Raw genomic sequence first — 57,671 nt, forward strand, 5'->3', positions numbered from 1 at the left:
CGGCGCCTGCAGCGCCAATTCATCCAGCAATTCGCGGTAAAGACCGGCATCCAGCACATGGCGCCCAGCCGCATCGCGGACATGGGCATGCAGCCCGTCGGCGCCCGCGGCCTGACAGTCGCGCGCACAGGCGACGATCTGGGGGATGGTGACGGGCAGCGCGGGGTGATCGGCGCGCGTCAGCCGCGCGCCATTGGGCGCCACCATGATCCGGGGCAAGGGCCTCATGCAGCCAGCGCCCGATCGATCGCACCCGCAAGCTTGCCCACCAGTTCGTCGATCTGGGCATCCTCGATGATGAAGGGCGGTGCCAGCAGGATGTGATCGCCCCGCTGCCCGTCGATCGTGCCCCCCATCGGATAGCAGATCAGCCCGGCCTCGAACGCCTCGGCCTTGATCCGGGCGTGCAGCTTGCGGGCGGGGTCGAAGGGGGCCTTGGTGTCGCGATCGGCCACCAGCTCGACGCCGCGGAACAGGCCCCGGCCGCGGATGTCGCCGACATGGGCATGCTGCCCCAGCGCCGCGCGCAGCGCCGCATCCAGCTTCGCGCCCTGTTCGCGCACCCGCGTCAGCAGGTCGCGTTCGGCAATCTCGGCCAGCACCGCATTGGCGGCGGCGGCGGCCATCGCATGGCCCATATAGGTGTGGCCATGCTGGAAAAAGCCCGATCCGGCGGCGATGGCGTCATAGATCCGCCCCTGCACCAGCAGCGCGCCGATCGGCTGATAGCCCGCGCCCAGGCCCTTGGCGATGGTGATCATGTCGGGGACCACGGCGTCTTCGGCACAGGCGAACAGATGGCCCGTGCGCCCCATGCCGCACATCACCTCATCCAGGATCAGCAGAACGCCGTGGCGGTCACAGATTTCGCGGATGCGTTTGAGGTATCCGGGCACCGCGGGCACCGCGCCTGCGGTGGCGCCCACCACCGGCTCGGCCACAAAGGCCATCACGGATTCGGGGCCCAGGCGCGTGATCTCGGCCTCCAGCTCATCGGCGACGCGCAGGCCATAGGCCTCGGGCGTTTCCCCCTCGGCGCGGCCGCGATATTCGTAGCAGGGCGCGATATGGGTGGTTTCCACCAGCATCGGCGCGAATTGCGCGCGCCGCCATTCATTGCCGCCCGTGGCCAGCGCGCCCAGCGTATTGCCGTGATAGCTTTGCCGCCGCGCGATCACGCGGTGGCGCTGCGGCTGGCCGATTTCCAGGAAATACTGGCGCGCCAGCTTCAGCGCGGCCTCAACCGCCTCGGACCCGCCCGACACCAGATAGACCCGGTCGATCCCCTCCGGCGCGGCGGCCACCAGCGTATCGGCCAGCTGTTCGGCCGGGTCCGAGGTGAAGAACCCGGTATGGGCAAAGGCCAGCCGGTCCAGCTGATCATGCAGGGCGGCGCGCACCGCGGCGTTGGAATGGCCCAGGCAGGACACCGCGGCGCCCCCCGATCCGTCCAGATAGCGCTTGCCCGCCGCGTCGATCAGATAGCAGCCGTCACCGGCCACGGCAGTGGGAAGATGGCCGCGGGTCGAGCGGCCGAAGATGTGATGGGGCATGGGTCCTAGGTCCTGACGACAAAAACGGATTGGCGGGCATGGCGCACAACGCGGGCGGCGTTCGGGCCCAGCAGATAGTCCTTCAGCTCGGGCCGGTGCGAACCGATGACGATGACATCGACCTGCAGCCGGTCGGCGGCGCGCAAGATTTCGTCATAGATCGTGCCGTGCAGCACATGGGGATGGGCATCGACCACATCGGGCACATGGGTATTGACCCATTCGGTCAGGGCCTTGCCAAGACCGCTTAGCGCCTCTTTTTCAAAGCCCTTGCGGAAATAGCCCGACACCTGCGCCAGCCCGAAATCGGGCAGGACCGAGACGACATGCAGCACGCCCCCGTCCCGCACCAGATCCAGCGCCGCGGCCAGCGGGCCGGCATTGGCGGCCTCATTGCCAAGATCGACGGTCAGAAGAACTTTGCGGGTCATCTTCGGCTCCCTCAGAAGGCGGGTTTGGTCTGGCGGCGGCGCTGCATCATCACCACCAGCGCCAGCAAAAGCAGCGCGGGGATGTAGAACACCTGCTTGGGCATCCGGTCGGCAGGCGACAGCAGCCCCACCACCTCGACCCGGTCGGCGCCGTAGAAATCAAAGCCCGACAGTTGTTGCTGATAGGACGTGCCGAACATCGGTTCATCCATGAACAACCGATCGCCCTCGGGCAGCAGGAACAGGCCCGCCGCCTCGGCCCGGCCGGTGGCGGGTTCGGCCTCGGCCACGGTATGGACCAGCGTCAGCCGCGTTGGCGCGCCGGTGGTGAAGGACGGCCCCGCCACGACAAAGCGCACCCCCTCGCCGGGTTCGGCGTGATCGAAGGCCGCGGCCAGTTCGGTGGGGGGCAGTTCCTCAAACCGGGGCTGGATGCGGTCCAGCCAGAACCCCGGCACGAACAGCGTGAAGGCCACCAGCAACAGCGCCGCGCTTTCCCACATCCGCGACGGGGCCAGGAAATAGCCCTGCGTGGCCGCCGCGAACAACAGCATCGCGAATGTCGCCACGGCAAAGATGAAGACCGCCTGCGCGATGCCCGCCGCCGTGCCCAGATCGACGCCATACAGGATCAGCGTGGGGTTGTAGATGAACAGGAACGGCAGCGCGACGGTGCGCAGCGAATAGAAAAAGGCGGTAAAGCCCGTGCGGATCGGATCGCCCCCCGAAACGGCGGCGGCGGCGAAACTGGCCAGCCCGACCGGCGGGGTCACATCGGCCATGATGCCAAAGTAGAAGACGAACAGATGCGCCGCGATCAGCGGTACGATCAGCCCTTCCTGCGCGCCAAGGCTGACCACGACCGAGGCCATCAGCGAGGACACCACGATGTAATTCGCCGTGGTCGGCAGCCCCATCCCCAGGATCAACGAGAACACGCCCACCAGAAGCAGCATGATCATCAGATTGCCGCCCGACAACAGCTCGACCAGGCCCGCCAGTTCGGTGCCGATCGGGGTTTTGGTGACCGTGGCCACGATGATGCCCGCCGCGGCCGTGGCCACGCCGATGCCGATCATGTTGCGCGCGCCTGCGATCATGCCTTCTGTGAAATCGCCGATGCCCGCGCGGGTGGCCGCCGCCACATCCTCGCCCCGGAACAGCGCCTTCAGCGGGCGTTGGGTCAGGATGATGACCAGCATCACCGCCACCGCGTAAAAGGCCGATTTCGCGGGCGACTGCATCTCGATCATCAGGAACCAGACCAGCACCAGGATCGGCAGCAGGTAATGCAGGCCAGTGGGAAAGACCTCGGCCACGGTGGGCAGGGTGAATTTCTGCGCATTGGGATCATCCAGCGCCAGATCGGGCCGGCGCGCCGACAGCCGCACCGCCGCGACATAGGCAAGCGCGATCACCGCCAGCACCAGCGGATCGGCGATGCCGGGGGCCGCGGCGCGCAGGCCCTGCACCGCCCAGACCAGCGCCGTGAAGGCCAGCCCCGTGACCACGAACCCCACCGCGATCTTGAGAAACATCCGCGACAGGCTGGCCGCGGGCCCAAGTGCGGGCATGTCCTTCTTCAGCGCCTCAAGATGGACGATATAGACCAGCGCGATGTAGGAAATCACCGCCGGGATGAAGGCGTGCTTGATCACCTCGACATAGGAAATGCCGACGAATTCCACCATCAGGAAGGCCGCGGCCCCCATCACCGGCGGCATGATCTGACCATTGACCGACGAGGCGACCTCGACCGCGCCCGCTTTTTCGGATGAAAAGCCCACGCGCTTCATCAGCGGGATGGTGAAGGTGCCGGTGGTCACCACATTGGCGATCGACGACCCAGAGATCAGCCCCGTCATAGCCGAGCCCACAACCGCCGCCTTGGCCGGCCCGCCGCGCAGCGCGCCCAGACCCGCGAAGGCCAGCTGGATGAAGTAATTGCCCGCCCCCGCCTTGTCCAGGATCGCGCCGAACAGCACGAACAGGAACACAAAGGCCGTGGACACCCCCAGCGGGATGCCGAAAACCCCGGTCGTATCAAGCCATTGCGCATTGATGATCGCGGTGAAGGACAGCCCCGCATGTTCGATGATGTCCGGGATCAGCCAGCCCGTGCCGACATAGGCATAGGCCAGGAAGATCGACCCCACCACCGTCAGCGCCGGCCCCAGCGCGCGGCGCGAGGCCTCCAGCAGCAGCACGATGCCGATGCTGCCCACGATCACCTGGCTCTGCGTCGGCAGGCCCGAGCGCGCCGTCATCGCCAGCTCGCGCGAGAAGAGAAAGACGTAAAACGCGCAGCCCGAGGCCGCCAGCGCCAGCACCCAATCGACCAGCGGCACCCGGCTGCGGGGCGAGGATTTCAGCGCCGGATACACCAGAAACGCCAGCAGCAGCGCAAAGGCCAGATGCACCGGCCGCGTCTGCGAGGAATTCAGAACCGCCAGATATTGCGCAAACCACAGCTGCGGCTGCGCGATCCAAAGCTGAAACACCGACCACAGAAAGGCCACCGCCGCGATCAGCAGTGCCACACCCCGGTTGTCGGGCGCGCGCCCGCCACTGTCGGTGCTGGCCACCAGATCCTGAAGTTCCGCCTCGGAAAAGGCGCGCCCGCCGCTTTGGCCGCCGGCCGCCCCATTCGGATCTGCGCTCATCGCGTTCCCCTGCCCTGATACCTGCCCCAATTACGCGGATCGGGCCGCCACCCCGCGGCGGCGGCCCGAAAGGTCATCACTCGATCAGACCGGCTTCGCGGAAATACTTTTCCGCCCCCGGATGCAGCGGCGCGGACAGGCCGTCATTGGCCATTTCCTTGGGGTCAAGATTGGCAAAGGCCGGATGCAGGCCACGGAACTGGTCCATATCCTCAAAGACCGCCTTGACCAGCGCATAGACCACATCTTCGGACACCTCGGCCGAGGTCACCAGCGTGGCGCCCACGCCGAAGGTCTGCACATCGGCATCGCTGCCGCGATACATGCCGCCCGGAATGGTCGCCTTGCGGTAATAAGGATGGTCGGCCACCAGCTTGTCGACCGCCTCACCCGCGACATTGACCAGAACCGACTCGCAGGCCGTCGTCGCCTCCTGGATCGAGCCCGAGGGGTGGCCCACCGTGTAGACCATCGCGTCGATGTTGTTGTCGCACAGCGCCTGGCTTTGCTCACCGGCCTGCAGTTCGGACACCATCGCGAAATCCGACATCTGCCAGCCCATCTCGGTCATCAGCACTTCCATCGTGTCGCGCTGGCCCGACCCCGGGTTGCCGACATTGACGCGCTTGCCCTTCAGATCCTCGAAATTGGCGATCCCGGAATCGGCGCGGGCAACCACGGTGAAGGGCTCGGGGTGGATCGAGAAGACCGAGCGCAGATCGGGATTGGCGCCCTGATCGGCAAAGTTGCCCTCGCCGGCATAGGCCTTGAACTGCACATCCGATTGCGCCACGCCGAATTCCAGCTCGCCCGAGCGCACGGCGTTCACGTTATAGACCGACCCACCCGTCGATTCGACGCCGCAGCGGATGCCGTGGTCGGCCCGCGTGCGCGACATCATCCGGCAGATCGCGCCCCCGGTCGGGTAATAGACGCCCGTCACGCCGCCCGTCCCGATCGAGATGAACTTTTCCTGCGCGAAAACCGGCGATGCGGCGACCGACAGCGCCAGAACCGCACCGAATGTCTTGATGTTCATGAACCTCTCCTGAGTTGTATATCCGTTTCTGAACGGACGATAACACATTTGTTTTATTTTTAAACCCGTGATAAAGCAAACGCATGCAATTACAGGCCCCTGCCCCAAATGACGGCCCCAAATGACCGCATACGAATGACGGCCCCGCCCCCCAGCCTGCGCGACCGCCTGGCCCGTATCGCCGCCACCGGCACGCCGGCGCTGGCGCAACTGGCGGCCTGGGTGCTGGACCAGTCGTCCGAGGTCGCCTTCAGCTCGGTCCGGGGGTTGGCGGGCAAGGCGGGGGTCAATGCCAATACGGTGACGCGGCTGGCCAAGGAACTGGGCTATGACGGCTTTGACGCCTTGCGCGCCGATATCCGCAAGGCGCTGGCGCAGCGCGCGCCCAGCTATGCCGCGCGCGCCCAGGCGCTGCGGTCGCGCACCAATACCGACATCTTCACCGAGATGCTGGACGCCAACCGCGCCAATGCCGATCTGTTGCAGGCGCCCGAGCTGCTGGAGACGCTGGAATCCTGCATCGACCCGCTGCTGGGCGCGCGCCGGGTGCATTCGGTGGGGGTGCGGTCGTGCTATGCGATCGCGCATTACTTTGCCTATGTCGGCAGCATGGCATTTGCCAATTTCCGGGAATCCCCCGCCCAACCCGGCGCGATCATGGATCAGCTGTCGATGGCGGGCCCCGAGGATATCGTGATGGCGATCAGCTTTGCGCATTATTCCACCGAGGTGGTGCGCGCCTGCCAGATCGCGCGCGATTGCGGGGCGCGGGTGCTGGCGCTGACCGACAGCCACCGATCGCCGCTTGCGGTGGGGGCGTGGAAGGTGGTGGCGCTGCCGATGGCGGGGCCGCAGCTGCTGCCCTCGCTGTCCACGGCCTTTTCCGTGGTCGAGATGCTGCTGTCGGGCATGGCCGCGCGGTCGCCCGATGCGGTGGCCAATGTCACCGCCTTTGAAGACCGCATCACCCGCTATGGCGGCTATATCCGGCAGGGCTGACCCCGCCGGACGCAAGGGCGCGCTCAGGCCACGGCTCAGGCCCCAGCTCAGGCCCTGGCATCCTCCAGGATCATCCGCGCGGCCTTTTCCGCGATCATCAGCGTGGGCGAATTGGTGTTGCCCGAGGTGATCGTCGGCATGACCGAGGCATCGGCGATGCGCAGCCGGCCCAAGGCGCGCATCCGCAGCCGCGGGTCCACGACCGAACCCGCATCCGCGCCCATCCGGCAGGTGCCGACGGGATGGAAGATCGTCGTGCCGATATCGCCTGCGGCGCGGACCAGATCGTCATGGCTGTCATAGGCCGGGCCGGGGCGGTATTCCTGCGGGTTAAAGCGCGCGAAGGCGGGTTGGGCCACGATCTGCCGGGTCAGGCGGATGGCGCGCACGGCCACATCGCGGTCGCCCTCGGTTGACAGGTAATTCGGCGCGATCGCGGGGGCGGCGCGAAAATCTGGGCTTTTCACATGGACCGAGCCGCGGCTTTCCGGGCGCAGGTTGCACACGCTGGCGGTCATCGCCGGGAAGGGATGGACCGGGTCGCCGAACTTGTCCAGGCTGACGGGCTGGACGTGATATTCCAGATCCGCGGTGTCCTTGTCGGGGCCCGATCGGGTAAAGATCCCCAGCTGGCTGGGCGCCATCGACATCGGGCCCGACCGTTTCAGCAGATATTCCAGCCCGATCGCGGCCTTGCCCCACAGGCTGCTGGCCTTTTCGTTCAGCGTGGGCACGCCCTGCACCTTGTAGACCAGGCGCAGCTGCAGATGGTCTTGCAGGTTTTCCCCCAAAGCGGCCACCTCGACCTGCGGCGTGATGCCCGCCGATTGCAGCACATCGCCCCGTCCCACGCCCGACAGTTCCAGGATCTGGACCGACCCGATCGACCCCGCGCTGAGGATGGTTTCGCGCGCGGCGCGGGCCTCGGTCCGGCGGCCTTCGTGGTGGAAGACGACGCCCTGCACCTCGCCGTCCGCGATGATCAGCCGTTCGGCCTGCGCGCCGGTCAGCACGCGCAGATTGGGCCGCCCCATCGCCGGGCGCAGGAAGGCCTTGGCGGTGTTCCAACGCACGCCCGAGCGCTGGTTGACCTCGAAATAGCCCGCGCCCTCATTGTCGCCGGTGTTGAAATCGTCATTGCGCGGGATGCCGGCCTGCTCGGCGGCCTCCAGAAACGCGTCCAGCACCTGCCAGCGCACGCGCGCCCGTTCCACCCGCCATTCGCCCCCCGCCCCGTGCAGATCGCTGGCGCCAAGGTGGAAATCCTCTTGCGCGCGAAACAGCGGCAACACATCGTCCCAGCCCCAGCCGGTGCAGCCCATTTGCCGCCACTGATCGTAATCGCGCGCCTGCCCGCGCATGTAGATCATGCCGTTGATCGACGAACACCCCCCCAGCACCCGCCCGCGCGGATACAAAAGCGACCGCCCGTTCAACCCCGGCTCGGCTTCGGTCCGATAACGCCAATCGGTGCGCGGGTTGTCGATGCAGTAAAGATAGCCGACCGGGATGTGGATCCAGTGGTAATTGTCGCGGCCCCCCGCCTCCAGCAGCAGCACCCGGTTCTTCGGATCGGCCGACAGCCGGTTGGCCAGAACACAGCCCGCGCTGCCCGCACCGATCACGATGTAATCATACTGGTCCATGGTTCCCCCCACCCGCCGTCATCCACGCCTTTGACGCCAAAGGTTCCCCGGAATCCGCCTTTGACACAAGAGTTCAGACCGGATTAATTCCAGACAGGTTCTGAACATTTTTGAACAGGCGCGGATGGCGGATTTCGACTGGGACGATCTGCAGGTCTTTCTGGCCCTTGCGCGCGAGGGGCAGTTGTCGCGCGCCGCCCGCGTGCTGGGCAGTTCGCATGTGACGGTGTCGCGCCGGGTCGACCGGCTGGAAGGCGCGCTGAAGCTGCGGCTGTTTGAACGCAACCCGCGCGGCTATGTCCTGACCGGCGCGGGCCGGCGGCTGGTGGAAACCGCCGAACGGATGGAGGCCGAGGCCGCGCGGCTGGGCGCCGATCTGGCCGAGGCCGCCTTTGCCCAGGGCGGCACGCTGCGGCTGGCCGTGCCCGAGGGCTTTGGCAGTTTCTTCAGCCACGACATGCTGCCCGATTTCACCCGCCGCTTCCCGCGTATTTCACTGGAACTGATCACGCTGACGCAGGTGCTGGCGCTGTCGCGGCGCGAGGCCGATATTTCGGTCACGCTGGATCCGGCCAAGGCCGGGCCCTACCGGTCCGAACGCATCGTCGATTACAGCCTGCACATCTATGGCGCGCGGTCCTATCTGGACGCCCGCCCCCCGATCGAGACGCGCGATGACCTGCGCGGGCAGACCTTCATCGGCTATATCCCCGAAATGATCTTTGCCCCCGGGCTGGATTACCTGGGCGAGGTTCATCCCGCGATCCGGCCCTGGATCAAAAGTTCCAGCATCTTCAACCAGCTGGCGGCGGCGCGTAACGGGCTGGGCCTGTGTGTTCTGCCCGATTACATCGCGCGCGACTGCGCCGATCTGCATCTGGTGCTGCCCGATCAGGTGGCCCTGACCCGCAGCTACTGGCTGACCTGCCACCGCGACCTGCGCCAGATCCCGCGCGAACGCGCCGTGATCGCCTTTCTGACCGAGGCCCTGCGCGCCCGTGAAGGCCAGCTGCTGCGCCACAACCAGACGCTTCCCCCCGCCAGCGGCGCCGACTAAGCTGGCCCCGCAGACGACAGAAAGGACCGCCCATGCAGGACCCGGAACTGAGCTTTCATGGCGCGGCCCATTGCGTCACGGGGTCGTGCTTTCGCCTGAAGACGGCGGGCGGCACGGTGCTGATCGACTGCGGCCTGTTCCAGGGCGCCAAGACCGAAAAGGAACTGAACTACCGCCCCTTTCCCTTCCCCGCCTCGTCAATCGACGCGGTGATCCTCAGCCATGCGCATATCGACCATTCGGGGCTTTTGCCGAAACTGGTGCGCGAGGCGTTTCGCGGCGCGATCCACGCCACCGAGGCCACGCGCGATCTGTGCTCGGTCATGCTGCCCGACAGCGCCCATATCCAGGAATTCGAGGTCGAACAGCTGAACCGGCGCAACCTGCGCCGCGGCCGCGCGCCCGTCAGCCCGATTTATACGGGCGAGGATGCCGAACGCTGCCTGGCGCTGTTTCAGCCGCAGGACTATGACCGGTGGTTCGCGGTGATCCCGGGGCTGCGGGCGCGGTTCTGGAACGCGGGCCACATGCTCGGGTCAAGCTCGGTCGAGGTGGAAATCGCCCGTGACCCCGACCAGCCCCCCCTGCGGCTTTTGTTTTCCGCCGATATCGGCCCGGATTACAAATTGCTGCACCCCGATCCCGAGGGGCCCGCGGGCGTCGATTACCTGATCGTCGAAAGCACCTATGGCGATACCGACCGCGAGGATGCCACCGCCGCGCGCCGCCGCGCGGTGCTGTGCGAAGAGGTGCGCGCCGCGATGCATCCGCATGGCGCGCTGCTGATCCCGTCCTTCGCGGTGGAACGCGCGCAGGAACTGATCACCGATCTGGCGCAGCTGATGGCCGAAGGCGCGCTGCCGAAGATCCCCGTGCATGTGGATTCGCCGCTCGCCACCCGCGCCACGGCGATCTTTGCCCAGCACGCCGCCGATCTGGAAGGCGGCTCTGCCCTGATACAGGCGCTGGAGGCGCGGCAGATCCACTTCACCGAGACGCTGGAACAAAGCAAGGCGCTGGACAACCTGCGCCATTTCCACATCGTCATCGCCGCCTCTGGCATGTGCGAGGCGGGCCGCATCCGCCACCGGCTGAAAAACTGGATCTGGCGCGATGAGGCGACGGTGCTGCTGTGCGGCTATCAGGCCACCGGCACGCTGGGGCGCATCATGCAAGATGGCGCGCGCGCCGTGCGCATTCAGGGCGAGGATTATGCCGTGCGCGCCCGCATCCGCGCGATCGACCTTTATTCGGGCCATGCCGACGGGCCGGAACTGGCGGCCTGGGTGCGTGCGCGGCTGCCCGTCGCACATCAGGTCTTTCTGGTGCATGGCGAGCCCGAGGCGATTGATGGCATGGCCGCGCGGCTGACGGGCATGATCGCGCCCGACCAGTTGCTGCAGCCTTCACTGGATGACAGCTTCAGGCTGACCGATGGCGGCGCGGTGCGGCTGGCCGGCGCCGCCCCGCCGCGCATCGACCCCGCCGATGTCGCGCGGCTGGATTGGCACAACGATGTGTCCGGCCTGATCCTGGACATCAACGCGGCACTTGCGGCCGAGCCCGATGAAAAGGCCCGCGCCGTTCTGATCCGCCGCCTGCGCCGCGCGATGGAGGCCGAGGGCGCCCCACCGCCCGGCAAGACGCACCGGCACGGTTCGCAGGCCCGCAAGGCGCGCCCCCGTCGGGGGCATTGATCTGATGGCAGATGTGCCAACCGGCCTTGGCTTGGCAGAGGCCGCCGCCCGGCTGGCGGCCGAGGGCCCCAACGAACTGCCGCGCGCACGCCGCCGATCGGGCCTGCGCATCCTGGCCGAGGTGCTGCGCGAACCGATGCTGTTGCTGCTGGTGCTGGCGGCCATCGTCTACCTGATCTTTGGCGATCTGCATGAGGCGCTGATCCTGCTGGTCGTGGCCACGCTGTCGGTCACGATCACCGCGGTGCAGGAAAGCCGCACCGAGCGCGTGCTTGAGGCGCTGCGCGATCTGTCCTCGCCGCGCGCGTTGGTGCTGCGGGGGGGCGAACGGCTGCGCATTCCGGGGCGCGAGGTGGTGCGCGGCGATCTTCTGATCCTGGCCGAGGGCGACCGCATCCCCGCCGATGCGCAACTGTTGCAGGCCGAAGGGCTGAGCGCCGATGAATCGCTGCTGACCGGCGAATCCGTGCCCGTGCGCAAGCGCGCCGCCCCGCCGGATGAGCCGCCCTGCGCCACACCGGGGGGCGAGGATCTGGCGATGGTGTTTTCCGGCGCGATGGTGGTGCGCGGGGCGGGGATTGCCCGCGTCACCGCCACGGGCGCGGCCAGCGCCATCGGGCGCATCGGCCATTCGCTGGCCACGCTGGACAGCGAACCGCCCCGCCTGCGCGCCCAGACCGCGCGGCTGGTGCGGCTGGCGGGGGTCTTTGGCGGCACCGTTTCGATCGCGGTGGTGCTGCTTTACGGCAGCCTGCACGGCGATTGGCTGCAGGCCGCGCTGGCCGGGATAGCGCTGGGCATGGCGATGCTGCCCGAGGAATTCCCCGTCGTGCTGACGGTCTTCATGGCGATGGGCGCCTGGCGCATTTCACGCGCGCGGGTGCTGACGCGCCGCGCCGCCTCGATCGAGGCGCTGGGCGCGGCGACGGTGCTGTGCACCGACAAGACCGGCACGCTGACGCAAAACCGCATGATGGTGGCGCGGCTTTGCCCCGCCCCCGGCGCGGATGGGGATCAGGCGCTGCGCACCGGCCTGCTGGCCAGCGCGCCCCATCCGGTCGATCCGATGGATGCGGCCTTCCACGCGCTGGCCGGCGAGCGCGGGATCACGGCCACCGGCGCGGATGGGCAGGCGCTGCAGCTGGCGCGCAGCTTTGGCCTGCGCGACGATCTGCTGGCGGTGACCCAGATCTGGACCGACACCGGCCCGGGCCTGATCGCCGCCGCCAAGGGCGCGCCCGAGGCGATCGCAACGCTGTGCCGGGCGGACCCGGAAACGGCGCAATGGCTGCGCGCCGAAACCAACCGGATGGCGGGCGATGGGCTGCGCGTGCTGGGCCTTGCGCGGGCCGAGGCGCCGGGCCCAACGCTGCCCGACGCGCCCGAGGCGCTGGACTTCTGGCTGGTGGGGCTGGCGGGCCTGGCCGACCCGCTGCGCGACAGCGTCCCGCAAGCGGTGCGCGAATGTCAGCAGGCGGGCATCCGCGTGGTGATGATCACCGGCGATTATCCGGTGACCGCGCGCGCCATTGCCGCCAAGGCGGGCCTGCCCGCGGGTGCGGTGATGACCGGGGCGCAGATCGACGCGCTGGACGATGACCGGCTGGCGCAGGCGCTGGCCGACACCGCGATCTTTGCCCGCGTCCTGCCCGACCAGAAGCTGCGCCTTGTCACCGCGCTGAAGGCGCGCGGCGAGGTGGTGGCGATGACCGGCGACGGGGTCAATGACGCGCCCGCGCTGAAGGCCGCGCATATCGGCATTGCGATGGGCGGGCGCGGCACCGATGTCGCGCGCGAGGCGGCGGGGATCGTGCTGCTGGACGACGATTTTTCATCCATCGTGCGGGCGGTGCGTCTGGGCCGACGGATCTATGACAACCTGCGCAAGGCGATGGGCTTCATCGTGGCGGTGCATGTGCCCATTGCGGGGCTGGCGCTGATGCCCTTGCTGTTGGGCACGCCGATCGTCTTTGGCCCGCTGCATATCGCGCTGATGGAACTGCTGATCGACCCGGTCTGCGCGCTGGTCTTCGAGGCCGAGCCCGAGGAAGACGATACCATGCGCCGCCCCCCGCGCCCGCCATCGGCATCGCTGTTTTCGCCCGCGATGCTGGGCTGGGGGCTGATCCAGGGGCTGGTGGCCTTTGCCGTGGTGGCGGCGGTCTATTTCGAGGCGCTGGGCCGGGGCCTGGGCCTGGCGGATCTGCGCACGCTCACGTTCCTGGCGCTGGTCGGCGCGGTGCTGGGGCTGATCTATGTGAACCGGTCCTACAGCGCCTCGCCCTGGGGGGCGCTGGTGCGGCCGAACCGGGCGCTGGCGCTGGTGCCGGTCGCGGTGGCGCTGGTGCTGGCGCCGATCCTGCTGTGGCCGCCCGCCGCCGCGATCTTTGGCTTTGCCTTGCCGGGGGCGGCCGATCTGGCGCGGGTCGCCGGGGCGGCGGCGCTGGGCTTTCTGGCGCTTGAGGCGGTCAAGCGCGCGCTGGGCCCGAGGCTGCGGCGCTGAAGGGCCCGGGCCTAACCCAGCAGCCGGCGCGCCGCGGCAATCAGCGCCGCGCGGTGCCCGCGATAGGGCGGAAACAGCCAGGGCAATGCCGAAAAGCGGTTTTCAAGCACCGGCTTTTCATGGCTGAAGGCGCGAAAGCCCCAATGCCCATGCGCCGGCCCCTGCCCCGACATGCCGATACCGCCAAAAGGCAGCCCGGCATGGGAATAGTGCAGCATGGTCAGGTTCACGCCCACCGCCCCCGATGAGGTTTCGGTGATGATCCGCCGCGCAAAGCCCCGGTCGCGGTCAAAGATATAAAGCGCCAGCGGCTTCGGACCGGCATTGATCCGCGCGATCACCGCGCCCGGGTCGGAAAAGCCGATGATCGGCAGGATCGGGCCAAAGATTTCCTGCTGCTCGATCGCCATTTCGGGGGTGACGGCCTCAATCAGCGTCGGCGCCAGCCGCCGGCCCTGCGCCGCCGCCGGATCGCCCCCCGTCAACAGCCGCGCCCCGCCCGCCAGCGCCCCGGCCAGCAGATCGCGCAGCCGCGCGGCATGGCGGTCGGTGACGATCGCGGCCAGATCGGGGCTGGCCAGCGGATCGGCGCCATAGGCCCGCGCGATTTCGGCGCGCAGGGCGGCGACAAAGGCGGGGCGGATGCTGTCATGGACCAGCACGTGATCGGGGGCGATGCAGGTCTGCCCGGCATTGGCGAACTTGCCCCAGGCGACCCAGCGCGCGGCGCGGGCCAGATCGGCGCCCGGGCCGATGACGACGGGCGACTTGCCCCCCAGTTCCAGCGTGACCGAGGCGAGGTGGCGCGCGGCAGCCGCCATCACCAGTCGGCCCACCTCGGCGCTGCCGGTGAAGAAGATGTGATCGAAGGGCAAGGCCAGCGCGGCCTCGGCCACATCCTTGCCGCCCTCGACCACATGGACCAGATCGGGGGGAAAGCAATCGCGCACCAGTTCGGCGATCAGCGCCGAGGTGGCCGGCGTCAGTTCCGAGGGCTTCACGATCGCGCTGTTGCCCGCCGCCAGCGCCGAGACAAGCGGCCCCAGCGCCAGTTGAAACGGATAGTTCCACGGCGCGATGATCAGGCAGGTGCCGCGCGGTTCGGGGCGGATCAGCGCGCGGGTGCCGAAGGTGGCCAGCGTCGGCGCCACCCGGCGCGGGCGCATCCAGCGCCGCAGATTTCGGCGGGCATGGCGGATTTCCTGCAACAGGGGCAGGATCTCGGTCAGGATCACCTCGGCCTTTGGCTTGGCGAAATCCTGCGCCAGGGCCTGGATGATCCGCGGCTGAAAGGCGATCACCGCATCGCGCAACCGCGCCAGCGCCGCCCGGCGTGCGGCCAGATCAAAGCTGGCGCGTCGCGCCTCGGCCCCGGCGCGCTGCGCGGCAAAGGCCGCGGCCACCGTGTCCTGCACCGCCGCCTTGCCTGCAACCCCTGCCCCGTCCATCTGCACCCCCTGCCAATCGCGTCAGACCAATCGCACCTGTCAGCGCAACCTAGGGCCGCTGCCCGGTCATGGCCAGCCCCAGGACCCGGCCCCGCGCCGAAACGATCACGAAATCGAATCCCCCCGCCAGATCCCATTCCGCAGGGCGGCAAAGTCTGTAATATCAACAGAATGGACATTGTGGTTTTCCTCGCGATTTTTGCATCGCTGTTTCTTGTGATCGGCGCGGCCGAGCCGCTGGCCGCGCGGTTGCGGCTGCCCTTTACCGTGTTGCTGGCAGCCCTTGGCATCCTGATCGGCATTGCCGCCGCCTTCTTCCTGCGCACCGATCTGACCGATGCGCTGAACCCGGTGGCCGAGGCGATTCTGGGCCTGCCGATCCGGTCGAACGTCTTCCTATATGTCTTTCTGCCCACCCTGATCTTTCAGGCCACGCTGGAAATGAACCTGCGCCGGATGCTGGACGACTGGGTGCCGATCCTGGTGATGGCGGTGCTGGCGGTGGTGGTGGCCACGCTGGCGGTGGGCTATGCGCTGGCCGGGGTTTCGACGCTGCCGCTGATGGCCTGCCTGATGCTGGGGGCGATCGTGTCGACCACGGACCCTTCGGCGGTGGTGACGATCTTCCGTTCGCTGGCCGCGCCGCGCAGGCTGAGCCGGATCATCGAGGGCGAAAGCCTGCTGAACGATGCCGCCGCCATTGCGCTGTTCGGCGTCTTTGCCGCCTTCGTGCGCCGCGGCACGCCCGATCCCACCCTGTCGGGCGCGCTGGGGCAGTTTCCGGTGCTGATCGTGGGGGGGGTGCTGGTCGGCTGGGCGCTGGCGCGGGTCGGGCTGCGGATCATGTGGCTGTTTGAACGTTTCCCGCTGGCGCAGGTCTCGGCCTCGGTGGCGCTGCCCTATCTTGCCTATATCCTGGCCGAACAGGTGTTGGCGGTGTCGGGCGTGATCGCGGTGGTGGCGGCGGGGATGACGCTGAACTACCTGGCGCCGGGCAAGCTGGCCCCCGCGGCCTGGACCTTCTTGCGCGATATCTGGAACGTGCTGGCGCATTGGGCGGGGGCGCTGATCTTCGTGCTGGCGGCGCTGCTGATCCCGCGGATGCTGGACGGGGTCACCTGGACCGATCTGGGGCTGACGCTGGTGGTGCTGGGGGCGGCGGTCGCGGCGCGCGCGGTGATCCTGTTCGGGCTTTTGCCGGTGTTGAGCGCGCTGCGCCTGTCGCCGCCGGTCGAGCGGCCCTACCGGATCGCGATCCTGTGGGGGGGCTTGCGCGGGGCGGTGACTCTGGCGCTGGCGCTGTCGGTGACCGAAAGCCTGCTGATCCCGGCCGACATCCGCCGGATGGTCGGGATCCTTGCCACATCCTTCACGCTGTTCACGCTGATCGTGCAGGGGTCCAGCCTGCGCTGGGTGATCGGGCGGCTGGGGCTGGACCGGCTGTCGCCGCTGGATGCCGCGCTGTCCAAACAGGTGATCGCGGTGGCGTTGCAGACCGTACGCGAAGAGGTGGCGCGCGCATCAGAGAATTACGAACTGACGCGTGAGACGGTGCGGTCCGAGGCCAAGCGCTTTGGCGAACGGCTGGACCGCGCGGTCAAGGCCGCCGAGGACAGCACCGAGCTGCAGGACCGCGACCGCATCACACTGGGCCTGATCGCGCTGGCGGGGGCGGAACGCGACCTGATCCTGGCCCGGCTGCGCGAACGGGGGATTTCGGCGCGGCTGGCCGAACGCATCCTGTCGGATGCCGACCGCCTGATCGAGGCGGCGCGCGCGGGCGGGCGCAGCGGCTATCAGGCCGGCGCGCGGCGCAGTCTGGGCCATGACGGGCGCAGCTTTCGCGCGGCGGTGGTCCTGCACAACCGGCTGCGGATTTCGGCGCCATTGGGACGGCTGATGGCCGACCGGCTGGAAATCCTGCTGACGCAGCGGCTGATCCTGCGCGATCTGCACGGCTTCATCGACGCGCGCATCCGGCGCATCCACGGCCGGCGCGTGGCCGATCTGCTGCATGAGATGCTCGACCGGCGCCTGAATGAGGTGGACAAGGCGCTGGACGGGCTACGGCTGCAATATCCGGGCTATGCCGAGGAACTGGAACGCGGCTTCATCCGCCGCACCGCGCTGCGGATGGAGGAACGCGAATACGAATCGATGCATGACGACGGGCTGATCGGAGCGGAACTTTACACCGCGCTGACCCAGGACATGGCGGCGCGGCGCGCCGAACTGGACCGCCGCCCGCCGCTGGACCTGGCCATGCAGAAACGCGAACTGGCGCGCGCGCTGCCGCTGTTTGCCGATCTGGACGATGCGGTGCTGACGCGGCTGTGCCGGCAGCTGCGCGCGCGCTACGTCCGCGCGGGCGAGCTGATCCTGCGCAAGGACAGCCCCGGGCGGACGGTCTATTTCATCGCCTCGGGCGCGGTCGAGTTGAAGACCGCGAACCAGACCCTGCGTCTGGGCCGGGGTGAGATGTTCGGCCAGATGGCGATCCTGATGCGGCGCGCGCGCCGCGCCGAGGTGCGCGCGATCACGCCCTGCATGTTGCTGACACTGGATCAGGACCGCTTCCTGCGGCTGCTGAAACGCAGCCGCCGGGTGCAGAAAGCGGTGTTGGAGGCGGCTGCCCAACGCGGCATCGCGATCGAAGAGCTGGGGGCGCTGGCAAAGTCGGAAATGTAGCTATATCCGCAGCTTGCGCGCCAAACCTGATGTTTCGCCTTAGGTTTTGTCACCCCCGCCCGAGGCTGTAGAATTCATCATTGGGGCGCAGCGAGGCCATGTTGGCGATCCGGTTCGACATGCCGAAGAAGGCGGCGATGGCGCCGATGTCCCAGATATCCTCGGCGTCACAGCCCTGCGCCTCCAGCGCGGCGCGGTCGGCGGGCGAAATATCCTGCGCGCGCTGGCAGACCTTCATCGCATAATCCAGCATCGCGCGCTGGCGCGCGGTGATGTCGGCCTTGTGGTAATTCACCGCCACCTGATCGGCGATCAGCGGATCCTTGGCCCGGATGCGCAGGATGGCGCCATGGGCGATCACGCAATACTGGCACTGATTGGCGGCGCTGGTGACGACCACGATCATCTCGCGGTCCGCCTTGGTCAGGCCGCCGGGCTTGTCCATCAGCGCGTCATGCATGGCAAAGAAGGCGCGGAATTCATCGGGCCGATGCGCCAGCGCCAGAAAGACATTGGGGATGAAGCCGGATTTTTCCTGCACCTGTGCGATCCGGGCGCGGATATCCTCGGGCAGGCTGGCAAGATCGGGAACGGGAAAGCTGCTGATCGGTTGGGTCATGGCGGATCCTTTTGCACGCTGCGCAGGCCCCATGTTCCGCCGGGACGGCGCGAAAGCCAAGGCTTTCCTGCCCGCCCAAAAGGAAAGGCGCAGGGTTTCCCCCGCGCCCCGCCAAGTCTTGCGCCGTTGCGCCTTAGCCGATGATGGCGTTCAGCGTGACCGAGGGACGCATCACCGCCGCCACCTTGGCCGGATCGGCGTGGTAATAGCCGCCCATATCCACCGGCTTGCCACGGCCTTCATGCAGTTCGGCCAGGATCTTGGCCTCATCCGCGGCCAGGGCCTTGGCGATCGGCGCGAAATGCGCGGCCAGGGCGGTGTCCTTGCCCTGCGCGGCCAGCGCCTCGGCCCAGTAGCGCGCGAACCAATAATGGCTGTCGCGGTTGTCGGGCTGACCGGCCTTGCGCCCGGGCGAGCGGTTGTCATCCAGGATGCCTTGCGTGGCCAGATCCACCGCCTCGCCCAGCACGCGCGCCTTTTCATTGCCGCGCGCATCGGCCAGGAACTTCAGGCTTTCCCCCAGCGCGCAGAATTCGCCAAGGCTGTCCCAGCGAAGGTGGTTTTCTTCCATCAACTGCTGCACATGCTTGGGCGCCGAGCCACCCGCGCCGGTTTCGAACATGCCGCCGCCCTGCATCAGCTTGACGATCGACAGCATCTTGGCCGAGGTGCCCAGTTCCAGGATCGGGAACAGGTCGGTCAGATAGTCGCGCAGCACGTTGCCGGTGATGGCGATGGAATTTTCCCCCTTGCGGATGGTTTCCAGCGTCAGGCGGGTCGCTTCACGCGGGGCAAGGATCTGGAATTTATCCGCAACACCAGCGGCTTGCAGGATGGGCTTCACGTAGTTGATCAGCTCGGCATCATGGGCGCGGTTCGCATCCAGCCAGAAGATCGCCTGGCAGCCTTCGGCGCGCTGGCGGTCGATGGCCAGCTTCACCCAATCCTCGATCGGGGCCTTGCGCGCCGAGGCCGAACGCCAGATGTCGCCCGCCTCGACCGCATGGGAATGCAGCACCTCGCCATTGGCCAGCACCATGCGCACGGTGCCGTCCTGGGGGATTTCAAAGGTGGTCGGGTGGCTGCCGTATTCCTCGGCCTTCTGCGCCATCAGGCCGATGTTCTGCACGGTGCCCGAGGTGCGCGGGTCCAGCGCGCCGGTTTCCTTGAAATAGCGGATCGTCTCGTCATAGACGGTCGCATAGGAACTGTCGGGGATCACGCAGTTGGTGTCATGTTCCTTGCCATCCGGGCCCCAACCCTTGCCGCCCGCACGGATCAGCGCGGGCATCGAGGCGTCGATGATCACGTCCGAGGGCACATGCAGGTTGGTGATGCCCTTGTCGGAATTCACCATGTACATCGGCGGGCGCGCGGCCATGACCTTTTCGATCTCGGCCTCGATCTCGGCCTTTTCGGGCATCTGGGCCACGCGGGCCAGCACATCGCCCAGGCCCGAATTCGGGTTCACGCCCGCGGCGGCCAGCTTGTCGCCGAATTTCTCGAACACCGGCGCCAGGAAGACGCGCACCGCATGGCCAAAGATGATCGGGTCGGAGACCTTCATCATCGTGGCCTTCATGTGCAGCGAGAACAGCGTGCCCTCGGCCTTGGTCGCCTCGATCTGTTCGGCCAGGAAGGCATCCAGCGCGCGCGCCGACAGGTAGGTCGCATCGACCACCGCGCCTTCGGGGAATTTCACGCCGTCTTTCAGAACCGTGACCGAACCGTCCTTGCCGACCAGTTCGATGCGCACGGCACCGGCCTGCGCGGCGGAAAGGGTCGCGGATTTTTCATTCGCGAAGAAATCGCCCGCAGCCATGGTCGCCACGCGGGTCTTGCTGTCCTTGGACCAGGTGCCCATCGAATGGGGGTTGGCCTTGGCAAAGTTCTTCACCGCCACCGCGGCGCGGCGGTCGGAATTGCCCTCGCGCAGGACCGGGTTCACGGCCGAGCCCTTGATCGCGTCGAACCGGGCGCGGATTTCCTTTTCCGCCTCGGTCGCGGGGGCCTCGGGGTAGTCGGGGATGGCATAGCCCTGTGCCTGCAGTTCCTTGACCGCCGCCACCAGCTGCGGCACCGAGGCCGAGATGTTGGGCAGCTTGATCACATTGGCCTCGGGCGTGGTCACCAGCTTGCCCAGTTCGGCCAGATCGTCGGACTGGCGCTGCGCCTCGGTCAGCTGTTCGGGGAAGGCGGCGATGATGCGCCCGGCCAGCGAAATGTCGCGCGTGCCGACGCTGACACCGGCGGCGGCGGCAAAGCTGCGGATGATCGGCAGAAGCGATGCAGAGGCCAGCTCTGGCGCTTCGTCAACCTTGGTATAGATGATGTCGGGGGTGTTCACTTCAGCCATGGTATCCATGCCTCCTTGCTTCTGGGGGCTCTATACCGGAACGGTATACAAAGGTCTACCGAAACGAAAAGCCCACCGGCGGAAATCCGGGGATGGATCGTCGCGGGCCGCAAAACGGTGGCCAATGCCGCGCGCTGCCCTAGCTTTGGGGCAGCCCGTGCCCTGCCAAAGGAAAGGATGCCGATGAAACGCCCCGCCTGGATCTGCGCGCTTGCCCTGATCGCAGCAGTTGCCCCCCCGGCCAGCGCCCAGACGACGCGGATCGCGACGGAAACGGTCGCGGTCTTCGAGGCGCCTTGCGCGGTCGCGCCCCTGCCGGGGGGCGGCTTTCTGGTCACCGAAAAGGCGGGCCAGCTGGTGCTGGTCGACGCCGAGGGTGACCGGCGCCGCGTGGCGGGCGTGCCTGCGGTGCGCGCGGCGGGGCAGACGGGGCTGCATGATGTGGCTCTTGCCCCCGATTTCGCGCAATCGGGGCTGGTCTATCTGACCTGGGTCGCGGGGGACGATGGCGGCGCGCTGCATCTGGGACGCGGGCGGCTGGATCGCGCCGCCAGCCCGCCGCGCCTTGAGGGGTTTGAGACGCTGTGGCGCGCGGACCCGTCGGGCGGGCGCGGCCACCCCGGCGCGATCATCGCCTTTGGCCCCGATGGCCATCTGTTCCTGACCAGTGGCGACCGGCAGCTGGGCGATCCCGCGCAGGTGCTGGACGATGCCCGCGGCAAGATCCTGCGCCTGACCGCCCAAGGCCGCCCCGCGCCCGGCAACCCCTTCCCCGAGGCCCCCGCCGTCTGGAGCCATGGTCACCGCAACCCCTATGGCCTGGCCTTTGACGCCGCAGGCCGGCTCTGGTCGCATGAGATGGGCCCGCGCGGCGGGGATGAACTTAACCTGATCACGCCGGGCGCCAACTACGGCTGGCCTGCCGTGTCCGAGGGGCGGCATTATTCCGGCTGGCCGATCCCCGGCCATGACAGCCGCGCCGATGTGGTGGCGCCCGTGCTGCACTGGACCCCGGTGATCGCGCCCGCAGGCATGATCATCTATGACGGCGCGGCCTTTCCCGACTGGCGCGGATCGGCGCTGATCGGCGGTCTGCGGGCCGAAGCGCTGGTGCGGGTGCACCTGTCCGATGGCCAGTCCCCGGCGGACACGCCCGCCCGCGCGCAAGAGGTGGAACGCCTGCCCCTTGGCACGCGCATCCGCGACGTGGCCGCCGATGCCGCGGGCGCGGTCTATGTCCTGGAAGACGGCCCGCGCGCGCGCCTGTTGCGGCTGACCCCGGAAAAGTGAGCATGCGGCCCGCCGCCCCGCGACGGAACCACTGGACAGGCGCGTATCAACCCTGTCTGCTGCGCCCGCAGCGCGCGCCCTGCGACCAAAGAACCGACAAGAGGACCCGGAAAACCCCGATGCCCATCCGCCTTGCCCAAGCCACCCGCCGCCTTGCGCGTGCCGCTGCGACCGCCACCCTGTTCGGCGCCGCGCTGGCCGGGGCCTTTGCCCTGCCCGCGCCCGCCCAGCAATCGCAGCGCCCGGGTCAGGGCCAGGGTCAGGGCCAAGGGCAGGGCACGCCCCGCCCGACCGAGGTGGGCGTGATGGTCCTGCAAGAGGCGGTGGTGCCGGTCAGCACCACCCTGCCCGGCCGCGCCGTGTCGCCCAATGCCACGGTGATCCGCCCGCGCGTGGGCGGCGCGATCACCGAAATCCTGTTCACCCCCGGCACCCGGGTCGAACCCGGCACGCCGCTGTTCCGCATCGACCCCGTGCAGCATGAGGCGGCGCTCGCCTCGGCCCGGGCCGCGCTGGAACGCGCGCGCGCCGCGCTGCCGGTGGCCGAAACCGCCTTTGACCGCGCCCGCACGCTGGCCGCCACCGCCGCCGCCAGCCGCTCGGCGCTGGACAATGCCGAGGCCGAGGCGTTGAAGGCGCGCGCCGATGTGGCCAAGGCCGAGGCCGACCTGCGCCTGGCCGAGGCGCAGCTGTCCTGGACCACGATCACCGCGCCGGTGGGCGGCGTGATCGGCGTGCCGCTGGCCGCGGTTGGCGATGTCGTCACCGCCAATCAGGCCGCGGCTCTGGCCGATCTGGTGCAGATCGACCCGATCTATGTGGATGTGACCGAACCCACGGTGGCCCGCCTGCGCCTTGAAGCCAGCATTGCCGCGGGCGAGATCACCCCGCGCGCGCCCGATCTGCGCCTGACGCTGGAAACCGGCGCGCCCTATGACCATGCCGGCACGCTTGTCTCGCCGGGGCCGACGGTCTCGACCACCACGGCCACGCGGGTGCTGCGCTTCAGCGTGCCCAACCCCGATGCGCGCATCCTGCCCGGCATGTTCCTGCGCGGCGATCTGTCCCTGGGCGAGACGCGCACGGTTCTGGTGCCGCAGCGCGCCACTGAACGCGCCCCCGATGGCAGCCTGACTGCGTTTCTCGTCGAAGACGGTGTGGCGCGCAAGCGGGTGCTGGTCGAAGCGGGCACGCATGACAACGCCTGGATCATCCGGGCGGGGGCGTCGGCGGGCGATGTGGTGGTGATAGACGGGCTGGCGCGGCTGCGCGATGGCGCGCCGGTGACCACCGTCCCGGTTGCGATCGATGCCAGCGGCGTGGTGCGCGATCTGCCCCCCGACGCGGACCAACCCGCACAGGCCCAACCCGAAGCCGCCCGCAAGGTCAACTGAACCATGGCGCAGTTCTTCATCTCGCGCCCGGTCTTTGCCTGGGTGATCGCCATCATCACCATGCTGTTCGGCGTCTGGGGCCTGTCGACCCTGCCGATCGAGCAATATCCCGACATTGCCCCCACCACCGTGCGCGTCAGCGCCACCTATAGCGGCGCCTCGGCCGAGGTGGTGGAAAACTCGGTCACCTCGGTGATCGAGGACGGCATGACCGGGCTGGATGGCCTGTTGTACATGACCTCGACCTCGTCTGCGACGGGGCGGTCCTTCGTCTCGCTGGTCTTTGCCGATGACATCGAGCCCGATGCGGCGCAGATCCAGGTGCAGAACAAGCTGCAGCTGATCGAGAATGCCCTGCCCGAAAGCGTGCGCCAGCGCGGCCTGTCGGTCAGCCGGACGGGGTCGTCGACGCTTCTGGTGGGGGCGCTGGTGTCGCGCGACGGGCGCTATGACACGCAGGCGCTGGGCGATCTGACCGGCCAGCTGATCGAGGATGCGGTGCTGCGCACCGAAGGGGTCGGTTCGGTCGACAGTTTTTCGTCGGGTTATGCAATGCGGGTCTGGCTCGATCCGCTGCGGCTTGCGCGCTACCAGATCACGCCCGCCGATGTGACCCAGGCCATCGCGGAACAGAATTCCACCGTCAGCGTCGGCTCGCTGGGCAGCCAGCCGGTGGTGCCGGGGCAGCAATTGTCGGTGGCGCTGTCGGCGCAAAGCCAGCTGGCCTCGGTCGGCGAATTCGAACGCATCATCCTGCGCACCGAGGATGAGGGCGGCACCGTCTATCTGTCCGATGTCGCCGATATCGAGATCGGCACCGAAACCTATGGCCGCAGCGCGGAACTGAACGGGGCCAATGCCGCGGGCTTTTCCGTCAGCCTGGCGACCGGCGCCAATGCGGTGGAAACCGCCCGGCGCGTGCGCGAGACGCTGGACCGCATCGCCCCCGCCCTGCCCGAGGGCGTCGAGGTCGCCCTGCCCTATGACATCTCGCCCTTCATCGAGGCCTCGATCGGCAAGGTCTATGCCACGATGCTGGAAGCGGTCGGGCTGGTCTTTCTGGTGATCCTGGTCTTCCTGCAAAGCTGGCGCGCGACGATCATCCCCACCATCGCCGTGCCGGTCGTGCTTTTGGGCACCTTCGGGGTGCTGGCGGCCTTTGGCCTGTCGATCAACACGCTGACCATGTTCGCGCTGGTGCTGGCGATCGGCCTTCTGGTCGATGACGCGATCGTGGTGGTGGAAAATGTCGAACGCGTGATGGAGGAAGAGGGGCTGGATCCGCGTGAGGCGACGCGCAAATCCATGCGCGAAATCACCCCCGCGCTGATCGGGATCGTGCTGGTGCTGTCCGCGGTGTTCCTGCCGATGGCCTTCATGCCGGGATCGACCGGGGTGATCTACCGGCAGTTTTCCGTGACCATCATCGCGGCGATGCTGCTGTCGCTGGGGGTGGCGCTGATCTTGACGCCGGCGATGTGCGCAAGCCTGCTGCGCCCGCGCCGCCATGGTGGCAATACAGCGCCCGCGCGCTGGTTCAACCGCAACCTGGACCGCGCCACGCTGGGCTATGGCAAGGTGGTGGGCGTCACCCTGCGCCGGCCTTTGCGGATGTTCGTGCTGCTGCTAGCCATCGCCATCGGCGCGGGCGGGATGTTCCGCATCCTGCCTTCGTCCTTCGTCCCGCAAGAGGATCAGGGCGGGCTGATGGTGCAGCTGCGCCTGTCCGAAGGGTCCACCATCGCGCAGACCACCGCCGTCGCCGAAGAGGTGCGCGACTGGCTGCTGAACGATCAGGCCGAGGTCGTCGAAACCGCCTTCCTGGCGCTGGGGTCGGGCTTTGGCGGGGGCGCTCAGAACATCGCGCAGATCTTCGTGCGGCTCAAGGATTTCTCGGCGCGACCCGGACGCAGCGCGGCGATGCTGGCGCAGACGGGCAATGCGCGCTTTCGCGGGCACCGGGCGGGCAACATCACCTTCATGCAGCCGCCCGCGATCCAGGGGCTGGGGCGCAATGCGGGCTTTTCCTTCTTTCTGATCGACCAGGGCGCGCGCGGCCAGGCCGAACTGGAATCGGCCGCCCAGGCGATGGTGGCGCAGGCGACCGAGGCGGGCTTTGCCACCGGCTTCAACGGCCATGAACGCACCCAGCGCCCGGCGCTGAAGCTGGACATCGACCAGCAGAAGGCCCGCGCCATGGGGCTTTCGGTGTCCGAGGTCAATGCGATGCTGCCGGTCATCTTTTCCGGGCGCGAGGTCAATGAATTCGCGCTCGGCGTCGACCTGCGGCCGGTGGTCGTGCAGGGCGCGGCCGACTGGCGGATGCAGCCCGAAGACATTCTGGGATGGTTCGCGCGCAACCGCAGCGGCGAAATGGTGCCCTTCACCTCGTTCATCAATCTGGTCTGGGAACAGAATTCCCCTACGCTGAACCGCTTTGGTGGCACAAGGGGGCTGGAAATCTCGGGCTCGCCGGCCGAGGGCGTCAGCACCGGCGAGGCGATGGCCCGGATCGCCGAGATCGTGGCCGGGCTGCCCGGCGGATATGGCCTGGCATGGACCGGAATTTCCTATCAGGAACAACAGGCTGGCAATCAGGCGCCGCTGATGTTCGCGATGTCGGCACTGGTGGTTTTCCTGTGCCTGGCGGCCCTGTATGAAAGCTGGTCCGTGCCATTCTCGGTGATGCTGGCGGTGCCGGTCGGTGTTCTGGGCGCGCTGGTGGCGGCCTGGACCTTCGGGCAATCGAACGATGTCTATTTCAAGGTGGGCCTGCTGGCGACCATCGGCCTTGCGGCGCGCAACGCGATCCTGATCGTGGAATTCGCCGAAAGCCTGCGCCTGGGCGGCCTGCCCGCGGCCCAAGCCGCGCGCCGCGCGGCCCAGATGCGGCTGCGTCCAATCCTGATGACCTCTTTCGCCTTCGCGCTGGGGGTGCTGCCACTGGCCATCGCGACGGGGGCGGGCGCGGCCGCACAGCGCGCGATCGGCATCGGCGTTCTGGGGGGGATGGTGGCCTCGACCGTGCTGGCGATCTTCATGGTGCCAGCCTTCTATGTGCTTGTGAAAAAGCTGGTCCGGCAAGGTTAAGCGCAAGGGCCCTGGGGGACGGGCCAAGTTTGCCCCCCACGCGTTTGACCCGATCTGACCTGCGTCTTGATACCCCGCCGCCAGCACCGCGTGGCTTTCCGGCGGGGCATGGGCCCGGGGCTGGCGCGCCAAGCGCTACCTGTCAGAACAATTCGACATCGTTGCCAGCCACCGGTAGGGGGATCTTCTCCGCAACATTCGCTTCGCGCAGCTGACGCTGGCGGGCGCGGCCGCTTTCGGGCCAGAATTCCACCCGCCGCGCCGACGTTCCGCCCAGACTTTGGGCGACACAAGCAATGCCTTCGCGGCGCAGAAACTCCAGCACGAAGGCCGCGTTGTTCTGGCCGATGTCGGACAGACCCGCGATCATCCGCGCACCGCCGAACACCTTCGCCTGCAGCCGGCCCCGCGCCGCCCCCTGCTTGATCAGCGCATTGATCAAAAGTTCCATCGCATGAACGCCAAAGCTTGCCGCCTGGATCCGGCTGCCATTGCCCTCAGGCAGCAGGAAATGATTCATCCCCCCAAGACCAGCTCGCGGATCATGCAGGCAGGTGGCGACACAGGATCCCAGGATCGTGGAAATCGCACCGCCATCGCCTGTGCCAACCGCATATTCGCCTTGCCCGATGTGGCGGATCCGCCGCGGCACATTGCGCGGGCCACCAATCCTTTGATCCATGTCCGTCATCGCCCCGCCCCAACCCGCATCCGGTCCGGACGGGCACATAGTTTCAGGATTTCGCCGGCCATGCGCGACAGCGGAACGGCAGCCTGGGCCGCACCCGATTCCAGCGCCGCCCGCGGCATGCCGAAAACGACCGAGCTTGCCTCATCCTGTGCCAGACATTGCGCCCCGCCTTGGCGCAGACGCCCCATGGCCTCGGCCCCGTCGCGCCCCATCCCGGTTAGCAGCGCCGCGACGACCCGGGGCGCATGCGGCAGGGCAGATTCGAACAGCGCATCAACCGATGGTCGGTGGCCGCTACGCTTTTCCCCAACCCAAAGCCGGCAGGCGGGCCGGTCGCCCGGCGTCACAAGCAGATGGCTGTCCCCGCCGGGGGCAAGATAGACCTGGCCCTGACGCAGCGGCGCGCCATCGGTTGCGAGCTGCAGCTGCGGGGCGATCCGCCCGGCCAGGCGCTGTGCGAAACTCGCCAGAAAGCCCTCGGGCATGTGCTGGGTGATCAACGTCGGGGGACAGTTCGCAGGATAGCCCGCCAGAAGCGTTTCCAGCGCTTCGACCCCGCCGGTCGACGATCCGATCAACACATAGCGCCCGTTCCAGTCAAAACCCGCGCTGGGGCGGATCCGCGCCTGAGGCGCACGATGGCGCAACCGTGCGCCAGCAGCCATGACCAGCATGTCGCCAAGGCCGCGGAACGCCTCACGCAATCCACCCGCAACAGGCTTTCCAATACAATCCACCGCCCCGAGCGAGAGCGCCTCAAGCGCCGCGCGCGCGCCCTTTTGCGTAAGGGATGAAATCATCACTACAGCCATCGGTCGCAACCGCATCAGCTTTTCCAGGAATTCAAGACCGTTCATCCGCGGCATCTCGACATCCAGCGTCAACACATCGGGATGCAGGATCTTGATCTTCTCGCGCGCTTCATAGGGATCGTTGGCTTCGCCAACCACCATCAGCCGGGAATCCTGCGCCAGAACCTGCCGGATCAAGGTCCGAATGGTATTGGAATCGTCGACGATCAGAACCCGGATCGGGCGCGCCGAGGGGCTGTTTGCTGCGGGCTCCATGCCTGTGCGCCTTTCAGAAATCTTCCCAGTCGTCTTCCGTGGCGCGCACCGCCGGGGCGGTCGCCTGTGTCAGCGGTGCCGCCACGCGTGGGGTAGCGGCCACCGGACGCGGCACCCGGGCCGACCGGAAGCGCGCGGTATCAAGATCAACCGGCGCGGCCGCCTGCGCCGTGCGAAATTGCGCCATGGTCGCGGTCAGCGATTGCGCCCCCCGGCTGAGCGAATGGCTGGCGGCGGTGGTCTGTTCGAACATCGCTGCGTTCTGCTGGGTCACCTGATCCAACTGGTTCACCGCGATATTGATCTCGGCTAGGCCCGCCGATTGTTCCTGCGACGAAGCGGCGATTTCCGACACGCGCGCCGCGATGTCGTTCACCGACGCCAGGATGCCGTCAAGCGCCCGGCCGGTTTCGCCGACAAGATCGACGCCGCGGCGGACATGGCCCGAGGACGCCGAGATAAGCGCGTCGATTTCCCGCGCCGCTTCGGACGAGCGCTGGGCAAGGCCGCGCACCTCCGAGGCGACGACCGCGAAGCCCCTGCCGGCTTCGCCCGCCCGCGCAGCCTCGACCCCGGCGTTGAGCGCCAGCAGGTTGGTCTGGAAGGCGATGTCATCGATCACGCTGATAATGCGAGAGATCTTTTGGGACGATTGCTCGATCTCGCCCATGGCGGCAACGGCCTGCTGCACGACCTGGCCTGAGGTTTCCGCACTTGTGCGCGCTTCGGTGACAACGCGGTTCGCCTCGGCCACGCCCGTTGCGGCTGAAGAGACGGACGAGGTCAGTTCGTCCAGCGCGGCGGCGGTCTGTTCAAGGGTCGCCGCCTGCTTCTCGGTGCGCCGGCTGAGATCCTCGGCGGCGTTGGAAATTTCCTGCGCCTCACCTTCGATCGCCCCGGCGTTTTCAATCACGACGCGGATCGCGCGCGACAAGGTCTCGATCGCGGCGTTGAAATCGGCGCGCAGCTTTTCATATTCGGGCGGGAATGACGCATCGATACGTGCGCTCAGATCGCCGTCGGACAGGCGGTTGAGCGAGATACCCAAGGTTTCGACCACCGCGCGCTGGGCCTCGATCATCGCGGCATTGCGCCGTTCGGATGCGCGCAGCTCGCGATGGTCTTCAGTGATATCCTTCGCGATCAGTGACACCCGCATCACCCGACCCTTGTCATCGCGCACGGGCGTCAGGCTGCCGTCGGCCACCGCCTCGCGATCGTTGCCCAGACGCAGCGTGAAGCGCCCGATCAGCGGTTCGCGCCGCGACAGGATATCCCCGCAATCGCCATCCTCACAGGAAATGATTTCGGGCAGGCGCCGTCCCGTCACCTCGGACATCGAGGTGGCGAGCACCCGATGAAAGACGCTGTTGGCGCTGAACAGGCGCAGATCCGTGTCAAAGTTACAGACCATCTGCGTGGATTCGATTGCCCCGAACAGGGCGCGGTTCAGCCGTTGCTCGGTCACGTCGCGCCATTCCACCATGAAGCCGATGCGCCCTTTGCCGGGCATCACCACCTCATTCACGTCAAGCGACAGTCGGCAATCGCCCACGGCGATTTCGGTATGGAAGGGGAAGGCGCCGGGGCGGTTCATGATCCCGCGTTGATGCGCGGGAACGGCGTGGAAATCATCCATCGACCGCCCCACGACCCGTTCCGGGTCGAAATCGGACTTGTGGCCCTGCAGATCTTTCAGACGGTTGACGAAGATCGCTTTCAGGGCCGGGTTGACATAGGTGATGGTGAAATCGAGATCCATCATCATGACGCCCAAACTGCCGCGTTCCAGCGCCGATCCTTTCATCACCAGATCGGCTTGCGCCAGATCGGCCGCAGCAAGCGTATCGCGGCAGTCCTGCAAGGCGCGCGCGATTTCGCCCACCTCATCGCCGCGGGCAAGGCCGGGCACCGTCAGATCATAATCCCGTCCGGCAATCTTCTGCACCGCGGATTGCAGCCGGGCCAGCGGCGCCGATACGGACCGGGCGTAAAGCCAGGACAAGGCAGCCAGGACTGCCATCATCCAGGACGCATCGAACAACATCATCTGGCCAAGCGCGCGCGCGGGCTGAACCACCTCATCGACAGACTGTTCAAACGCAAGGGCATAGCGATGGCCGAACAGATCGACGGGGGTATAGGCCACCTCGGCCAGGGTGCCCGACAGGCCGGTTTGCTGTTCGATGCCATCCTGTCCCTGCAGGGCCATCGCGACAAAGGACGCATCAACCCGGCGGGCAGCGGCCCCTGCGGGGGCGGCGCCCTGCTGATCGCTGAGGATGGTGTTCTGATCCGTCACAAGATAGCTTTGACCGGTTTCGCCAAGGCCATGGCCATGCGCCATCATCGCATCAATCGAGGCTGCGGAAAGCTGATAGACGATCGCCCCCAGCACCCGACCGCCCGCGCGCACGGGTGCCGCGACAAAGCTGTAATGTCCCGCGCCAGCGGTTTCATACGCAACGAAAGGGGACCCGACCGGATCCTGCACGCCGGGCGCCATTGCCGCCGTCACCGCGCCCGCAAGCGCACCCGCGGCCCAGGGGCCGCTTTGCAGGTTCACCGCGAAATCGGCCTTCTTGCGCGCGGAATAGACCACATTGCCCGCGCCATCGACCAGATAGATGTCGCTGAACCCGAACTGTTCCATCTGGGTGACGAAGCCCGGGTGATACTGGCGATGCGGCAGGGAATAGTCCGGCTTCTGAGGCGACCCCACAAGCCGCTGGCGGCTGTCTTCGGGATGCGGATTGTCGGCAACAAAGACCTTTTGCAGCGTCGATGCAGGATCGGCCCCAAGCCGCGACCAGACCGCGCCGAATTCCTGCAAGGCACCGATAACCGATTCGTCTGTGGCGCCGGTGCGCACCAGCGCCATCACCTGCGCGGTCCAGGTTTCAAGTTCGTCATGACGCGCCTCAAGCGCGCTGTGAAGACGGGTTTCAGCCTCATGCATAAGCAGGCCGCGCGCGTCGGTGTAAGACGATATCCCCATTTTCGTCATGGCCAGGGCGGAAATCGCCACAAGCATCAGCGGCAGGGTGATCTTGATCTTGAATCTGTGCAGAAAGTCCATGGTCCGGTCTCCGGCGATGCCGCGGATGCGGAATCGGGTCAGTGTTCACCGGGCATCCGCCCGTTCCACCGGACCATCGCTGCAGAACCTGAAGATTCGTTTAAGCCCCGCGCGCTACCAGCGCCCGGTCATCGCCATCCAGGCCAGACGGGCGCGGCGCGCGAATTCCGACCGCGCAAGGCCCCCGGCGGCGACAAGGCCCGGCGCGCGCGCGGCACGGGCCAGGATCGCCCCCGCCTCGGCGCCGGGCAAAAGCGCTGGCAAGATCATGCGCGGCACCGTCCCGCGTGCCGCCCGCGCGCGTGCCAGCGCCGCCAACCCGCGCGTGGCAAGCGCCGCGACCGCATCGGGGCGCCCATCCACAAGCGGCACGCGGCCGCGCGCCTCAAGCTCGGGGGTTGCGCCCAAAAATGCCGCCAGACCAGCGGCATAGCCGTAATCGGCCAGCGCGGGGCCGGCCTTCGCAGGCGCGCCAAGCGCCGCCGCCGACACCCGATACATCCCGCCCGAAGTCGCCGCCAGATAGGCATCCAGCGCCGCCGCATCGGCAAAGGGGTCGCGCCAGCAATCCCAGCGGCGCGCCTCGGCCAGGGCCAGCATCGGCGACAGGTCCAGCCCTTCCGCGACAAGCTGCGCCAGGGCCGGGCCGATTTCATGCGCCGGGGCCCGCCCGGTCCGGACCAACGCCTCAAGCGCGTCGATCCACCATTGCAGGCGCATCTCGGCCACCATCGGCTCGGCCGAGGCCCAGGGCGCGCGGGCCAGTTCCAGGTTCAGCGCATAAAGCGCCAGCAGCGCCGACCGCCCCGGTTCGGGCGCGGCCATCGCGGCGGCAAAGCGCAGCGGATCGCCCGCCCGCACCAGCCCCGCCGCCGCCTGCGCGCTGTCCTCGGGCGTCATGCGGGCGCCACCCCGTCGCGCTTCAGCTTCCAGACCATCGCATCCAGCAGCGCCTCGAACGAGGCATCGACGATGTTGGGCGACACCCCCACCGTCGACCAGCGCCGGCCCTGCCCATCCTCGCTGTCGATGATCACGCGGGTCACCGCCTCGGTGCCGCCTTGCGTGATGCGGACGCGGAAATCGACCAGCTTCATGTCGTCGATGCAGGCCTGATAAGGGCCCAGATCCTTGGCCAGCGCCTTGGCCAGCGCGTTCACCGGGCCGCGGTCATGGCCATCCTCGCCCATGCTTTCGGATACCGACAGCATCTTTTGCCCGCCGACCTTCACCACCACCACGGCCTCGGACACGCTGACCATCCGGTCATAGCGGTTCTTGCGCCGTTCCACCGTGACACGGTAGCGCTTGACCTCAAAGTAGGCGGGCAAAAGCCCCAGTTCGCGCAACGCCACCAGCTCGAAACTGGCCTGGGCGCCGTCATAGGCATAGCCTTGATCCTCGCGCTCCTTGATCACCTCAAGGATACGGGACAGGCGGGGGTCTTTCGGGTCGACCTCGATCCCGGCGGCGGCCAGACGCGCGCGCAGGTTCGACTGCCCCGCCTGGTTCGACATCGGGATCAGCCGGGTGTTGCCCACCTGTGCAGGGTCGATGTGTTCATAGGTGGCCGGGTCCTTCAGGATCGCGCTGGCATGCAGCCCCGCCTTATGCGCAAAGGCGCTGGCCCCGACATAGGGTGCAAACCGCAGCGGCACCCGGTTCAGGATGTCATCGAGCTTGCGCGACAGCTTGGTGATGCCGCGCAGCGCCTCTTCGGAAATGCCGGTTTCGAACCGGCTGCGGAACGGCTCTTTCAGCAGAAGCGTCGGGATGAGGGTCGTCAGGTTGGCATTGCCGCACCGCTCGCCCAGACCATTGAGCGTGCCCTGGATCTGCCGCACCCCGGCCTCCACCGCGGCCAGCGAACAGGCCACCGCATTTCCGGTATCGTCGTGGCAATGGATGCCCAGCCGGTCGCCGGGAATGCCTGCCGCGATCACCTCGGACACCACCCGCGCCACCTCGGCCGGAAGCGTGCCGCCGTTGGTGTCGCACAACACGATCCAGCGCGCGCCCTCATCCCGCGCGGCGTGCAGACAGGCCAGCGCATAATCCGGGTTCGCGCGGTATCCATCAAAGAAATGCTCGGCATCGAACAGCGCTTCGCGCCCCGAGGCCACCATATGCGCGACCGAGGCGCGGATGTTTTCAAGGTTCTCTTCCAGCGAGATCCCCAGCGCCGCCGTCACGTGATAATCATGCGTCTTGCCCACCAGGCAAACCGCCGGCGTGCCCGCATTCATCACGCCGGCCAGCACGTCGTCATTGGCCGCCGACCGCCCGGCCCGCTTGGTCATGCCAAAGGCGGTAAAGACCGCCCGCGTCGCGGGCCGCGCGGCAAAGAAGTCGCTGTCGGTCGGGTTCGCGCCGGGCCAACCACCCTCGATATAATCCACCCCGATCGCATCCAGCGCCTGCGCGATCGCCACCTTCTCGGGGACCGAGAACTGCACGCCCTGCGTCTGCTGCCCGTCGCGCAGCGTGGTATCATAGATGTAAAGCCGCTCGCGTGTCATCGCTGGCCTGCTCCTTCGCCCGATGGGGCTTCTTCTTGGCAAAAATACTCAAACCCTGACGGCACCGCCTAGCAAAGGCCCGGCAGCCGCGCGGCATCAAAGCCCGGCCCGGGCAGCAATTCCACCCCCGCCTTCGACATCCGCACCTCGACCCCCGCCGCCATCAGCGCCGCCTTCATCGCATCCACCGCCGCGAAATCCTTGGACTGCATCGCAGCTTCACGCAAGGCGGCCAGATGCGCCGCATGGGCCGAAAGGTCTACCGCAGGCGCCGCGGCCCAATCCCCCATCGCGTCGTCCAACAGACCCAACAACGCGGCCGAGGCCTTCAAGACCGCAGGATCACCCGTCAACGCATGCAACTCGGCAATGGCGCCCGCCGTGTTCAGATCATCGGCCAGTGCGGCGACGACTGCGGGCGCCGGGCTGGGCGCGGGCTCGATGCCCGCGACCAGCCCCCGCCATTTCCGCAAGGTCGCCTTGGCCTGCGCGGCCTTCTCCGCCGTCCAGTCCATCGGCTTTCCGTAATGGGTCTGCAAAAAGACAAACCGGATCACCTCGCCGGGGATGCCCTTGTCCAGAAGATCGCGCACGGTGAAGAAATTGCCCAAAGACTTGGACATCTTCTTGCCCTCGACCTGCAGCATCTCATTGTGCAGCCAGTAGCGGGCAAAGCCCGCGCCGGGATGGGCGCAGCAGCTTTGCGCGATCTCGTTTTCATGATGGGGAAACTGAAGGTCGATCCCGCCCGCGTGGATGTCAAAGCCCGCGCCCAGCAGCTCAAAGCTCATCGCGGAACATTCGATATGCCAGCCGGGGCGGCCGCGGCCCCAGGGGCTGTCCCAGCCGGGCAGATCGTCGCTGGACGGCTTCCACAGCACGAAATCCATCGGATCGCGCTTGTAGGGCGCAACCTCGACCCGGGCGCCGGCGATCATGTCATCGACCGACCGGCCCGACAGCTGGCCGTAATCGGCAAAGCTGCGCACGTCAAACAGCACATGACCTTCCGCCGCATAGGCATGGCCGCGCGCGATCAGATCCTGGATCATCGCGATCATCTGGGCGATGTAGTCGGTCGCGCGCGGCTCATGCGTGGGGCGCAGCGCGCCAAGCGCGTCCATGTCGGCGTGATACCAGGCGATCGTTTCCTCGGTGATGTCGCGGATCGGGCGCCCGGTCTCGGCGGCCTTGGCGTTGATCTTGTCATCGACGTCGGTGAAGTTGCGCACATAGGTCACGTGATCCGCGCCATAGACATGGCGCAGCAGACGGAACAGCACGTCAAACACCACCACCGGGCGCGCATTGCCCAGATGTGCGCGGTCATAGACCGTCGGCCCGCAACAATAGACGCGCACATTGGCCGGGTCGATCGGCACGAAATCTTCCTTGCGGCGGGTCTTGGTGTTGTGCAGGCGGATCGTGGTCATGGCGTCCTCACGCGTGGTCCCGCGCGGACTTAGCAGGTTCGGGGCGGGTTTGAAAACCGCTGAAAGGGCCGACGCGGCAAAAGGCGCGCTCAGGCGGCGGCGGCCTGTGCCGCGGGGGCAAAGGGTTCGACCGTCACGCCCTGCCCGTCAAAGGTGCAAAAGCTGTTTTCCGGCACCACCTGCCAGTCGCATTCGCCCGGCTCCAGCGGTTCGGACACGACCGCCCGCCCCCCGCGCGTGTCCGACCAGCGGTGATAAAGCGTGGGGGCCTGATCGTCGGTGGCATAGCGCACGGCATAAAGCCGAGCGCCATCCGAAAAGGCCGCCGTCAGCCGCATATGGGGCGCGGCACCGCGGGCGCGGCTTAACGCCTCAAGGCGCGCGGTGGCCCGTTCCAGCGCCTGCCGGGGCGCGGTTTCAAGCCCTTCGGCCAGCGCAACCAGAAACAACGCCTCGCTGTCGGTCGCGCCCTTGCGATGCGGGTAAAGCGCATCGGGGATCATCATCTCGGCATCGCGGCGCAGCGCGTCATAACCGCCGATCTGGCCGTTGTGCATGAACGACCAGCGCCCCACGACAAAGGGGTGGCAATTGTTCCGGCTGGTGGCCGTCCCGGTCGAGGCGCGGACATGGGCCAGAAACAGGCCCGATTTCACCGTCGCGGTCAGGCTGCGCAGGTTCGGGTCGGACCAGGCGGGCATCACATCGCGATACAGCCCCGGTTCGGGCCGTTCGCCATACCAGGCCAGGCCAAAGCCATCGGCATTGATCGCGGTGTGGCATTGCGTGGCGCAATGGCTTTGCCGGATCAGCGAATGGCCGGGACGGCTGATGATTTCATCCAGAAAGATCGGTTGCCCGATATACGCGGCCCAACGGCACATCGACCTGCCCCTTTTCGGGCGCGGTTGGCTCCGCCCCGGATGCTGACACATGGGTGTCATATACCGCATCCGGGGCGGGCCGGAAAGATGGCGCGGGGATCAGGCGCTTTCTTCGACGATCACGAGATCGCGTTCCGAGGCGCCGCGCGCATGCGACAGCGCGGCCTGATATTCGGGGCTGTGATAGCAGGCCTCGGCGGCCTCAAGGCTGGGGAAACGGGCGATCACGTTGCGCGCCCGGTCCTTGCCTTCCAGCTGCACATAGCGCGTGCCGCGCGCCAGAAACACCCCGCCATGCGCCGCGATCGCGGGACCGGCAAGGGCGGCATATTTGCCATAGGCCTCGGCATCCAGAACCGTCACATGGGCAATCCAAAGCGCTGCGGGCATCAGTCTGCCCCCGCGATGACGGCCTTGACGGCGGCGACGGCCTCATCGGCCTTGGACGGATCGGCCCCGCCGGCCTGCGCCATGTCGGGGCGACCACCGCCGCCCTTGCCGCCAAGCGCGGCCGCGGCCGCCTTGACCAGATCGACGGCGCTGATGCGCGCGGTGGCATCGGGCGTCACGCCCGCAGCCACAGCGGCCTTGCCGCCGGTATCGGCCACGACCAGCACCACGCCGGACCCGACCCGACCCTTCAGGTCATCGACCAGCGCCGGCAGATCCTTGCCCGACACGCCCGAAACTACCTGCGCAACAAAGCGCAAGCCATTGATTTCCTGCACTTCCGGCCCGCCCTGCGCGCCGCCGCCCATGGCCAGTTCGCGGCGCAGCTGCGCCACTTCATTGGCCAATTGCTTGCGTTCGTCGGCCAGGGCACGGACCCGGTCGGCCAGATCGGCGGGCGCGGTCTTCAGCACGGCTGCCGCCTCCAGCAGGCGATCGTTCTGCGCCTTGAGGTGATCGAGCGCCGCCTGCCCCGTCAGCGCCTCAAAGCGCCGCACCCCGGCGCTGGAGGCGCTGTCGCCAAGCGCGACAAAGGCGCCGATGTCGCCGGTGCGCGCCACATGGGTGCCGCCGCACAGTTCCAGGCTATAGGTCTTGCCATCGGCGCCCTTGCCCGAGCCCAGCAGCTCGCCCATGGACACAACGCGCACCTCATCGCCGTATTTTTCGCCAAACAGCGCCTGTGCGCCAAGCGCGCGGGCATCGTCGGGCGTCATGATCCGGGTTTCGACGGGTGTGTTCTGGCGGATGAATTCGTTCACCTCGGCCTCGACCTGGGCGACCTCGGCCGCGGTCAGCGCCTTGGCATGGCTGAAGTCAAAGCGCAGACGATCCTCGGCGTTCAGGCTGCCCTTCTGCGCGACATGATCGCCAAGCGCGCGGCGCAGCGCCTCATGCAGCAGGTGCGTGGCCGAGTGGTTGGCGCGAATGGCTGACCGGCGGCGGTGCGACACTTCCAGCTTGGCGGGCTGGCCGCGCAGGATCGTGCCCTCGGTCACCTCGGCGATGTGAATGAAGACGCCGGCCACCTTTTTCGTATCGGTGATGCGCGCCTCGCCGGTATCGGTCCGGATGATGCCCTGGTCGCCCACCTGACCGCCGGATTCGGCGTAGAACGGCGTCTGGTTTACCACGATCTGCACAGCATCCTGCGCCTGACCGACCTCGGCCCCGTCCTTGACCAGCGCCATGATCTGGCCCTCGGCGGTTTCGGTGTCATAGCCCAGGAATTCGGTCACGCCGTGCTTTTCGGCCAGTTCGAACCAGATCCGCGCATCGCTGGCCTCGCCCGAACCCGACCAGGACGCCCGCGCCTTGGCCTTCTGTTCGGCCATCGCGGCGTCAAAGCCCTCAACCTCGACCGCGCGGCCCTTTTCGCGCAGCGCATCCTGCGTCAGGTCCAGCGGGAAGCCGTAGGTGTCATACAGCTTGAACGCCGCAGCGCCGGGCAGCGCCGCGCCTTCGGGCAGGTCAGCCAGTTCCTCATCCAGCAGCTTCAGGCCACGGTCCAGCGTCTGCTTGAAGCGGGTTTCTTCCAGCTTCAGCGTCTCCTCGATCAACGCCTGCGCGCGGGTCAGTTCGGGATAGGCCGCACCCATCTGGCGCACCAGCGCGGGCACCAGACGGTGCATGACCGGATCCTTCGCGCCCAGCATATGCGCGTGGCGCATCGCACGGCGCATGATCCGCCGCAGCACATAGCCGCGCCCGTCGTTCGAGGGCATCACCCCGTCGGCGATCAGGAACGAGGTTGACCGCAGATGGTCCGCGATCACGCGATGATGGACCTTGCCCGGGCCGTCCGGGTCGGCGCTGGTCGCGTGGGCCGAAGCCTCGATCAGCGCGCGCATCAGGTCGGTGTCGTAGTTGTCGTGCTTGCCCTGCAAGAGCGCGCCGATGCGTTCCAGGCCCATGCCGGTGTCGATCGACTGCATGTCAAGGTCGCGCTTGCTGCCATCCTCGAACTGCTCAAACTGCATGAAGACGAGGTTCCAGATCTCGATGAAGCGGTCGCCATCTTCCTCGGCGCTGCCGGGCGGGCCGCCCCAGATGTGATCGCCATGGTCAAAGAATATCTCGGTGCAGGGGCCGCAGGGGCCGGTCGGGCCCATCATCCAGAAGTTGTCGTTGGTGGGGATGCGGATGATCCGGTCATCCGACAGGCCCGCGACCTTCTTCCAGATATTCGCGGCCTCATCATCGGTGTGATAGACGGTGACCAGAAGCCGGTCCTTGGGGATGTCGAAATCCTTGGTCAGCAATTCCCAGGCAAAGGGGATCGCGTCAGATTTGAAATAATCGCCAAAGCTGAAATTGCCCAGCATTTCAAAGAAGGTGTGGTGGCGCGCGGTGTAGCCGACGTTGTCCAGGTCATTGTGCTTGCCGCCCGCACGCACGCATTTCTGCGCGGTGGTGGCGCGGACATAGTCACGCTTTTCCACCCCGGTGAAGCAGTTCTTGAACTGCACCATGCCCGAGTTGGTGAACATCAGCGTCGGGTCGTTGCGCGGCACAAGCGGGCTGCTGTCAACGATACGGTGACCGTTGCGTTCGAAAAAATTCAGAAAAGTAGAGCGGATATCGTTCAGGCTGGGCATGGTTTTCGGGCCTTCATGGGGCGGGATTGCCCCCGTTTAACGCCCGGCCCGGCGCCTGTCCAGCAAAGCAAACGGCCGGGCGCAGGGCCCGGCCGTCTGGTGGCACATTCTGTGCCGCATCTGACCGTGTCAGGCACGTTCTGCGCCCTAGTCCTCGGTCAGGGTATCATCCTCTTCGCTGGCCCCGAAATCGAGCCCGTGGCTGGCGCGGATCTTGTCCTCGATCGAATGCGCCACATCGGGATGGTCGCGCAGGAATTGCTTGGCATTTTCACGCCCCTGGCCAATGCGTTCATCGCCATAGGAATACCAGGCGCCCGACTTTTCCACCACGCCGGCCTTGACGCCCAGGTCGACCAGTTCGCCGACCTTGGAAATGCCCTCGCCATACATGATGTCGAATTCGACCTGTTTGAAGGGCGGGGCCACCTTGTTCTTCACCACTTTGACGCGGGTCGAATTGCCCACGACCTCGTCCCGGTCCTTGATCGCGCCGATGCGGCGGATGTCCAGGCGCACGCTGGCGTAGAATTTCAGCGCATGGCCCCCGGTGGTGGTTTCCGGGTTGCCGAACATCACGCCGATCTTCATCCGGATCTGGTTGATGAAGATCACCATGCAGTTGCTGCGCCCGATGCTGGCGGTCAGCTTGCGCATCGCCTGGCTCATCAGGCGGGCCTGGGCGCCGACGGTGGCGTCACCCATGTCGCCTTCAATTTCCGATTTCGGCGTCAGCGCCGCGACCGAGTCCACGACGACAAGGCTGACCGCGCCCGAACGCACCAGCGTATCGACGATTTCCAGCGCCTGTTCGCCCGTATCAGGCTGCGAGATCAGCAGCTCATCCAGGTTCACGCCCAGCTTGCGCGCATAGTTCGGGTCCAGCGCATGTTCGGCATCGACAAAGGCGCAGACGCCGCCCTTCTTTTGTTCCTCGGCCACGACATGCAGCGTGAGCGTGGTCTTGCCCGAGCTTTCCGGGCCATAAATCTCGACGATGCGGCCCTTGGGTAGCCCCCCGATCCCTAGCGCGATGTCCAGGCCCAGCGACCCGGTCGAGGTTGCCTCGATCTCGGCCACCGGATTGTCGGCGCCCAACCGCATGATCGAGCCCTTGCCGAACTGCCGCTCAATCTGCGCCAGCGCCGAATCGAGCGCCTTCTGCTTGTCCGCATTCTTCTTGTCGTTCATGTCAAAAAGGCTCGCCGTTGCCATCATTCGCTTCCTTATCCCACAGAGCGCTGGCCACGGCAATCAATGCCTGCCCCACCCGATGTTCGCACTATGTTCCCCTTTTTCATGGGGGAAAAACCAGAACATTTCAATCGAATTCATCACGATTCCCATTCTTTTCCGATTTGGTTAAAGACAGGTTTACGAAAATGCCATTTTGCCAGGGCCGGGGGCCGACATGCTGATTTTCTGGGAACAGGAACTTGTGTTTCTGGCCACCCCCAAGACCGGATCGACCGCAATCGAGGTGGCGCTGGAGTCGCTGGCAAGCGTCGCCATGCAGCGCCCCGCGACGCTCAAGCATATCACGGCGCGGCAATATCGGGCGCATCTGTCGCCACTGCTGAACGAAACGGCGCGCGCGCGCTTTACCACCGTGGCCCTGATGCGTGAGCCGATCGGCTGGTTGCGGTCCTGGTATCGTTTTGCGCAACGTGATGAACTTGACGATCCTGTGCATGCGCTGCACGGCTGTTCTTTCGATGCCTTCGCCCAGGCCTATGCCACCGGCGATGCCCCCGGGTTTCCCCGGATCGACAGCCAGTCCGACTTTCTTTGTGATGCCCAGGGGCACCCGCTGGTCGACCGCATTTTCCGCTATGAAGACATGGATACCTTCGTGCAATTCCTTGAAGATCGGCTGGATTGCGCGATCACCCTGCCCCGGGTCAACGTGCCCCCCGCGGCGGATGTCAACCTGTCCGCGGCCACCGAGGCCCGCCTGCGCAGCGCGATGGGCGCGGATTTCGCGCTTTACGCGGGCCTGCGCTGACCCCGATCAGTTCAGCTGTTTCTGCACCGTCGCCGTCAGTTCGCTAAGCGAAAAGGGCTTGGGCAGGAAGACCGCGTTCGGAACCGGCGGCCGCCCATCCTGAAAGACATCCTCGGCATAGCCCGAGACAAACACCACCGCCGTGCCCGGCCGCGTCTTCAACGCCTCGCGCACCCAGGTCGGCCCATCCATTCCGGGCATGATCACATCGGTGACAAAGGCATCGATTTCCAGCGCCGTATCCTCCAGAAGACGCAGCGCCTGTTCGGCATTTTCGGCCTCGAACACGGTATAACCCCGTAGCTTCAGCGCCCGGGACGCAAACGCACGCACCGGCGCCTCATCTTCGACCAGAAGCACGCTGGCCGTTGCCCGCGGTTGGCTTGCCACCGGCGCGGGCCGATCCGTGACCTCTTCCGGTTCGGGGGTAGCCAGGCGGTCATGGGCCGGCAGATAGATGGTGAAGGCCGTGCCCGACCCCAGGACCGAATCGACAAAGATATAGCCCCCGGTCTGCTTCACGATGCCGTAGGCGGTGGACAGGCCAAGCCCGGTTCCCTCGCCGGTGCGCTTGGTGGTGTAGAAGGGTTCAAAGATCTTGCCGAGGCGGTCGGGCGCGATGCCGGTGCCTTCGTCGGTCACGGTCACCAGCACATAATCTCCCTTGGGCACCGAAGCACGGTCCCGCGCCAGATCCTCGGCCAGATGAGAGTTTTCCGTCTCGATCCGGATCTCGCCGCCGCCGGGCATGGCATCGCGCGCATTCACCACCAGGTTCATGATCACCTGTTCAAGCTGGCGCTTGTCGGCCCGGATCAGCCGCAGATCAGGGTCGTGGCGCAACGACAGGCGGACCTTTTCGCCCACCAGACGATTGAGCAGATGGGTCAGGTCGGACAGCGTGTCGCGCAGGTCGATCACCCGCGGCTTGAGGGTCTGCTTGCGCGAAAAGGCCAGAAGCTGCCCGACCAGGCTGGCGGCGCGGTTGGCGTTCTGGCTGATCTGGTCAAGATCGGCATAGTCCGGATCGCCCTTGTCGTGGCGCAGCATCAGCAGATCGCAGTGGCCGGTGATCGCAGTCAGCAAGTTGTTGAAATCATGCGCGACACCGCCGGCAAGCTGGCCGATCGCCTGCATCTTCTGGCTTTGGACGAACTGCGCCTCAAGCGTCTTGAGCTGCGTGGCATCCGACAGCACCGCGATCAGGCCCGCGCGCCCGTCCTCAACCACCCGGCTCAGCGAGACCTGCAGGAACACCTCTTGATCGCCGCGCCGCGCGCGCAACACCTCGGGGCGGCTTTCCAGGCGGCCGGTCAGCGCATCTGCCACCCAATCCTCAACCGGACGGCCCAGACCTTCGAACAGGTCGGCCAGCCGCGCATCCGGGGCGATCTGGCCCAGCAGGCCGCGGGCGGCGCGGTTCACCGCCAACACCTCCCCCCCCGCCGCAAGCCGCATCAGGGCCACCGGCAGCGCCTCGAACGAGGCCGGATCATGGGCCGAGGCGCGCCCGGTCGCCATCGGCAAAAGATAGATTTCACTGCGTCCGCCCGGCCCTTCCAGTTCGGCCGCCACCGCGCGCAGCGGGCCCGAGGGGGTCATGATCTCATGCTCTTCGCCCGACCGCAGCGGCAGTTGCACAAAGATGCGGTCCAGTGTGCGCACCCGTTCGCCCACCAGCCGGCGCAGCGCCTCATTCATGAACAGGACCGTGCCGGTCTTGGACACCGTCAGCATCGGCAGGCTGATCGTTTCCGCCCCGCGCCCGCCCACCGGGCGTTCGGCCATATCCTCAAGGCGCCACAGAAACCCGCCCTCGCCGATCTGATGCACCGAAAGCCGCACATGGCCGCGCCGGGTCACCATATCCTCACGCGCGGCGCCAACCGCCGCGGCTTTGGTCTGCAGCCGGTTCAGCACCGAGGCGGGATTGGCAAAAATCTCGCCAAAGGCACGCGCCAGCGTCTGGCCCCCGCGCGATCCGAACCGTTCCACCGCGGCCCGGTTCTGAAAGCCGATCTCCCCCTCGATATCGGTGGTGAAACTGGGCGCGGCATCATGGGCGACAAAGGTCGCGATCTGTTCTTGCAAACGCGCCTGCCGCAACCGAGCGTGGCGCGACAGGAAATGCACCACCCCCGCCAGCGCCAGCAACGTGCCCGCGACCGACAGCAGGATCATCCCCAACACCCGATCTGGCACCAGAACCCCTGCGCCAAGCGCGACCGCCGCCCCAACGACAAGGTAAATGCCCCCGGGAGCCAGCAGGACCGCGGCACGGGTCAGGGGCTGATTGGGGTGGACCGGATATGTCACGCGAAAAGCCCTTTGCACAGAATCGGCTTTCCGCATTGCGCGGCACAAAGATTAAAGCGCGATTAATGGAACTAATTCACAACTTATAGTTGTGTCAATCCACACGCTCTGGCCGCGTGAACAGCGCCGTGTAGAACCCGTCGCCACCATCCAGCGGGGTCAGCCGCCGCTGCGCCCCAAGGGGCCAGTGGCTGCGGGCGGCAAAGGCCGCTGCCTGATCCTCATTCTCGGCGCGCAGCAGCGAACAGGTCATATAGGCCAGCGTCCCGCCGGGGGCCACATGCGCCGCCGCCTGGTCCAGAATTGCCGCCTGCAGATCGACCAGTTCCGCCAGCCGCGCGGGCGTCAGCCGCCATTTCGCATCCGGCGTGCGCCGCCAGGTTCCCGAGCCCGAGCAGGGCGCATCGACCAGCACCAGATCAAAGCCCCCACGCACCCCGCCCGGCGGCAGGATCGTGACCCGAACCCCCGCACGGGCCGCGCGCGCGGGCAGATCGCGCATCCGGCCCGGGTCGATGTCATGGGCGCTGAACTTGCCATCCAGCTGCGCGGCCAGCGCCAGGGTCTTGCCGCCGCCGCCCGCGCAATAATCCAGAACCCGCATCCCCGGGCGCTGCGGCAGCGCATCGACCACCGCCTGCGATGCGGCATCCTGCAGCTCGACCATGCCGGTCTGAAAGGCTTCGGATTGTTGAATTTTCCGTGCGTTTTCGATGACTTCCAGCGCGGTCTTGGCAAGCGGATGGGGTTGGGTCGCGATGCCGTCGCGGGCCAGCGCGGCCTGGGCCTGCGCCAGGCTTGCCCGGCGCGGATTGACGCGCAGGAACACCGGCGCGCGGGCCTGCTGGGCGGTCATCACCGGGGCGAAATCCGCCCCAAGGCTGTCTTGCAGCTGCGGGCCAAGCCAGTCCGGGCAATCGACCGCCGCGTAGCCCTGCGCCGGGGCGCCCGCGTTTTGTTCATCCGGCGACAAGGGGGCCGGGGCATGCCGGTCGTCCGTAAAAATATCATCCGGATCAATGCCTTGCGCGCGACACCTGCCAAGGATCAGGCCGCGCCCGCTGCGCGCCCCGCCCAGGGCCGCAAAGGACTCGCGGCAGCGCAGCGCATCGAACACAAGATCGCGGATCGCCGCGCGATCGCCAGAGCCCGCAAACCGGTTGCCCCGCGCCCAGCCGATCAGCGCAGGTTCGGCCGGTTGGCCGGCCAGAATACGGTCGAGGATCTCGATCGCGGCAGCCGCGCGGGCGGCGGGCGTCACCGCCCGCCCCCTTTGCGCAAAACATCAAAAACGACCGCCATAGGATTGGAAACCTTAGCCAATCCGGTAATTGGGTGACTCGCGCGTGATCTGCACGTCATGGACATGGCTTTCCTTCAGCCCGGCGCCGGTGATGCGGACGAATTCACAGCCGCCGCGCATTTCGGCCACCGTGCGCTTGCCGGTATAGCCCATTGCCGCGCGCAGGCCGCCGACCAGCTGATGGATCACCGTGCCCGCCGGGCCCTTGTAGGGCACCTGCCCCTCGATCCCCTCGGGGACCAGCTTGTCGGAGGCCGCATCCTTCTGGAAATAGCGGTCGGCCGAGCCGCGCGCCATCGCCCCAAGGCTGCCCATGCCGCGGTAGCTTTTGTAGCTGCGGCCCTGATACAGGATCACCTCGCCCGGGGATTCGTCAGTGCCCGCGATCGCACTGCCCACCATCGCGCAGCTTGCGCCCGCCGCGATCGCCTTGGCGAAATCGCCGGAAAACTTGATGCCGCCATCGGCGATGATCGGGATGTCGCCCGCGGCCGAGCAGGCATCCATGATCGCGGTCAGCTGCGGCACGCCCACGCCCGCCACGATCCGCGTGGTGCAGATCGACCCCGGACCGATGCCCACCTTGACCGCATCGGCACCCGCGCCGATCAGGGCGCGCGTCGCCTCGGCGGTGGCGACGTTGCCGGCCACGACCTGCACGCCCGCGGCGAAGGCCTTGATCCGTTCGACCGCCTTGGCCACACCTTCGGAATGGCCATGCGCGGTGTCGATCACGACCAGATCGCAGCCCGCCTCGATCAGCGCGCAGGACCGCTCATAGCCCGCATCCCCCACGGTCGAGGCCGCCGCCACCCGCAGCCGGCCCAGTTCGTCCTTGCAGGCCTGCGGGTGCAGCACGGCCTTTTCGCTGTCCTTCAGCGTCAGCAGCCCGGTCAGCTTGCCCTTGCCATCGGTGACCAGCAGCTTCTCGATCCGGCGCGCACGCATCAGGTTGCGCGCCTCGTCCAGATCGGCCGGCTCGGTCAGCATCGCCAGGTTGTCCGAGGTCATCATGGTGCGCACCGGGGTGCGATCGTCATTGGCAAAGCGCATGTCGCGATTGGTCACGATACCGACGACCCGGCCCTGCTCATCCACCACCGGAAAGCCGGTGACGTTGAAGCGGTCCTGCAGATCCTTGGCATCGGCCAGCGTTTGATCGGGGCGCAGCGTGATCGGGTTGAAGACGATGCCGCTTTCAAAGCGCTTGACGCGGCGGACCTCGGTCGCCTGCTGATCCACCGTCAGGTTGCGGTGGATCACCCCGATGCCGCCTGCCTGTGCCATGGCAATGGCCATGCGCGCCTCGGTCACGGTGTCCATCGCCGAGGACAGCAGCGGGATGTTCATCCGGATCGATTTGGTCACATGGGTCGAGACATCGGCCTCGGACGGCAGCACCGAAGATGCGGCCGGAACCAGAAGAACATCATCAAAGGTGAGCGCCTCGCGAATCTGCATCGGGGTCCTCCGGGACTTGCATTCGTTTGGCGGTTCCCTGTTTCACGCAAATGCCGCGATGGCAAGCCCTCACGCAGCGACGGCGCCGGTTTTTGCGGCCAGCTGCCCCTTGGCCCAAAGCTGCAGCACCTTGGTCGCGATGGCCGGAACGATGATTGAGGCCGCCGCCAGCAGGATCCCGCCGGGGATCAGCCAGACCCCGCCAAGCGCGATCCAGAACCCGGCCGTGGCCGCCAGCGGAAAGGTCAGCGCGCCCCACAGCGGGCTGAACCCCGCCGCCAGCAGCCAGCGCAGCCGCACCAGGGCCGCGGCCAGGATCAGCACCGACAGGATCCCCAGCATCCCGGCGATGCCCTGCGCGTCAAACCCGATCGCCACCGTGCCCATCAGCGCCGCGGGCGCCAGGTGGATCGCCATCAGCGGGCGCAGCGGCGCGGGCACATCGGCGCGCGACAGCTGCTGCAACGAGATCAGCCAGATCCCCGAGGCCGCCGCCAGCGCCACCCAGAACAGCGCCGAACCCAGCCCCGCATAGCCCAGCGGCTGCGCGGCCAGCGCGGTGACGATGACGCCGGTAAAGCTCAGGTGCCAGACCGGGGTGACGCGGCGCTGTTCCGCGGGGCCGGTGGCGAAGACGAACAGAATCGCCCCGATCAGCGCGCCCTGCAGCGCCAGCGCGATCCAGAACACCACCCGCGCCGCGCCGGGCGCGACCGGCCCCAGCAGGACCGAAAACATCAGCCCCGCCAGCACCGCCGCCGCCAGCCCCGCCCGGCCCGGCAGGATTTTCAGATCCGCGATCGCCACGCCGGGCCTGCGCATCATCTTTGCCGCATAAGCCACGAAGACGAATAGGAAAAGCAGGGCCACCGCCCCGGCCAGAAGATCGGCCAGACCGGCGGGGATGCCAAAGCCCCCGACCGCCCGCCGCCACCCCAGCGCCAGCCCCATAAGCCCAAGCACCGGCGGAAAGATCGCCGGTGGGGTGCGCTGCCACAATCCGGGCGGGGTTACGGGTTTCACGGTCAGGTCGGGGGGAAGGGTCATGCGGGGGCTCCGGGTTGATCTGCCTTCTTTTCGCCCAAACCGCGCGCCAGTGCCAGTGCCAGCGCGCCGCAGGCCCCGCCGGTCGTCCCGCCCATCACCCCCGCCTAGCCCGGCAGCACCAGACAGGTCGCGCCAAGTGGCCGCAGATCGGCGCCCGTTCCGCATTTGAACCGCATCAGCCCCGCGCCTTGCGCCCCGTCCACATCGCCCAGATCCAGCCCCCGCACACCCGCCGCGCGCAGCCGCAGCGCGCCCTGCCACAGCAGCAACGGATGCGCGCCCAGACGCCGCCCCTCGGCCCCCGTCCAGCCAAGGTGATAGCTGGCCCGGGTGCCGTGGCGCAGAAAGATCATCCCCGCCAGCGGCGCGCCACCCTGCCAGACCCCCAGCGCCAGCACCCCGCCCGGAACCGCCCGGCCCCAGGCCCCGATAAACCCCGCCGGCAGGCCACGATAACCCCGCGCGCGCCGCTGCGCCGCCTCGGCCTGCAACAACCAGCCGGGGTCGCGTTCCACCCGGACACGCAGACCCGCGCGTTCGGCCGCGCCCAGCCGGTTGCGCCATTTGCCCTGCAGCCCGGCCCGCAGCACATCCGGCGCGGGTGTCAGATCCCAGATCGCACGGTGGCGCGCCGTGATCAGCGGGATCAGGCCAAAACCCGCCACCGGCTCCTCGGGCGTCACCATCAGCGGCCCGCCGCCCCGCGCCAGCACCCGCAGCCCCGCCCGGCGCAGCCCGGCATCCGGATGACCCTGCCAGACCGGGCCACGGCTGGCCAGCCGCAGCCCCGCCCGCGCCGTCAGCTGCACCCGGCCGATCACCTGGGCACCCAGCACAAGTTCCAGCCGCGCCACGCGCCGTCCCGCCGCCGCGGCCAGATCGCCCCAGGCCGGATGCTGCGCCATCGCGCCGCCCCCCGCCGCCTCAACCGCGGCCAGCCAGTCGGCGCCTTCCCCGGCAAAGGGACGGATACCAATCGCCGCCCGCCCGGTCCGGAACGCGGGGCAAGGCGGGGCGGCATGTCGGGGCGTGGTGATCTGATCCATGGCGCCGTTAAGCCATGATTCACCTAACACAGGTTTAATCGCCGCCATGACGCGCGAAAAAAACACCCGCCCCCGCTTGCAGCCCCACAAAGCCCCCGGCCCGCCGCCGCCCCGATTGACGGCCTGGGCGGCGCTGCTTGTGGCGGGGGCGGCCTCTGGCCTGTGGCTTGCGGGGCTTGGGCTTTGGCGGCTGGCACAGATTGTGATCGGGGCGGGCCAGCCCTGACCCCTGCGCCCGATTGTCCCGGGCGGGCCGAAAACGGACGCCACGTCACACCGCGGGGTTGATTGATTCACGTTTTCTTGATGATAGGCTTCATACTCAACAAGAAATCAAACACGCAGGGATGAGGATCATGATGAGACGTGTTGTGACGACTGCCAGCGCCCTTGCGCTGGCCGCAGGCGCCGCCACCGCCGGTGGGATCGAGCGTTCGACGCAATCGGTGGCGATCCTGTTCGAACAGGGCCGCTATGCCGAGGTGAACTTTGGCGCCTTTTCGCCTGATGTGTCGGGGTCGGTCGGGGGCGTTCTCAACTCGGGCGACATGGCGCTGGGATACGGCACGCTGTCGCTGGGCTACAAGCAGGCGCTGAGCGACCGGCTGGATCTGGCGATCATCTTCGACCAGCCGATCGGGGCGGATCTGAACTACAGCCCCGATGCCGGCGGGGCGACGCCCTTGGGGTTCCGGTCCTATCCGCTGGCGGGGTCCTATGCGACCATCGATTCCAACGCGATCACAGCGCTGTTGCGCTACAAGATGGAAAACAACATCTCGCTGATCGGCGGCGTCCGCGCGCTGCGCACCTCGGGTGAGGTGGCGTTGCAGGTCCGCCCGGACCCGGTGATGAACCCCGCGTTGGTCGTGCCCTATGGCATGAGCACCTCGACCGAGACCGATTTCGGTTATGTGCTGGGCATTGCTTGGGAAAAGCCCGAAATCGCCGCCCGTGTCGCGCTGACCTACAATTCCGCGATCACGCATGATTTTGACGCAACCGAAAGCTCGCCTCTGGGCGTCGGACGGACGTCGGTCTTTGAAACAGAGGTGCCGCAGTCGCTCAACCTCGAATTCCAGACCGGGATTGCCGCCGATACGCTGCTGTTCGGCTCGGTCCGCTGGGTGGACTGGACAGCGTTCAAGATCCCGCCCCAGGATTACGCCACGGTTCTGGGCGGCAATCTGGTCGATTACAGCAACGACGTAATCACCTATTCGCTAGGCGTGGGGCGCAAGTTCAATGAACAATGGTCAGGCGCCGTGGTGCTGGGCTATGAAAAGCAGAACGGCGATCCGACCGGCAACCTGGGCCCGACTGATGGCTTTGCATCCGTTTCTCTGGCCGCGACCTATACGATGGACAAGGTCAAGATCACCGGCGGTCTGCGCTATGTCGATATCGGCGATGCGACCACGCGCGGGATCGGGGCCGAGTTCACCGGGAATTCCGGCTGGGGCGCGGGCCTACGGGTTGGCGTGACCTTCTGATCCGCCCCACCGGACACTGCCAAGGCCCCGCCCCCCGGCGGGGCCTTTTTCGATCCGCTTGGCGGGCGGACGTGCACCGGCTTTGGCGCGATTGTGACCGGCACAAGATCGCGCTGGAAAGCCCCGCCGCATCGGCCTAGCGTGCCGGCCATGACCACACCCGACCGCCCCACCCCTCACCGCCCCGAACCGGCCCGTCCCGACCAGACCCGGCTGTCGCCGCGCGCCTGGGCGCTGCTGATCGGGCTTGCGGTGCTGTGGGGCGGGGCGTTCCTGTCGAACCGCGCCGCACTGACCGAGTTGGGCTTTTTCTCGATCGCTGCGCTGCGCGTGATGGGAGCGGCGGCGGTGTTGTGGAGCTATATCGCGATCCGCGGCCTGCCGGTGCCGGCCGATGCGCGGCTTTTGCCGCGCTTTGTGATCCTGGGCGGGCTGAACAACGCCATTCCCTTCGCGCTGATCGCCTGGGGCCAGATGCATATCGAAAGCGGGCTGGCGGCGATCCTGAATGCGGCCAGCGCGATCTTTGCGGTGCTGGTGGCCGCCTTGGTCTTTGCCGACGAACGGCTGAGCCGGCGCAAGCTGGCCGGGGTGGGCCTTGGCTTTGCCGGGGTGGTGCTGGCGATGGGCCCGGGCGTCCTGCGCACGCTGGACCTTGGATCGCTGGCACAGATCGCGGTGCTGGGGGCTTCGGTGTCCTTCGCGCTGGGGGCGGCCTATGCGCGCGTGGCGATCCGCGGCCTTGGCCCCGAGGTGGCGGCGGCCGGCATGCTGACGGGGGGCGCGGTCTGGCTGGTGCCGGCGATGATCCTGTTCGAAGGGGCGCCGGGCTTTGACTGGTCGGCGCCGGTCTGGGCGGGGCTGGGCTGGCTGATCCTGGGCTGTTCGGCGCTGGCCTATCTGATCTATTACCGGGTGCTGGCGCTGGCGGGCGCGGGCAACCTGATGCTGGTGACGCTGCTGGTGCCGCCTGTCGCGGTGCTGGCCGGCTGGGTCGCCTATCGCGAGGCCCTGTCGTTCAACGCCCTGGCGGGTTTCGGGGTGCTGGCGCTGGGGCTTGTGGTGATCAATGGCGGCATCGGCGGCGGGATCGGGCGCAAAACCCCGTGACGACGCGCGCGGCGCGCGCTAAACCCGGGCGCAAAGGGGCGGCCCGGGCGGTGCCAGCCCCGTATTGTGCGGGCAAGGATGGGCGCGATGATCTATTCCAACCGGAACGAATGGCTGGCGGCCGCGCGCAAGCGGGTGTTGCTGTTCGGCATGTCGGGTCTGGGCAAGACCTATCTGGCATCGATGCTGCGCGGGTCGGGCGAATGGTTCCACTATTCGGTCGATTACCGCATCGGCACGCGCTACATGGGCGAATACATCGCCGACAACTTCAAGCGCGAGGCGATGAAGAACCCCTTCCTGCGCGAATTGCTGCTGTCGGACTCGGTCTATATCGCGTCGAACATCACCTTCGACAATCTGGCGCCGCTGTCGACCTATATGGGCAAGCCCGGCAGCCAGGCGCGCGGCGGCCTGCCCTTTGACGAATACATGAAGCGCCAGAACCAGCACCGGGTCGCGGAAAAGGCCACGCTGATGGACACGACCCATTTCATCGAACGGGCCGAGGATATCTATTCCATCCCGCATTTCGTCTGCGATTCCGGCGGGTCCATCTGTGAGGTCGTCGACCCCGAGGATCCCGCCGATCCGATCCTGCGCGAATTGTCCGCGAACCTGCTGATGGTCTGGATCGAAGGGTCCGAGGCCCATACCGAGGAACTGATCCGCCGCTTCGACCGCGCGCCCAAGCCGATGTATTACCAACCCCAGTTCCTGGAACGCAAATGGGTGGAATACCGGGTGGACCGCGGCCTGAAGGAAGATGAGGTCAACCCCGACGATTTCGTGCGCTGGACCTATTCCCAGGCGCTGGCCCACCGCCAGCCGCGCTATGCCGCGATGGCGCGCAACTGGGGCATTCGCGTGCGGGCCGAGGATGTGGCCCTTGTCCGCGACGTGAAAGACTTTACATCGCTGATCGCGGATGCGCTTGCCGCGCGCTGACGCCTGCTGACCGACCGGAGAACGACCATGCCCATCACCCTGCCCGAGACGCTGCCCGCTTTCGAGATCCTCTCGAAGGAAGGCGTCATGGTGATGAGCCCGGGGCGCGCGGCGATGCAGGACATCCGCCCGATCCGCATCGGGTTGCTGAATCTGATGCCGAAAAAGATCCAGACGGAAAACCAGTTCGCCCGGCTGATCGGCGCGACGCCCCTGCAGATCGACTTTCAGCTGATCCGCATGAGCGAACATCAGACCCGCAACACCGCCGCCGAACATATGGAGGCCTTCTACCGCCCCTTCACCGAGGTCGAGGCCTCGGGCGAGAAATTCGATGGCCTGATCATCACCGGCGCGCCGGTCGAGCAACTTCCCTTCGAAGAGGTCACCTATTGGGATGAACTGACCCGCATCTTCGACTGGACGCAAAGCCATGTGCATTCCACCTTTGGCGTGTGCTGGGGGGGCATGGCGATGGCCTATCACTTCCACGGCGTGCAAAAGCACATCCTGGATCACAAGGCCTTCGGCTGCTTCCGCCACCGCAACTGCGCGCCCGCCTCGCCCTATCTGCGCGGCTTTTCCGATGACCTGCTGATCCCCGTCAGCCGCTGGACCGAGATGCGCCAGCCCGAGATCGAGGCTGCGGGTCTGACGACGCTGCTGGCCTCGGATGAAGTTGGCCCCTGCCTGGTCGAGGATGCCTGCCACCGCGCGCTCTATGTGTTCAACCATTTCGAATACGACAGTGGCACGCTGAAAGAGGAATATGACCGCGACGTGGCCTCGGGCAAGGCGATCGCCGTGCCGGTGAATTACTACCCCGACGACGATCCCAGCCGGACCCCGTCCAACCGCTGGCGCAGCCATGCGCATCTTCTGTATGGCAACTGGGTCAATGAGATTTATCAGACAACGTCCTATGAGCTTGAGAAGATTGGTCTTTAGTTCGATTTTTCTGGCGGCGACGGCGCTTGCGGGCGCCACCGCATGGCGTGCCACCGCGCGTGAGGCGGCGGCCGAGGCGGCCTATCCCCCGGGCGGGCAGTTCGTCACGGTCGATGGCCGGCGCGTGCATGCGCTGGTGCATGGCGCGGGGCCCGATCTGGTGCTGATCCACGGCGCCTCGGGATCGCTGCGGGATTTCAGCCATGGTCTGGTCGAACAGCTGGGCCGCGAATTCCGGGTGATCGCCTTTGACCGGCCCGGCTTTGGCTGGTCCGATCCCCTGCCCGGCGGCGGCACGCTGACCGAACAGGCCCGCCACCTGCGCCAGGCCGCGCGGATGCTGGGGGCGGACAAGCCGGTCGTGCTGGGCCACAGCTATGGCGGGTCGGTGGCGCTGGCCTGGGCGGTGGATGCGCCCGACAGCGTGGCCGCGCTGGTGCCCGTCTCGGCCCCCTCTTTCGGCTGGACTTCGGGTCTGCCCTGGCTTTACCGCCTGACCGCGCCGTTGCCCGGACAGGCGCTGCTGGTGCCGCTGATCACCGCCTGGACACCGCGCGCCTATCTGATGTCCGAGGTTGCGGCCGTCTTTGACCCCGATCCGATGCCCGCCGATTATGCCGACCATTTCGGCCCCGAAATGGTGCTGCGCCGCGTCAGCCTGCGCACCAATGCGCTGCAGCGCGCCAGCCTGCGCGATGAAATCGTGGCGCTGGAACCGCATTACCCCGGCCTGTCCCTGCCGGTTGAACTGATCCACGGCACAGATGATACCACGGTGGGCTTTTACATCCATTCCGAACGGCTGGCCGGTGTTCTGCCCGATGTGCGCCTGACCCCGCTGGAGGGCGTGGGCCACATGCCCCATCACGCCGATCCCGATGCGATCGTCGCCGCCGCCAAACGCGCCCATGCGCGCGCCGTGCTGGCATCGCGCGCGCCCTGAGGCCATAGTGACCGGGCAGACCACAGCCCGGAGCGCGCCATGACCAAGCCTTCCCCCGACGCCATCCCCTTTGTCGGTGACATCACCCGGTTCCTGCAGGACGAAGCCCCCGCCGACATCCGCCACGCGATCGAGACGGCCGGCAAGGATGACATCCTGACGCCCGGCTATCCCTATCGCGAAGAGATGAAGAAAAAGGACTATGCCGCGCAGATGCAGGCGCTGCAGGTCGAGCTGGTCAAGATGCTGTGGGATCTGCGCGCCACCGGCAAGCGGCTGGCCGTGATCTTTGAGGGGCGCGATGCCGCCGGCAAGGGCGGCACGATCGAACGGATACGCGAAAACCTGAACCCGCGCTCTGCCTATATCGTGGCGCTGCCCAAACCCACCGAGCGCGAGGCGACGCAGTGGTATTTCCAGCGCTATGTTGACTGGCTTCCGGCGGCGGGCGAAATCGCCCTGTTCGACCGCAGCTGGTATAACCGCGGCGTGGTCGAACATGTCTTTGGCTTCTGCACCCCCGCGCAGCGCGAACATTTCTTTTGCCAGCTGCCGGATTTCGAAAAGATGCTGGTCGAGGAAGGCATTACCCTGGTCAAGCTGTGGCTGAATGTGGGCCGCGCCGAACAGCTGCGCCGCTTTCTGGCGCGCGAACGCGACCCGCTGAAGCAATGGAAGCTAAGCTGGATCGATGTCGAGGGGTTGCGCAAATGGGATGCCTATTCCCAGGCCATCGGCGAAACGCTGGCGCGCACCGACACGGCGCATGCGCCCTGGACGGTGATCCGCGCCGATGACAAGGCCCGCGCGCGCATCGCGGCGGTCCAGACCGTTCTGAATGCCGTCGATTACGCGAAGAAAGACGAAAAAGCCATTGGAAAGGTAGACAAAAAGATCGCAGGCAGCATCAGCCTTTGGGACGCGTGACCCCCGATCCTGTCACATCCGCAGCGCGGCCGGGGCACTGAGCGGCAAAGGGGCGCCCGGTCGGGCGCCCCAGAGGGCCGGGCCTAACCCGACCGCCCGATCAGAACCGGAACGAGGCGCGCATGCCCAGCGTCGTCATGTCGCCATCCACGCCCGTGCCGTCGAAATCGTCCGCCCAGTGGCGCAGAACCTCGGCGCCCACGGTCCAGCTGTCATTGAGCGCGTAATCGGCGCCCAGGCCCGCGAAATAGCCGGTGTCGGAATAATCCGTCCCTGCGACCGAGGCTTCGTAATGCCCGGCGCCGGCGGTGCCATAAAGCAGCCACTGCCCCATGTCGGCGCCGACCTTCAGCTTGGCCAGCAGCATCGAGTCGACGCTGGCATCGGGCGTATCAAGCGAGATGTCGGCGCCCGAATAGGCCAGTTCACCACCCAGCACCCAATTGCCGAAATCATGCAGATAGCCCGCATGCACGCCGCCAAAGGCGCCGCTGGCATCGTCCGATAGCCCGTCAACCGAGGCCTCGCCATAGCCAATCTGGCCACCGGCATAGAACCCGGTCCAGTCACGCCCCGCCACAACGACGGGCGCCGGCGCGGCCACCACAGGCTCGACCACCGGCGCGGTATACCCACCCGCCAGCGCGGGCGTCATCGCGGCCAGCAGCCCCGCGCCTGCGGCGCCAAAGCCCAACAGCATCGTTTTCGCAGCAGATTTGCGCATGTCCCATATCCTTCCACTTGGTTTCAAGGGTCGTTCCCCTTGCATGACAAACGCCTGACGCGGGAAACGGTTCCCCAGATATAGGATACGCGGCACGCGATACGACCCTGCCCGCCGCCTGCCCCGGCCCGGTCGGCCGGGTTTTGCCCAGACCCGATCACAGCCGGCGAAATCTGGCCGATTCCACGCGCTCTGGACAGTGGCGCGGGCCCGCGTCACAGATATGTTAAGTTTTGTGGGGAGGAGTGATCATGAAACTGACAGAGGTTCGCGCCATCGTGACCGGCGGCGCATCGGGGCTTGGGGCGGCGACCGCGCGCCATCTGCGCACCGCCGGCGCCGAGGTGACGATTCTGGACCGGGACGAACGGCGCGGCGCCGCCCTGGCCCAGGACATCGGCGCCCATTTCGCCCCGGTCGATGTGACCAATGCCGGCAGCGTGTCGGGCGCGCTGACCCAGGCCAAGGTCGGGATGGGCACGATCAACGCGGTCATCAACTGCGCGGGCATCGTCACCGCCGAACGCGTTGTGGGGCGCGAAGGGCCGCATCAACTGGAAAGCTTCCGGCGCACGATCGACATCAACCTGACCGGCAGCTTCAACGTGATCCGGCTGGCGGCGGCGGAAATGGCGCGCAATCCGGGGCCCGAACGCGGCGTCATCGTAAACACCGCCTCGGTCGCGGCCTTTGACGGGCAGAAGGGCCAGGCCGCCTATGCCGCGTCAAAGGCGGGGATCGCGGGCATGACCCTGCCGCTTGCACGCGATCTGGCCAGTCAGGCGATCCGCGTCTGCGCCATCGCGCCGGGGCTGTTCGCCACGCCGATGCTGCAAAGCCTGCCGCAAGAGGTGCAGGACGCGCTGGCCGCCGATGTGACCTTCCCGCGCCGGCTGGGCGATCCGGCGGAATATGCCGAGCTGGCGGCCTTCATCCTGCAGGCCAGCTATCTGAACGGCGAGGTGATCCGGCTGGATGGCGCGCTGCGGATGCGCTGAACCGCGCCGGGCGGGCGGGTGACCTACAGGTCCTGCCCGCTCAGCCGCCGGGCGGTGGCGGCGCCCAGATCGCGCGACACCTGCACGAAAACCGCATCGAACCCCGCGAAAACCGCCGCCATCAGCGCCCGCCCCGGCGCCGATGCGCTGAAATCGCCATAGGCGGCCAGTTCCGCGTCACTCAGCGGGTGATAGGCCAGGAACAGATAGCCCGACAGCCACTGCGCCATTTCGGCGCGCACCTCGGGTTCCTGGGCGCGCACATCGGCCAGCATCTCGGCCTCGGAAATCGCATAGGGAAAGGCCCCGCCCGCCGCCATCGCGCGATAAAAGGCCAGGTTCGCATTCAGCCCGCCCGCCACGTTCGGCTCGATCAGATCGGCGCGGTCGATGAAATCGCGCACCGCCAGCGCGCGCCGGTCACCCTGGTCCAGCGCCGCGTCAAAGGCCGCGCGGGCCGCCTCTTCCAGGTCGCGGTCCAAAAGCGCGCGGCGCGTTTCAATTTCCAGCGTGATGACGCGCCGACCAAGGTCCGAGCCCAGAAACCCCTCGATCGGGCGCAGGTCCAGATCGCCAAGTGCCGCGGCAAAGGCCGCCTCGAAGACCGGGCGCAGCCGGTCGGGCGCATTGATCGCCGCGACCTGCCCGCGCCACAGCGGATCGGGCCCCTGTTCAAACAATTCCTCCGCCAGTTCGTCGCCATAGACGACAGCTTCGTCGCGCAGGATTTCAAACAACGCCTCGGTCTGCAAAAGCCGTGCAATCTGCGCCGCATCGGCCCGCGCCGGGGCCGCCAGGACCAGCAACGCCAGCATCAGGATACCGCAACGCGACACCGTTCGGGAAAGCACAGCGGACAGCATGACCAGACCCTTTCGCACCCTTGCGCAGCCCTTTCAGACCTACCCTTCCCCTGCCCGATTGCCAAGCCCGCAGACCCGCCGCGATGTGCGATCCGCGCGACGCGAAAAAGGGGTTGCAAGCCCCGCAACTCCGCTATAAATCCCGCTGCATCGACGACCCCTGATCGCGGAGAGGTGGCAGAGTGGTCGAATGCGGCGGTCTCGAAAACCGTTGTCGGTTTGCGCCGACCCAGGGTTCGAATCCCTGTCTCTCCGCCACTCTCGCTGGGTGCGGCGCCAAGAAAACCTCATAAAAACAATTACTTTCCAAACAATCCGAGAGTTCGGAGCGCGAGAATCCCGAAAT

At 67.1% G+C, this 57,671-nt stretch carries 43 protein-coding genes and 1 tRNA gene (1 of these 44 cut by a window edge); 18 read left to right on the plus strand and 26 right to left on the minus strand.

Annotated elements, in window-relative coordinates; all coding sequences use genetic code 11:
* The 5 genes from MXB90_RS03185 to MXB90_RS03205 form a co-directional block, all read right to left on the minus strand.
* Positions 1-228: the beginning of a beta-keto acid cleavage family enzyme gene (locus MXB90_RS03185; protein WP_250040955.1), read on the minus strand. The gene continues 546 nt to the left of window position 1, outside the view; only the first 228 of its 774 coding nucleotides appear in the window; it begins with the start codon at positions 226-228; the stop codon falls past the left edge of the window.
* Complete coding sequence (locus MXB90_RS03190) at positions 225-1,553, minus strand: aspartate aminotransferase family protein (protein ID WP_250040957.1); 1,329 nt, start codon at positions 1,551-1,553, stop codon at positions 225-227. The genes MXB90_RS03185 and MXB90_RS03190 overlap by 4 nt, the downstream gene beginning before the upstream one ends.
* A gap of 5 nt (positions 1,554-1,558) precedes the next feature.
* Entirely contained in the window at positions 1,559-1,984 is a 426-nt protein-coding gene (locus MXB90_RS03195) for a universal stress protein (protein ID WP_250040974.1), read from the minus strand.
* Between the two features lie 11 nt (positions 1,985-1,995).
* Positions 1,996-4,647, minus strand: a complete 2,652-nt coding sequence (locus MXB90_RS03200; RefSeq protein WP_250040977.1) for a TRAP transporter permease — start codon at positions 4,645-4,647, stop codon at positions 1,996-1,998.
* 76 nt (positions 4,648-4,723) lie between these two features.
* Entirely contained in the window at positions 4,724-5,686 is a 963-nt protein-coding gene (locus MXB90_RS03205) for a TAXI family TRAP transporter solute-binding subunit (protein WP_250040980.1), read from the minus strand.
* A 135-nt stretch (positions 5,687-5,821) separates the two neighbouring features.
* Between MXB90_RS03205 and MXB90_RS03210 the strand changes: the two genes are divergently transcribed.
* Positions 5,822-6,685, plus strand: coding sequence for a MurR/RpiR family transcriptional regulator (locus MXB90_RS03210; RefSeq protein WP_250040983.1), 864 nt, complete (start codon positions 5,822-5,824; stop codon positions 6,683-6,685).
* A gap of 47 nt (positions 6,686-6,732) precedes the next feature.
* Here MXB90_RS03210 and MXB90_RS03215 read toward each other — a convergent pair whose 3' ends face one another.
* Complete coding sequence (locus MXB90_RS03215; protein WP_250040985.1) at positions 6,733-8,331, minus strand: GMC family oxidoreductase; 1,599 nt, start codon at positions 8,329-8,331, stop codon at positions 6,733-6,735.
* Positions 8,332-8,455: 124 nt separating this feature from the next.
* On the opposite strand from MXB90_RS03215, the gene MXB90_RS03220 reads away from it, so the two are divergent.
* From MXB90_RS03220 to MXB90_RS03230, 3 genes are read left to right on the plus strand one after another with little or no spacing between them, the layout of a single operon-like run.
* Positions 8,456-9,388 carry a LysR family transcriptional regulator gene (locus MXB90_RS03220; protein ID WP_250040988.1) on the plus strand — a complete coding sequence of 311 codons (933 nt, stop codon included), beginning with the start codon at positions 8,456-8,458 and terminating at the stop codon, positions 9,386-9,388.
* Positions 9,389-9,420: 32 nt separating this feature from the next.
* Positions 9,421-11,085: an MBL fold metallo-hydrolase RNA specificity domain-containing protein gene (locus tag MXB90_RS03225; RefSeq protein WP_250040990.1), complete on the plus strand. Its 1,665-nt coding sequence runs from the start codon at positions 9,421-9,423 to the stop codon at positions 11,083-11,085.
* A 4-nt stretch (positions 11,086-11,089) separates the two neighbouring features.
* Entirely contained in the window at positions 11,090-13,588 is a 2,499-nt protein-coding gene (locus MXB90_RS03230; RefSeq protein ID WP_250040992.1) for a cation-translocating P-type ATPase, read from the plus strand.
* 11 nt (positions 13,589-13,599) lie between these two features.
* Here the strand turns inward: MXB90_RS03230 and MXB90_RS03235 are convergent, their stop codons facing one another.
* Positions 13,600-15,036: an aldehyde dehydrogenase family protein gene (locus MXB90_RS03235; RefSeq protein ID WP_250040994.1), complete on the minus strand. Its 1,437-nt coding sequence runs from the start codon at positions 15,034-15,036 to the stop codon at positions 13,600-13,602.
* Between the two features lie 171 nt (positions 15,037-15,207).
* On the opposite strand from MXB90_RS03235, the gene MXB90_RS03240 reads away from it, so the two are divergent.
* Positions 15,208-17,724, plus strand: a complete 2,517-nt coding sequence (locus tag MXB90_RS03240; protein ID WP_250040996.1) for a cation:proton antiporter — start codon at positions 15,208-15,210, stop codon at positions 17,722-17,724.
* A 49-nt stretch (positions 17,725-17,773) separates the two neighbouring features.
* On the opposite strand, the gene MXB90_RS03245 is transcribed toward MXB90_RS03240, so the two are convergent.
* Both MXB90_RS03245 and MXB90_RS03250 read right to left on the minus strand, forming a co-directional pair.
* Entirely contained in the window at positions 17,774-18,343 is a 570-nt protein-coding gene (locus MXB90_RS03245; RefSeq protein WP_250040997.1) for a peroxidase-related enzyme, read from the minus strand.
* 133 nt (positions 18,344-18,476) lie between these two features.
* A complete protein-coding gene (locus tag MXB90_RS03250) occupies positions 18,477-20,699 on the minus strand; it encodes an NADP-dependent isocitrate dehydrogenase (RefSeq protein WP_250040998.1) in 2,223 nt (740 codons plus the stop codon).
* Between the two features lie 183 nt (positions 20,700-20,882).
* On the opposite strand from MXB90_RS03250, the gene MXB90_RS03255 reads away from it, so the two are divergent.
* The 3 genes from MXB90_RS03255 (at position 20,883) to MXB90_RS03265 (ending at position 26,473) form a co-directional block, all read left to right on the plus strand.
* Positions 20,883-21,989, plus strand: a complete 1,107-nt coding sequence (locus tag MXB90_RS03255) for a PQQ-dependent sugar dehydrogenase (RefSeq protein ID WP_250040999.1) — start codon at positions 20,883-20,885, stop codon at positions 21,987-21,989.
* A 119-nt stretch (positions 21,990-22,108) separates the two neighbouring features.
* Positions 22,109-23,383 (plus strand): efflux RND transporter periplasmic adaptor subunit, encoded by a 1,275-nt coding sequence (locus MXB90_RS03260; protein ID WP_250041000.1) that lies wholly within the window; start codon positions 22,109-22,111, stop codon positions 23,381-23,383.
* 3 nt (positions 23,384-23,386) lie between these two features.
* Positions 23,387-26,473, plus strand: coding sequence for an efflux RND transporter permease subunit (locus MXB90_RS03265; protein ID WP_250041001.1), 3,087 nt, complete (start codon positions 23,387-23,389; stop codon positions 26,471-26,473).
* Positions 26,474-26,615: 142 nt separating this feature from the next.
* On the opposite strand, the gene MXB90_RS03270 is transcribed toward MXB90_RS03265, so the two are convergent.
* From MXB90_RS03270 to recA, 10 genes are all read right to left on the minus strand, one after another.
* Positions 26,616-27,164, minus strand: a complete 549-nt coding sequence (locus MXB90_RS03270) for a chemotaxis protein CheD (protein WP_250041008.1) — start codon at positions 27,162-27,164, stop codon at positions 26,616-26,618.
* A complete protein-coding gene (locus MXB90_RS03275; protein ID WP_250041010.1) occupies positions 27,161-28,231 on the minus strand; it encodes a protein-glutamate methylesterase/protein-glutamine glutaminase in 1,071 nt (356 codons plus the stop codon). Before MXB90_RS03275 ends, MXB90_RS03270 begins: the two co-directional genes overlap by 4 nt.
* A gap of 13 nt (positions 28,232-28,244) precedes the next feature.
* Positions 28,245-31,310, minus strand: a complete 3,066-nt coding sequence (locus MXB90_RS03280; protein ID WP_250041012.1) for a methyl-accepting chemotaxis protein — start codon at positions 31,308-31,310, stop codon at positions 28,245-28,247.
* 114 nt (positions 31,311-31,424) lie between these two features.
* Positions 31,425-32,210: a squalene/phytoene synthase family protein gene (locus tag MXB90_RS03285; RefSeq protein ID WP_250041014.1), complete on the minus strand. Its 786-nt coding sequence runs from the start codon at positions 32,208-32,210 to the stop codon at positions 31,425-31,427.
* Complete coding sequence (gene cimA, locus MXB90_RS03290; RefSeq protein WP_250041016.1) at positions 32,207-33,829, minus strand: citramalate synthase; 1,623 nt, start codon at positions 33,827-33,829, stop codon at positions 32,207-32,209. The genes MXB90_RS03285 and cimA overlap by 4 nt, the downstream gene beginning before the upstream one ends.
* Before the next feature lie 68 nt (positions 33,830-33,897).
* A complete protein-coding gene (gene cysS / locus MXB90_RS03295; protein WP_250041018.1) occupies positions 33,898-35,262 on the minus strand; it encodes a cysteine--tRNA ligase in 1,365 nt (454 codons plus the stop codon).
* Positions 35,263-35,351: 89 nt separating this feature from the next.
* Positions 35,352-36,146, minus strand: coding sequence for a class II glutamine amidotransferase (locus tag MXB90_RS03300; RefSeq protein ID WP_250041020.1), 795 nt, complete (start codon positions 36,144-36,146; stop codon positions 35,352-35,354).
* A gap of 99 nt (positions 36,147-36,245) precedes the next feature.
* Positions 36,246-36,536 carry a DUF1330 domain-containing protein gene (locus tag MXB90_RS03305; RefSeq protein ID WP_250041022.1) on the minus strand — a complete coding sequence of 97 codons (291 nt, stop codon included), beginning with the start codon at positions 36,534-36,536 and terminating at the stop codon, positions 36,246-36,248.
* Positions 36,536-39,193: an alanine--tRNA ligase gene (gene alaS / locus MXB90_RS03310; protein WP_250041025.1), complete on the minus strand. Its 2,658-nt coding sequence runs from the start codon at positions 39,191-39,193 to the stop codon at positions 36,536-36,538. Before alaS ends, MXB90_RS03305 begins: the two co-directional genes overlap by 1 nt.
* Before the next feature lie 147 nt (positions 39,194-39,340).
* Positions 39,341-40,408: a recombinase RecA gene (gene recA, locus MXB90_RS03315; protein WP_250041032.1), complete on the minus strand. Its 1,068-nt coding sequence runs from the start codon at positions 40,406-40,408 to the stop codon at positions 39,341-39,343.
* A gap of 196 nt (positions 40,409-40,604) precedes the next feature.
* Here recA and MXB90_RS03320 point away from each other — a divergent pair, with 196 nt between their 5' ends.
* The gene (locus MXB90_RS03320; RefSeq protein ID WP_250041041.1) at positions 40,605-41,198 is read left to right on the plus strand and encodes a sulfotransferase family 2 domain-containing protein; all 594 of its coding nucleotides are present in this window, start codon (positions 40,605-40,607) and stop codon (positions 41,196-41,198) included.
* A 6-nt stretch (positions 41,199-41,204) separates the two neighbouring features.
* Here MXB90_RS03320 and MXB90_RS03325 read toward each other — a convergent pair whose 3' ends face one another.
* The 5 genes from MXB90_RS03325 to MXB90_RS03345 all read right to left on the minus strand — a co-directional run bounded on the left by MXB90_RS03325 (position 41,205) and on the right by MXB90_RS03345 (position 48,371).
* Positions 41,205-43,550 (minus strand): ATP-binding protein, encoded by a 2,346-nt coding sequence (locus MXB90_RS03325; protein ID WP_462982203.1) that lies wholly within the window; start codon positions 43,548-43,550, stop codon positions 41,205-41,207.
* 58 nt (positions 43,551-43,608) lie between these two features.
* Complete coding sequence (locus MXB90_RS03330) at positions 43,609-44,775, minus strand: RsmB/NOP family class I SAM-dependent RNA methyltransferase (RefSeq protein ID WP_250041046.1); 1,167 nt, start codon at positions 44,773-44,775, stop codon at positions 43,609-43,611.
* Between the two features lie 54 nt (positions 44,776-44,829).
* The gene (gene guaB / locus MXB90_RS03335) at positions 44,830-46,278 is read right to left on the minus strand and encodes an IMP dehydrogenase (protein ID WP_250041048.1); all 1,449 of its coding nucleotides are present in this window, start codon (positions 46,276-46,278) and stop codon (positions 44,830-44,832) included.
* 69 nt (positions 46,279-46,347) lie between these two features.
* Positions 46,348-47,325 (minus strand): TDT family transporter, encoded by a 978-nt coding sequence (locus MXB90_RS03340; RefSeq protein WP_250041050.1) that lies wholly within the window; start codon positions 47,323-47,325, stop codon positions 46,348-46,350.
* 104 nt (positions 47,326-47,429) lie between these two features.
* The gene (locus MXB90_RS03345; RefSeq protein ID WP_250041052.1) at positions 47,430-48,371 is read right to left on the minus strand and encodes a GNAT family N-acetyltransferase; all 942 of its coding nucleotides are present in this window, start codon (positions 48,369-48,371) and stop codon (positions 47,430-47,432) included.
* Positions 48,372-48,417: 46 nt separating this feature from the next.
* Here MXB90_RS03345 and MXB90_RS03350 point away from each other — a divergent pair, with 46 nt between their 5' ends.
* The 7 genes from MXB90_RS03350 to ppk2 all read left to right on the plus strand — a co-directional run bounded on the left by MXB90_RS03350 (position 48,418) and on the right by ppk2 (position 54,740).
* Positions 48,418-48,597 carry a hypothetical protein gene (locus MXB90_RS03350; protein WP_250041053.1) on the plus strand — a complete coding sequence of 60 codons (180 nt, stop codon included), beginning with the start codon at positions 48,418-48,420 and terminating at the stop codon, positions 48,595-48,597.
* Between the two features lie 133 nt (positions 48,598-48,730).
* The gene (locus tag MXB90_RS03355; RefSeq protein WP_462982206.1) at positions 48,731-49,864 is read left to right on the plus strand and encodes a hypothetical protein; all 1,134 of its coding nucleotides are present in this window, start codon (positions 48,731-48,733) and stop codon (positions 49,862-49,864) included.
* 150 nt (positions 49,865-50,014) lie between these two features.
* On the plus strand, positions 50,015-50,974 hold the full coding sequence (locus tag MXB90_RS03360) for a DMT family transporter (protein WP_250041055.1): 960 nt from the start codon (positions 50,015-50,017) through the stop codon (positions 50,972-50,974).
* 87 nt (positions 50,975-51,061) lie between these two features.
* The gene (locus MXB90_RS03365; RefSeq protein WP_250041056.1) at positions 51,062-51,922 is read left to right on the plus strand and encodes an ATPase; all 861 of its coding nucleotides are present in this window, start codon (positions 51,062-51,064) and stop codon (positions 51,920-51,922) included.
* A 27-nt stretch (positions 51,923-51,949) separates the two neighbouring features.
* Positions 51,950-52,870 carry a homoserine O-succinyltransferase gene (locus MXB90_RS03370; RefSeq protein WP_250041057.1) on the plus strand — a complete coding sequence of 307 codons (921 nt, stop codon included), beginning with the start codon at positions 51,950-51,952 and terminating at the stop codon, positions 52,868-52,870.
* On the plus strand, positions 52,845-53,813 hold the full coding sequence (locus tag MXB90_RS03375; protein ID WP_250041059.1) for an alpha/beta fold hydrolase: 969 nt from the start codon (positions 52,845-52,847) through the stop codon (positions 53,811-53,813). Before MXB90_RS03370 ends, MXB90_RS03375 begins: the two co-directional genes overlap by 26 nt.
* Positions 53,814-53,852: 39 nt before the next feature.
* The gene (gene ppk2 / locus MXB90_RS03380) at positions 53,853-54,740 is read left to right on the plus strand and encodes a polyphosphate kinase 2 (RefSeq protein WP_250041061.1); all 888 of its coding nucleotides are present in this window, start codon (positions 53,853-53,855) and stop codon (positions 54,738-54,740) included.
* 100 nt (positions 54,741-54,840) lie between these two features.
* Here ppk2 and MXB90_RS03385 read toward each other — a convergent pair whose 3' ends face one another.
* Entirely contained in the window at positions 54,841-55,464 is a 624-nt protein-coding gene (locus tag MXB90_RS03385; RefSeq protein WP_250041064.1) for an outer membrane protein, read from the minus strand.
* Between the two features lie 251 nt (positions 55,465-55,715).
* On the opposite strand from MXB90_RS03385, the gene MXB90_RS03390 reads away from it, so the two are divergent.
* Entirely contained in the window at positions 55,716-56,462 is a 747-nt protein-coding gene (locus MXB90_RS03390) for an SDR family NAD(P)-dependent oxidoreductase (RefSeq protein ID WP_250041066.1), read from the plus strand.
* Between the two features lie 23 nt (positions 56,463-56,485).
* Here the strand turns inward: MXB90_RS03390 and MXB90_RS03395 are convergent, their stop codons facing one another.
* Positions 56,486-57,325, minus strand: coding sequence for a DUF2059 domain-containing protein (locus MXB90_RS03395; protein ID WP_250041068.1), 840 nt, complete (start codon positions 57,323-57,325; stop codon positions 56,486-56,488).
* Between the two features lie 168 nt (positions 57,326-57,493).
* Between MXB90_RS03395 and MXB90_RS03400 the strand changes: the two genes are divergently transcribed.
* Positions 57,494-57,583, plus strand: a tRNA-Ser gene (locus tag MXB90_RS03400).
* Positions 57,584-57,671 lie beyond the last annotated feature (88 nt).

The sequence above is a fragment of the Phaeovulum molybdatiresistens genome (assembly GCF_023544865.1).
GTDB lineage: Bacteria > Pseudomonadota > Alphaproteobacteria > Rhodobacterales > Rhodobacteraceae > Pontitalea.

Bases quoted from the DNA above. Each gene is read 5' to 3' on its own strand.
- MXB90_RS03255 (WP_250040999.1), top strand. From the start codon at position 20,883: ATGAAACGCCCCGCCTGGATCTGCGCGCTTGCCCTGATCGCAGCAGTT.
- MXB90_RS03360 (WP_250041055.1), top strand. From the start codon at position 50,015: ATGACCACACCCGACCGCCCCACCCCTCACCGCCCCGAACCGGCCCGT.
- MXB90_RS03200 (WP_250040977.1), bottom strand. From the start codon at position 4,647: ATGAGCGCAGATCCGAATGGGGCGGCCGGCGGCCAAAGCGGCGGGCGC.
- MXB90_RS03355 (WP_462982206.1), top strand. From the start codon at position 48,731: ATGAGACGTGTTGTGACGACTGCCAGCGCCCTTGCGCTGGCCGCAGGC.
- MXB90_RS03250 (WP_250040998.1), bottom strand. From the start codon at position 20,699: ATGGCTGAAGTGAACACCCCCGACATCATCTATACCAAGGTTGACGAA.
- recA (WP_250041032.1), bottom strand. From the start codon at position 40,408: ATGGCAACGGCGAGCCTTTTTGACATGAACGACAAGAAGAATGCGGAC.
- MXB90_RS03270 (WP_250041008.1), bottom strand. From the start codon at position 27,164: ATGACGGACATGGATCAAAGGATTGGTGGCCCGCGCAATGTGCCGCGG.
- MXB90_RS03340 (WP_250041050.1), bottom strand. From the start codon at position 47,325: ATGACCCTTCCCCCCGACCTGACCGTGAAACCCGTAACCCCGCCCGGA.
- MXB90_RS03225 (WP_250040990.1), top strand. From the start codon at position 9,421: ATGCAGGACCCGGAACTGAGCTTTCATGGCGCGGCCCATTGCGTCACG.
- cimA (WP_250041016.1), bottom strand. From the start codon at position 33,829: ATGACACGCGAGCGGCTTTACATCTATGATACCACGCTGCGCGACGGG.
- MXB90_RS03260 (WP_250041000.1), top strand. From the start codon at position 22,109: ATGCCCATCCGCCTTGCCCAAGCCACCCGCCGCCTTGCGCGTGCCGCT.
- alaS (WP_250041025.1), bottom strand. From the start codon at position 39,193: ATGCCCAGCCTGAACGATATCCGCTCTACTTTTCTGAATTTTTTCGAA.
- MXB90_RS03350 (WP_250041053.1), top strand. From the start codon at position 48,418: ATGACGCGCGAAAAAAACACCCGCCCCCGCTTGCAGCCCCACAAAGCC.
- MXB90_RS03370 (WP_250041057.1), top strand. From the start codon at position 51,950: ATGCCCATCACCCTGCCCGAGACGCTGCCCGCTTTCGAGATCCTCTCG.
- ppk2 (WP_250041061.1), top strand. From the start codon at position 53,853: ATGACCAAGCCTTCCCCCGACGCCATCCCCTTTGTCGGTGACATCACC.
- MXB90_RS03195 (WP_250040974.1), bottom strand. From the start codon at position 1,984: ATGACCCGCAAAGTTCTTCTGACCGTCGATCTTGGCAATGAGGCCGCC.
- MXB90_RS03345 (WP_250041052.1), bottom strand. From the start codon at position 48,371: ATGGATCAGATCACCACGCCCCGACATGCCGCCCCGCCTTGCCCCGCG.
- MXB90_RS03375 (WP_250041059.1), top strand. From the start codon at position 52,845: ATGAGCTTGAGAAGATTGGTCTTTAGTTCGATTTTTCTGGCGGCGACG.
- MXB90_RS03230 (WP_250040992.1), top strand. From the start codon at position 11,090: ATGGCAGATGTGCCAACCGGCCTTGGCTTGGCAGAGGCCGCCGCCCGG.
- MXB90_RS03365 (WP_250041056.1), top strand. From the start codon at position 51,062: ATGATCTATTCCAACCGGAACGAATGGCTGGCGGCCGCGCGCAAGCGG.
- MXB90_RS03235 (WP_250040994.1), bottom strand. From the start codon at position 15,036: ATGGACGGGGCAGGGGTTGCAGGCAAGGCGGCGGTGCAGGACACGGTG.
- MXB90_RS03205 (WP_250040980.1), bottom strand. From the start codon at position 5,686: ATGAACATCAAGACATTCGGTGCGGTTCTGGCGCTGTCGGTCGCCGCA.
- MXB90_RS03215 (WP_250040985.1), bottom strand. From the start codon at position 8,331: ATGGACCAGTATGATTACATCGTGATCGGTGCGGGCAGCGCGGGCTGT.
- MXB90_RS03385 (WP_250041064.1), bottom strand. From the start codon at position 55,464: ATGCGCAAATCTGCTGCGAAAACGATGCTGTTGGGCTTTGGCGCCGCA.
- MXB90_RS03240 (WP_250040996.1), top strand. From the start codon at position 15,208: ATGGACATTGTGGTTTTCCTCGCGATTTTTGCATCGCTGTTTCTTGTG.
- guaB (WP_250041048.1), bottom strand. From the start codon at position 46,278: ATGCAGATTCGCGAGGCGCTCACCTTTGATGATGTTCTTCTGGTTCCG.
- MXB90_RS03265 (WP_250041001.1), top strand. From the start codon at position 23,387: ATGGCGCAGTTCTTCATCTCGCGCCCGGTCTTTGCCTGGGTGATCGCC.
- MXB90_RS03210 (WP_250040983.1), top strand. From the start codon at position 5,822: ATGACGGCCCCGCCCCCCAGCCTGCGCGACCGCCTGGCCCGTATCGCC.
- MXB90_RS03285 (WP_250041014.1), bottom strand. From the start codon at position 32,210: ATGACGCCCGAGGACAGCGCGCAGGCGGCGGCGGGGCTGGTGCGGGCG.
- MXB90_RS03390 (WP_250041066.1), top strand. From the start codon at position 55,716: ATGAAACTGACAGAGGTTCGCGCCATCGTGACCGGCGGCGCATCGGGG.
- MXB90_RS03300 (WP_250041020.1), bottom strand. From the start codon at position 36,146: ATGTGCCGTTGGGCCGCGTATATCGGGCAACCGATCTTTCTGGATGAA.
- MXB90_RS03395 (WP_250041068.1), bottom strand. From the start codon at position 57,325: ATGCTGTCCGCTGTGCTTTCCCGAACGGTGTCGCGTTGCGGTATCCTG.
- MXB90_RS03320 (WP_250041041.1), top strand. From the start codon at position 40,605: ATGCTGATTTTCTGGGAACAGGAACTTGTGTTTCTGGCCACCCCCAAG.
- cysS (WP_250041018.1), bottom strand. From the start codon at position 35,262: ATGACCACGATCCGCCTGCACAACACCAAGACCCGCCGCAAGGAAGAT.
- MXB90_RS03245 (WP_250040997.1), bottom strand. From the start codon at position 18,343: ATGACCCAACCGATCAGCAGCTTTCCCGTTCCCGATCTTGCCAGCCTG.
- MXB90_RS03305 (WP_250041022.1), bottom strand. From the start codon at position 36,536: ATGCCCGCAGCGCTTTGGATTGCCCATGTGACGGTTCTGGATGCCGAG.
- MXB90_RS03280 (WP_250041012.1), bottom strand. From the start codon at position 31,310: ATGGACTTTCTGCACAGATTCAAGATCAAGATCACCCTGCCGCTGATG.
- MXB90_RS03220 (WP_250040988.1), top strand. From the start codon at position 8,456: ATGGCGGATTTCGACTGGGACGATCTGCAGGTCTTTCTGGCCCTTGCG.
- MXB90_RS03190 (WP_250040957.1), bottom strand. From the start codon at position 1,553: ATGCCCCATCACATCTTCGGCCGCTCGACCCGCGGCCATCTTCCCACT.
- MXB90_RS03275 (WP_250041010.1), bottom strand. From the start codon at position 28,231: ATGGAGCCCGCAGCAAACAGCCCCTCGGCGCGCCCGATCCGGGTTCTG.
- MXB90_RS03325 (WP_462982203.1), bottom strand. From the start codon at position 43,550: ATGCGGAAAGCCGATTCTGTGCAAAGGGCTTTTCGCGTGACATATCCG.